Source organism: Microbispora sp. H10670 (assembly GCF_014161385.1).
Classification (GTDB): domain Bacteria; phylum Actinomycetota; class Actinomycetes; order Streptosporangiales; family Streptosporangiaceae; genus Microbispora; species Microbispora triticiradicis.
Map to the genome: position 1 here is coordinate 1 of NZ_JABBWW010000025.1, position 56,103 is coordinate 56,103.

A 56,103-nucleotide genomic window follows, 5' to 3' on the forward strand; every position below is an offset into this window, starting at 1 on the left:
CATGCGCACCGCGCGCTCGCGAAGCTCTTGGGGGTACTTCCTCGGGGCTGGCATCGTGACGTGATTCTCCCTTCCGCCAGCAGATGATGCTGGCTTCAGGGCCTCCACGAAAGTCGGAGTGGTTCACTCCGCTGGTACCCGAAGAACTGGTGCCGCACCTCAAGCTTGCCCAGGAGTGGGGCAGGCGAAAGGCCGCTCAACTGCCCGAGTGGTCGCCCGACAAATGGCGGCGCGTCGCTGCCATCCTCGACGTGGAGATAGACCCCGGGCCGTCTCCCGTCGCCTCTGGAACCTCCGGCGAGAGCGGGAGGGATGCCGCGTGAGCGACCTTCCCGGCTTCTCTCCCGATGTCCTCGCCGCTGCCCAGCGTGCCGCCATGCCGGACTTCGCCCGGTGGCAGGAGATGGTGCGCGCGACAGGTGGCTGTGCCCGGCCGATCCGGCTGCAAGGTCACCGGGTCACCTTCGATGCCGGGTTGGAGGTGCTGGACGTCTATCGAACGGCCGACGAGCCGACTGGCTACCTGCTGACCGCGTGCGGCAACCGTCGTGCGTCGCGGTGCCCGGCCTGCTCGGAGGTCTACCGGGACGACACCTATCACCTGATCCTGTCCGGCCTGCGCGGCGGCAAGGGTGTCCCCGAGGACGTGAGCGTGCATCCGCGCGTGTTCGCCACGTTCACGGCCCCCTCGTTCGGTGCGGTCCACGCTCGTCGGCAGAAGGGTGACAAGGTGCTGCCGTGCCGTCCTCGGCGGGACAACCCGGTGTGCGAGCACGGCAGGCCGGAAGGCTGCGGCATACGGCACGGTGAGGATGACCCCCAGATCGGGCAGCCGATCTGTGTGGACTGTTACGACTACGTCAGCGCGGTCCTGTGGAACGCTCACGCGGGCGAGCTGTGGCGGCGCTTCACCCAAGCGCTACCGGCGGCCTTCGCCCGGCATCTCGGCGTCTCGCGGGCCGAGCTTCGTCGGCGGCTGCGGCTGTCGTACGCCAAGGTGGCCGAGTATCAGGCGCGGGGCCTGGTCCACTTTCACGCGGTCACTCGCCTCGACGGACCGGACGGGCCGTCCGATCGTCCGCCGGACTGGGCGACCGTTCCCGTACTCGCGGCGGCCATAAGGGAAGCAGCGGCGGGGGTGGCTGTTCCTGTGCCGGACGATGACCCGTCGTTCGTCGGCCGGTGGGGGACCCAACTGGACATTGACCCTGTCTACGTCGCGACCTCGATGGAGGGCATCGCGGATCAGCGGGTGGCGGCCTACATCGCCAAGTACGCCACGAAGGGAGCCGAGTCCGCCGGGACCGTGGACCGGCCAATTCGGCAGATGCACGACGTCGCTCATCTGGACGTGACCGAGCATGCCCGGCGCATGATCTACACGTGCTTCGTCCTGGGAGACCGTCCGGAGTATCGGCTGATTCCCCTTCGACAGTGGGCGCACATGCTGGGATACCGGGGCCACTTCTCGACCAAGAGCCGTCATTACTCGACCACCCTCGGGGCGCTGCGGCAGGTGCGGGCCGATCACCAGGCCGAGCGGGCTCGGGAACGGCGGGGCCTGCCTGCACCTGGCGAGCGGGAGACGGTCACGGTCGGCCAGTGGCGCTATGCGGGAAGCGGCTACCGGAACGGTGAGCATTTCTGGGCTGAGGTGATCAGGCAACGCATTGCCACCGCGCGCCGGATCGCTCGTGAGCGGGAGCGGCCAGAGTCGGCCTGATAGGGAGGGACGTACGTGCGGGAGTGGTGCGGCCGGCGCAATGCGAAAGCACCCCGAAGGGGCCGCGAAGCGGTTGGGCCGGCGGCACCACGGCGGGCACGGTGTCCACGGCGCTCGCGCCGGTCTTCTCCCTGCTCCCGCTAGCTGCCTCCTCCGGGACTGCGGGCGGGTTCTGTCAAGCACGGCTTCACGTGTCCATCAGCCGGTGACCTTCCGCCTCGGGTGGTCGTCCGGCCTGCACGGCCGTGCTTGACAGGTTCCGCTCGCCCCGGACAATCGGGCGGCGGGTGCAGGGCTACATGCGGTGGCTTGAGCTGCTACAGGTCGAACTCGCTGTCTTTGACGCCCCCGATGAAGGCGTCCCACTCGCTAGGTGTGAAGAGGAGCTTCGGGCCGTCGGGGTTCTTGCTGTCGCGTACGGCGATGACTCCCGGCAGGTTCCTGGCGACCTCGACACAGTTCCCGCCGCTGTCGCCGCTACGGGAACTCTTCTTCCACATGGCCTGCGAGAGGTCCACGTGGGTCAGGTCTCGTGCGCCCATAGGTCTCGTGCTTCCTCGATCATTTGTAGCGACTCACCAGGGCGGTAAGCCTCTGCTCGTATCCTGTCATATCTGTCCCACACCACGGTCACGAGATCATGTTCGGCCGACACTTCGCCTGCTCCCGCAGACTCGATTGAGACGGCTGTAGGTGCATCGGGTAATTCGGCCAGTGCGAATCCGGACATCAAGCCAGCGGTGCATGGCGTGTCGGCGGGGACGAGCTGCACTCTCACGCTTTGTCGAGCGGCAACGGCTGCGAGGTGGTCAAGCTGCTCGTACATGACCTGACGGCCGCCGATGGGTCGGCGTAGGACCCACTCGTCTATCAGGACCCATAGGGCGGGCGGATTTTCGCGTTCGAGGATCGCCCGTCGCGCGAGTCGGGCGCTGACCTGCCGTTCGATCTCTTCTTCTGAGCTGGCCAAGCCGCCTTTGAAGACCGCTCGTGCGTAGTTGCCAGTCTGCAGAAGTCCGGGGACGAGAAGCGGGTCCCAGCTTCGCAGTACTCGGGCGCGCGGTTCGATCTCCTCCGACCACCGTAGAAACCAACTGGGAGCGGAGGGCGAAGTGATGTTGCGGCATAGGCGCTGGAAGAAATCGCCCGTACCGAAAATGTCGTCACATCGCGCCGCAAAGTCTGGCTTGGCAGTCCGGCTGCCTATCTCGATATGTCCGACGAGGGAGCCGGACACCCCCAGGCGGCTACCGAGCCGGGCCTGTGACAGTCCTGCCTCTTTGCGCACCCGGGCAAGCTCCCGGCCGAAGCGCTGAACTGGGCCTAAGCGCGGGTCCAGGTCGTTAGCCATGCAGTCTCCTGATGATCACCCGGCGGTGTCTATGACACGCCCTGACAAGACAATGACATACACCTACAGCTGGCGAAAGTTTCCGTCGGCCTATTGTCGGCGGCATTCTTCTACAACTCCAAGCTAGCTACGGGCAACCTAGGGACGGAATCACTTAGCGCGCGAGGATCATGACGGGAAAAGGACAATTCGCTCAGTAGCTGGAGTCATTGTGACAGACGGCGGGAACGTTCGGCAGGGACGGCGAACGGAGAGGAGCGCTCGCAGGGACCATGAGGCCAGTCCTCGAATGCGGCAGCAGGACCAGTTCGTTCACCTGGTCCGGCTGGCTTGGGACCTGCATATGCGAGGCGTCACCACGGGAGTTGACCTGCCGAGAAACAAGGAGCCCACACTAGTAATTCCTCGGACGGCAGACAGCATCAAGATCATGGCCCTATGCCAGCACGGCCAATGGTTCTTCACCTGGGGACGCGGTCGTGACCAGCGGGTGTCAGCGCTGGACCAAGAAGCAGCCGAGCGCATCTGGGAGCTGGTGCAGTGAGGACATTAAGGCTTCTCGGGACGGTGGAACTGCCCGGAATCGCGCAATCGGTGCCAGCGGCGCGGGCCTACACACGAGACATACTGCTTCCGCTGCAATGGGATTCGGTCGATGAGGTGGAACTGCTCGTCACCGAACTCGTGGCGAATGCGGTGCGCCACTCGGAGTCGGGCCGCCGGTCGGGCGGTTTGGTGACCTTGACCATCGCGGCAGGCGACGACGGCCTGTGGATTGACGTTGCGGATGAGGGGTCACCTGACCGCGCGCCTTGCATGCGGCCATTTCATCTCGACGGCGACAGCGGGCGTGGTCTATGGCTCGTCAACTGCCTGGCGACCGCGTGGGGCGTGCGGGGGAACCAAGAAAAACGTGTGGTCTGGTGCCATCTGGCGCGGAGTACCGACACCCCTTCGCCTCAAGAATCAGGAGCCGTACATGGCGGCGCGTGAAACGAGTAACCCCGTGGGGGTGATCTGCGCGGGGCTGGAAGTCCAGTACCAGCCTCGCGGACAGATCATCTACATGCGTACCTCTGCGGACGGAGATCACGGCTGGATGCGGGTGAGCCTCGCGCGGTGGAGCCGCTTCCTCGCCGCGACCAAAGCAGGCGCGTTCATCCCCCAGCAAGAGGGCGAGGAGGTGACGGTGGCAATCGGGGACCTGGCGCACGTCGGGATCGTCAAATCCCCCTCGTGGGTGGTTACCGACGGGAACACCTGGAAGGTCTTCGTCCAGGCTGCCAAGAGCGGCAGTTTTGATCACTTCACGGACGACTGAACGACCTATGACACGACGCCGCCAAGTGACTATCCGGTGGGTTCCTCACGAGAAGGTGCCGTGGCTCCGGCTGGGGATGATCGGCAGAATCCGGGCGTTCTCCATCTGCGAGAGATCCTCGGGTGCTGAGCTGACCTGCCACCTACCCGGTGAGTTGGGACCGCGACCGATCGAGAAATGTCCGAGTGAGGAGATCGCAGTGAGCCGGGCGCGGGAGCTGACCCGTGAGTTTTTCGCGGGCATGGACCTCGTGCCGTCGCCTCCGCCAGAAGTGACACAGAAAGGGCGTGCGGGCGAGTGAGCGGAGTGGCCGGCGCCAATGCGAAGCACCCCGAAGGGGCCGCGTCAGCGGTTGGGGCCGGTGACGGAGCGACGGGCTACATCAAGAGCCGGAACTGAGTGCTCGGTGCCGCTGCCCGTGGGGGCGGCGCGGGCCGGGACCGGCCCCCAGGCCGCATGCCCGGCCCGCTGGCCGCCCGGAGCGGGCGGGCGGCGGGCGAGCGAAGCGAGCCCCTTGACCCTGTAGAGAAAGTCCTCGCCGAATCGGCTCTTGACGGCCTGAACGACCAGATGCCCGGCGTCCCTCCCGGTGTGCCTCGCCGGGTGATTGCCCTGTTAGATGCCCGTTAGCGGCTGTCCGGCCTGCGCAGTGGCGCTCCTGAGGGATGTCACGCGAAAGAGTTGCGTGATTGCATGTTCTTGAGGTAGTTCATGATGTTGCTGAATCCGGCCGCGATGAACGCCGCGCCGATCCCCGCGACGATGCCGCCGGTGGTGGCGATCCGGCCGAGCCGTACGTACCACTCGTCCGAGTGGCCGCCGTTGACGTGCGACTTCCAGATGTCGTACGTGAAGACCGTGTTGAAGCCGCTGATGTTTGCGGCCACGCCGGCCATGAACGACGCGAGCAGGCCGGTCACGGCGATGCCGAGCACGCCGTTCGGCAGGAACTCGTTCATCAGGAGCGGGATCGCCTCGTTGTACGTCGGCCCGCCGTCCTTGCCCAGGTTGCCGAACAGCACCACCGCGACGAGGCCCGGGATCACGGTCACGATCGGGATCACGAGCTTCGGGTACGCCGCGACGATGGGGGTGAGCCGGGCCGCGTTGGTGTTGCGGGCCGACAGCGCGCGCTGGACCTCGGCGAAGTTGGTGGTCCAGTAGCCGAAGGACAGCACGAACCCGAGGCCGAGGACCAGGCCGATCCAGTTGGCGCTCATCGGGTTGTCGGTGCCGCCGGTCTGCGCCCAGGTGTGCAGGCCGCCCTCGCCGAGCACGCCCTGCTTGACCTTCTCACCGAGGCCGGAGAAGCCGCCGACCCGGGTCAGGCCGATCACCACGATCGGCACGAGCGCCGCGACGATCACGAAGAACTGCATGACCTCGTTGTAGATCGCCGAGGACAGGCCGCCGAGCGTGATGTACGCGAGCACGATCGCCGCCGACACGATGATCGACAGCCACAGCGGCCAGCCGAGCAGGGCGTCCATGACGAGCCCGAGCGCGTACAGGTTGATCCCGGCGATGAGGATCTGCGCGAGGGCGAACGTCGAGGCGTTCAGCAGCTGGGTCGCGCCGTTGAAGCGGCGGCGCATGAACTCGGGGACGCTGTGCACCTTCGACCGGTAGTAGAACGGCATCATCACGACGCCGAGGAACACCATCGCGGGGACCGCGCCGATCCAGTAGTAGTGCACGGTCATCAGGCCGTACTGCGCGCCGTTGGCGGCCATGCCGAGGATCTCGGTGGCGCCGAGGTTGGCGGACATGAAGGCGAGGCCGGTGATCCAGGCGGGAAGCGCGCGGCCCGAGAGGAAGAAGTCCAGGCTCGTCCGTACGGCCCGCCTCGCGGCGAAGCCGATTCCCAGTACCACGAGGAAGTACAGGGCGAGGATCACGTAGTCTAGGAGGTTGACGTCGAGCCGCAGATCCTGTGCGGCCAGCAATTGGGCATCAGGCACGCAACGCCAGCTACCCTCACGCCTCCCGGTCTCACAAAGTGGGATCGGGTATACCCAATCGTGACAAAACCGCAGGTGAGGGCCCGGTAAAGCCGGTTTCGGGCGTCCGCCGCGGCGTCCCGCGTGGCCGGGCGGACGAGCGGGTAGGCGAGCAGGTGAGAGGACACGGACGAAGGGAGACAGGTCATGGCCGACGCCCCGAACCCGATCCAGTTGCAGAAGCACCTGAAGGGCGTGGACTACCCGGCCGGCAAGTCGGACCTGATCGATACGGCCCGCGACCAGGGGGCCGACGACACCGTCCTGAACGCGCTGGAGCGCATCCCGGACCGGGAGTACGACGGCCCCAACGCGGTGAGCAAGGCGGTCAGCGAGGCCGGATGACCCGAGGCCGGGCGAGGGCGGCGCGCGGACGCGGTTCCGCCGCCGCCCTCAGCCGGGTCAGGCCCAGATGCCGGCGAGCGGGGCGGCGACGGCGGCGGCCTGGTCGAGCCCCGCCCGGAAGGCCGGCCCCCACAGCCGCGGGTCGAGCACGTCGGCGCCGAACACCTCCCGCGACGCCCCGTCGGGATGCACCGTGTACGCGGCGTCCGCGCCGGCCTTCAGCAACTCGGCGTCGAGCACCTCCCTGGGGGTCAGGTGACCGAGGGGCTCCAGCACGACGATCGTCCGCGCTCCGCCGGCCAGGTCGGCGTTGGTCGCGGAGCGGACCCCGCCGTCCACGTAGTGCCTGCCGCCGATCTCCACCGGCGGGAAGACCATCGGCACCGCGCAGCTCGACGCGACCGCGAGCACCAGCGGCGCGCCGGCCGACCGGTCCCACACGACGAACTCGCCCGTCGCGGCGTCCACGGCGGTGACGCGCAGGTCGCGGTCCGGCCACTCCTTGACCGGGAGCCGCTCGCCCACGGCCGCGAGCCGCTCCGCCTGGTGGTCAACCCGGGCCGCCAGGGCCATCTGCCCGACCCGGCGCCGGGCCTCGCGGCGGTCCAGCGCGGGGTCGGACATGACGGCGAACGCCTGCATGATCGCGTCCATGTCGACGGCGGGCGGCGGTCCGGTGTCCACCTCGGCCTGGTGGGCGATCGCCTCCTCCAGGTCGGCTTCGGTGGCCACCAGCGTGCCGACGACCGACCCCGCCGAGGTGCCGACGATGCGGTCCGCCGTCCCCAGGTCCACGCCGAGGCGGCGCAGGCCGGTCACGATCCCCGCCTCCCAGGCGATCCCGGCGACACCTCCGCCGCCCAGTACGAGAGCTGTAGTCATGACCGGAATTATGTTCTACCTCCGGGAGGGAACGGGAAGCGGCCCCCCTGGTGAAACCGGTTTAGATTTTGTCTGGACGTCAAACTATTGACGGCGCTTCGGCCGATGTGTGACTCTCTCGTTCAGATTTCCATGCACGGAGGAGAAGGACGGTCAGGGTCCCCGCCTGATCGTGCATGGCCGGTTGTCCATGCCCCCCGGAGGGAAAACCGTCCATGCGAAGACTCGCATCCCTGCTCGTGATCGCCGCCATGGCGCTGGTCACGGCCGTGATCAGGATGGCGCCGGTGTCGGCCGTCGCCGCCGATCCGTACACGTTCAAGAACGTGCAGATCGCCGGGGGCGGCTTCGTTCCCGGCATCGTGTTCAGCCCGGTCCAGAAGGACCTCATCTACGCCCGCACCGACATCGGCGGCGCGTACCGGTGGGAGCAGTCCAGCCAGACCTGGACGCCGCTGCTCGACTGGGTCGGCCAGTCGAACTGGGGCTACAACGGGGTCGTCAGCATCACCCCCGACCCGGTGGACGCCAACAAGGTGTACGCCGCCGTCGGCATGTACACCAACAGCTGGGACCCCAACAACGGCGCGATCATCCGCTCGTCGAACAAGGGCGCCTCCTGGCAGGTCAGCCCGCTGCCGTTCAAGCTGGGCGGCAACATGCCCGGACGCGGCATGGGCGAGCGCCTCGCGGTGGACCCGAACAAGAACAGCGTCCTGTACTTCGGCGCGCCCAGCGGCAACGGCCTCTGGCGGAGCACCGACTCCGGCGCAACCTGGGCCAAGGTGACCAACTTCCCCAACGTCGGCAACTACGTCGCCAGCCCCGGAGACGCGTACAACGGTGACAACCAGGGCGTCGTCTGGGTGACCTTCGACAAGCGGACCGGCACCTCGGGCAACGCCACCCAGACCATCTACGTCGGCGTGGCCGACAAGAGCAACACGGTCTACCGGACCACCAACGGCGGCACCTCGTGGGAGCGGGTCGCCGGGCAGCCGACCGGCTACATCGCCCACAAGGGCGTGCTCGACACCGCCAACGGCTACCTCTACATCGCCACCAGCGACACCGGCGGCCCGTACGACGGGGGCAAGGGCGACGTGTGGCGCTACGCCACCGCCACCGGCGCCTGGGCCCAGATCAGCCCGATCCCGTCCAGCAGCGGCGACGACTACTTCGGCTACAGCGGCCTGACCATCGACCGGCAGAACCCGAAGACCATCATGGTGGCCACGCAGGTCTCCTGGTGGCCCGACGCCATCTTCTGGCGGAGCACCGACAGCGGCGCGACCTGGACCCGCATCTGGGACTGGACGTCGTACCCCAACCGCAGCTTCCGCTACAAGATGGACATCTCTTCCGCGCCGTGGCTGACCTTCGGGACCAACCCGCAGCCTCCGGAGGTCACGCCCAAGCTCGGCTGGATGAACGAGTCGGTCGAGATCGACCCGTTCAACTCCGACCGGATGATGTACGGCACCGGCGCGACGATCTACGGCACGACCGACCTCACCAAGTGGGACTCCGGCGGCCAGTTCACGATCAAGCCGATGGTGAAGGGCCTGGAGGAGACCGCCGTACTCGACCTGATCAGCCCGCCGACCGGCGCCCCGCTGATCAGCGCGCTCGGCGACATCGGCGGCTTCCGGCACACCAACCTCGACGCCGTGCCGTCCATGATGTTCACCCAGCCCGTCTTCACCTCGACCACCTCGCTCGACTACGCGGAGACCAACCCGAGCGTGATGGTGCGGGCCGGCAACTTCACCGACTCCGACCGGCCGAACGACAGCCACGTCGCCTTCTCCACCGACGGCGGGGCCAACTGGTTCCAGGGCACCGAGCCGGGCGGCGTCAACAACGGCGGCACGGTCGCCGCGGCGGCGGACGGCAGCCGCTTCGTGTGGTCGCCGGCCGACCCCGGCATCCAGGTCGTCTACTCCGTCGGTTACGGCAACAGCTGGAGCGCCTCCACCGGCGTCCCGGCCAACGCGATCGTCGAGTCCGACCGGGTGAACGCGCAGAAGTTCTACGCCTACTCCGGCGGCAAGTTCTACGTGAGCACCAACGGCGGCGCGAGCTTCAGCGCCACCGCGGCCACCGGCCTGCCGACGACCGACGTCCACTTCAAGGCGCTGCCCGGCAAGGAGGGCGACATCTGGCTGGCCGGGGACGGCGGCCTGTGGCACTCCACCAACTCGGGCGCCTCGTTCACCAAGCTCTCGAACGTCAGCGACTCGATCAACGTCGGTTTCGGCAAGGCGGCGCCCGGCAAGTCGTACCAGGCGCTCTACCTGGCCGGCGCCGTCGACGGCGTCGACGGCCTGTTCCGGTCCGACGACACCGGCGCGAGCTGGGTGCGCATCAACGACGACCAGCACCAGTACGGCAACATGGGCGAGGCCCTGACCGGCGATCCCCGGATCTACGGCCGGGTCTACCTCGGAACCAACGGCCGGGGCGTCATCTACGGCGACCGGAACGGCACCCCGCAGTCCCCGTCGGCGTCTCCCTCGGCCTCCCCGTCCGCGTCGCCGTCTCCCTCGCCGTCTCCGTCGGCGTCGCCCAGCCCGTCGCCGAGCCCGTCTCCGAGTGCGTCCCCGTCCGCCTCGCCCAGCCAGTCGCCCTCGGCGACCCCGTCGGGCGGCAAGTCGTGCTCGGCGACGTACAAGGTGGCCAACCAGTGGCCGGGCGGCTTCCAGGGCGAGGTCACGGTGAAGAACACCGGCACCGTGGCGACCAGCGGCTGGACCGTCAAGTGGGCCTTCGCGAACGGCCAGACGATCAGCCAGCTCTGGAACGGCACGGTGAGCCAGTCCGGGGCGAACGTCACGGTCACCAACGTGAACTACAACGGCTCGCTCAGCCCCGGGGCGTCCACCGTGTTCGGCTTCCAGGCGAGCTGGAACAACACCAACGCGGTCCCGGCCACGCTGACCTGCACCGCCTCCTGAGATAACGCGACGACGGCCGTACGGGCGACTCCCCGCCCGTACGGCCGTCTTTTCGCGTGGCGGCCTCGGCCAAGGGCCTGCGTGATCGGCACCGGACTGCTGGCACGGAAGCAGAGGCGGGCCCGGCGAAAGTGCCTCGAGCGACTGCTGTGGCAACTGGCGCTCCATGGCGTACGCCACGTGGTGATGGAACGCCGGAACGTCGAAGGCGATAAAGAAGCTTGACCTGGTCAATGCCCTCCGCGCTCGACGAGCGCTGCCGCACGACACGCATGTCGAGTGGGGCGATCCTCTTGTCGAGGAGCTGCTCTGGCTTCCCGATGTCGTCGCGGGAGTGGTCGCCAGAGCCGAGGCGGGCGACGACACCTTCTGGAACCTGTTACGCGGCGAGCATGCGACCGAGCGTGTTACCTGCGAATGATGGGGAGAACGCGAAGCCCGGGTTCCCGTCAATTCCGGCGGTAAGCCCGGGCTCACTTCCTCTCCCCCTCGCAGAGGGCGGCAGCAGCAAGCATACCCCGGAGGATCGCTCCGTGCATCACATTGAGTAATGGTCATGTCACTCATCCGCCTCCGGCCCGGATGGCCGGGGGACGGAAAAGGGGTGGGGCGCGCCAGGGCAGAGCTGATCTACTGGCGTGGTGCGGGGACTGTCGGGGGAGTGGGGCGGGACGGGGTGGGACAGCCGGGCGCGGATGGTCGGAGAGCGGTGGGTGGAGCGCCGCCCCAGAAGGCCGGAGGTGGCCGGGCGACTGCTCATGGAGACCCGCCTGATGCCATGGCTCACGCCGCGGTTACCGTTGCCCGTTCCGTTACCCCACGTCCTGCGGCGGGAGCCCCTGGTCGTGCGGCATGAGGTGATCGTCGGTGAGCCGCTCGGGACCTTCGACGCCGTCGGCGGCCGCGCCCTGGGCGCGTTCCTGCGCGCACTGCACGCGACCGATCCCGTGGAGGCCGTGCGGCGTGGTGCCCCGCCCGCGCGAGAAGCACTGCGGGAGCGGGCGGTCGTGGCCGAGGACTTCGGCACGCGTGTCGTACCGCTCCTGCCGGGGGACCGGCGAGGCGTCGCCCGGTCGTTACTGGACGCCGTGGCCACGCTGCCCGCCACCGCTCTGGTCCACGGCGATCTCGGGCCCGGACATGTGCTCGCGCGGGACGGCGTGGTGAGCGGTGTCATCGACTTCGGCGACGCGGCGCTCGACCTGGCGTGGGCGCTCCACGGTGCCCCTCCGAGCCGACGAAGAGATCCGTGAGGGCCGGACCCGCTCCTTCGCGACGATGGACGACCTTTTCGCTGAGATAGACGCGGTCCGCGCAGAAGATCTCCCGTGAGATTCGAGCGTACGGCTGCGTTTCTCCGGGACGTGGCCCGGCTTCCCCCCGAGCAGTACGCGCTTTTCAGAGAAGCCGTCTTCAAGCATTTCCTTCCGGCCATCGAGCAGGGGGCACACACAGGCCGCGTCCCCTGGCCTTCTCGGCTACGTGTTCACAAGCTCTACTCGATGACATGGAACTTCGCCTCTCCAGACGGCAGAGCGACCTTCGAGTTCGGCACCGCTGACGACGGCGAACCCCTCCTGGTCTGGCGCCGTGTCGGCGATCATTCGATCTACGACCGGCCCTGAAGGAGGAGGTCCGGGGCTTGTTCCCGGAGGTCACGACGGGAGGACGCCTCGGGGGAGGTGGAACTCCCGGGGCCGTTGGGAAGAGGGGGTACGGATGTGCCGTTCGGCTGCCGCGCCCGTACGGCCGGTCGCGTAGATTTGCCTGGGCGGGCCGTCGGGCCGCCCAGAGGCAGGGGTGGCCGGACACAGGGGTGACTGCGCGATGGCGATCGGGGTTTACGTCGCGGCCGGCGACGCGAGGAGCAACAAGGGCACGATCGCCCTCGGCATGATCGAGCTCCTGACCCGCCAGGTCGGCACGGTGGGCGTGTTCCGTCCGGTGGTCCGGGCGGGCCGCGAGGACAGCCTGGTCAACACCGCGCGGAGCCGCTTCGCGATCGGCCTGTCCTACGACATGTGCACGGGCGTCACCTACGAGGACGTGCACGCCGACGAGGACCGCGCGGCCGGGGAGATCCTGGCCCGCTACCGGGCGCTGGCCGGGCGGTGCGACGCGGTCGTGGTGATCGGCACGGACTACACGGACGTGGGCGCGCCCACCGAGTTCACGTTCAACGCCCAGCTCGCCGCGAACCTCGGCACGCCGGTGATGAACGTGGTCACCGGTCTCGACCGCACGCCCGACGAGATCGCCACGGCGGTCGAGATGTCGCGCAAGGAGCTCGCCGAGCGGCACGCCACCGAGCTCGCCACGGTCGTCACGAGGGTGGCGCCCGCCCTGGTGGACGAGGTCGCCGCCCGGGTCCCCGCGTACGTGCTGCCGGAGGTGCGGCGGTTGTCCGCCCCGACGGTAAGCGACCTGATGGCCGCCTGCGACGGCGAGCTGTACCTGGGCGACGCCGCCCAGCTGGGCCGGGAGACGGGCGGCCTGATGATCGGCGCCATGTCGCTGCCGAACATCCTGGAGCGACTCACCGAGGGCCTCGCGGTCGTCGTCCCGGCCGACCGGGCCGCCGCGCTGGTGCCGGGCCTGCTGGCCGCGCACAAGGCGCGCACGTTCCCCGCCCTGTCGGCGATCATCCTGAACGGCGGCCTCGAACTGCCCGACGCGGTCGTCCGCCTGCTGAAGGGCATGGACATCCGGCTGCCGATCATCACGACCCCGGGCGGCACGTTCGAGACCGCGACGAAGCTGTCGAAGGCCGAGGGGCGGTTCAGCCCCGACGCCCCCGGCAAGATCGACACGGCGCTCGGGGTGTTCGCCGAACATGTCGACGCCGCGGCCCTGCTGCGCAGCCTGCGGGTCACCAAGGCCGCCGCGATCACCCCGCTGATGTTCGAGTACGACCTGCTGGACCGGGCCCGCGCCGACCGCAGGCACATCGTGCTGCCGGAGGGCGCCGAGCCGCGCATCCTGCGCGCGGCAGACAGCCTGCTGCGCCGGGGTGTCGCCGAGCTGACCCTGCTGGGCGACGAGCGGGAGATCCGGCTGGCGGCGAACACGATGGGCCTGGCCGTCGACGGCGCCCGGGTGGTGAGCCCGTTCGACCCCGAGCTGCGCGAGCTGTTCGCCGAGGAGTACGCCCGGCTGCGGGCGCACAAGGGCATCACCCTCGGGCAGGCCCGCGACATCGTGACCGACGTGTCCTACTTCGGCACGATGATGGTCCACCTCGGGCTGGCCGACGGCATGGTCTCGGGCGCCGCCCACACCACGGCGCACACGATCCGGCCGTCGTTCGAGATCATCAAGACGTCGCCGGGCGTCGGCGTCGTCTCCAGCGTCTTCTTCATGTGCCTCGCCGACCGGGTGCTCGTGTACGGCGACTGCGCCGTCGTGCCCGATCCGACCGCCGCCCAGCTCGCCGACATCGCGATCTCCTCGGCCGCCACCGCGGCCCGGTTCGGGGTCGATCCGCGCGTGGCCATGCTGTCGTACTCGACCGGCGAGTCCGGGGCCGGGCCCGAGGTGGACAAGGTGCGGGAGGCGACGGAGCGGGTCCGCGCGCTGCGGCCGGACCTGCCGGTGGAGGGGCCGATCCAGTACGACGCGGCGGCCGAGCCCAGCGTGGCGCGCACCAAGATGCCGGACAGCCGGGTGGCAGGGCGGGCGACGGTGTTCGTGGTGCCCGACCTCAACACGGGCAACAACCTCTACAAGGCCGTGCAGCGCAGCGCCGGCGCGGTCGCGATCGGCCCGGTGCTGCAGGGTCTGCGCAAGCCGGTCAACGACCTGTCGCGCGGGGCGACGGTCGGCGACATCGTCAACACCGTCGCGATCACGGCCATACAGGCCCAGGTGCGGGAGGAGGCGCCGTGAGCGTGCGGGCGCGGGAGGAGAAGCGGTGAGCGCGCGGGCGCGGGGAGACGGGGTGGGCGGGCAGGTCCTGGTCCTCAACACGGGGTCGTCGTCCATCAAGTACCGCCTGATCGACATGACGACCCGCACCGGTGTGGCCGGCGGGCTCGTCGAGCGCATCGGCGAGGACGAGAGCGCGCTCGTCCACGACGGCGTGCGGGTCGAGCGCAGGGTGGCCGACCACGAGGACGGCCTGAAGGCCGTGCTCGCGGCGTTCGCCGAGCACGGGCCGTCGCTCGACGGGGTGACCGCGCTCGGGCACCGGGTCGTCCACGGCGGCAGCCGGTTCGTCACGCCCGTCCTGATCGACGACGCGGTCGAGCGGGCCATCGAGGAGATCGCGCCGCTGGCGCCGCTGCACAACCCGGCCAACCTGGAGGGCATCCGGGTCGCCCGGCGGGCCTTCCCCGGGCTGCCCCACGTCGCCGTGTTCGACACGGCCTTCCACGGGACGATCCCGCCACACGCCCACACCTACGCGGTCCCCCGCGAGTGGACCCGCAAGCTCGGCGTGCGCCGCTACGGCTTCCACGGCACCTCCACGGCGTACGTCTCGCGCCGGGCGGCGGCCCTGCTGGGACGGCCGTACGGCGAGGTGAACTCGATCGTGCTGCACCTCGGCAACGGCGCGAGCGCGACGGCCGTGCGGGGCGGGCGGAGCGTGGACACGTCGATGGGCATCACCCCCCTCGCCGGCCTGGTGATGGGCACCCGATCCGGCGACGTGGACCCGGCGCTGCCCGCCTACCTCGCCCGGGTCGCGGGGATGGGGCTCGGCGACGTCGACACGGCGCTGAACAAGGAGAGCGGCCTGCTCGGCATGTGCGGCGCCAACGACATGCGGGAGGTCTGGCGGCTGGCCGACGCGGGCGACGAGGACGCCCGGCTCGCGCTCGACGTGTACGGCTACCGGGTGCGCGCCTACGTCGGCGCCTACTACGCGGCGCTCGGCCACGTCGACGCGGTCGTGTTCACCGGCGGCGTGGGGGAGAACAGCGCGCGGGTCCGCGTGCTGGCGACGGCCGGTCTCACGCGGCTCGGCATCGAGGTCGATCCCGCCCGCAACGCCGCCGAGTCGGCGGAGGCCAGGGCGATCTCCCCGGAGGGCGCCGAGGTGACGGTGCTGGTGGTGCCGACCAACGAGGAACTGGAGATCGCCGAGCAGACCGCGGCCTGCCTCGAAGAGGGGTGACGTCGGTGACCGTGGCCAAGGGCCCGGCTGGCTATCGTGGGCAGCGGATGGGGGTGAGCCGTGTGGCTACGGCTGAGAGCAGTCGGACGGGTGAGGAAGAGGGAGAGTCGCGGGGCCTGCTGGACCGGGTGCGCGCGACTCCGGCGGGCCGGCTGACGCTGCGGATCGTCATCGGGGTGATCGGGACCGCCCTCGTCGTCGGCGGGCTGATCATGGTGCCGTTCCCGGGGCCGGGCTGGCTGGTGGTCTTCACCGGCCTCGCCGTGCTGGCCACCGAGTTCGCCTGGGCGAGCCGGGTGCTGGAGTTCGCCAAGCACTGGGTCAGGCGGGCGACGGACTGGCTCAAGCGGCAGAACTGGTTCGTCCGCATCGTGGCGGGCGCGCTGACCCTCGCCTGCGCGGCCGTGATCGTCTGGGTGTCGATACGGCTGACCCTGGGCGTCGACCTGATCCAGAAGGCCCGCGAGCTGCTGAGCTGACCCTCATGCCGACCTCAGCCGTGCGAACCTGAGCCGTGCCCGCGAGCCGGCCGGCCTGCGGGCGACGGTCAGACGGTGGCCCGGGCCAGCCTCCGGGTCGCCAGTTCGGCCAGCAGCGCGGCGCCGTCGGCCAGGATGGCGTCGTCGAACTCCGCCTCCGCCGAGTGGTTCGACGGGGCGGTGGCGAGGTCCCGTCCGGGCGGGCAGGCGCCGACCACGAGGAAGGCCCCCGGCACCTGCTCCAGCACGTACGAGAAGTCCTCCGAGCCGGTCGCGGGGGTGGGGAGCGGGAAGTACCGGTCCTCGCCGAGCGCCTCCCGCACCGTCCGCGCGGCGAACTCGGCCTCGGTGTCGTCGTTGACCGTGACCGGATAGCCGATGCCGAAGACGCAGTCGACGGTGAGTCCGTGCGCCTCGCCGATGCCGCGGGCCAGCCGTACGAGGCCCTCCCTGACCCGGTCCCGCGTGGCGGCCGAGAACGTCCTCACCGTGACCTCGAAGCGCGCCTCGTCCGGGATCACGTTGTCGGTGGTGCCGGCGTGGAAGCTCCCCACCGTCACCACGACCGGGTCGAACACGTCGTACGTCCGGGTGACGTGGGTCTGCAGGGCCGTCACGATCTCGCAGGCCGCGGGGATCGGATCGAGGGCGCGATGCGGGGCGGACCCGTGCCCGCCCCTGCCGCGCACGGTCACGGTCAGCGTGTCGGCCGCGGCGAGCACGGGCCCGCCCTTGGTCAGGAACAGGCCGCGGGGGATCGTGGTCGAGAAGACGTGCATGCCGTACGCCGCGACCGGCCTGTCGCCCGCCGCGTCGAGCACCCCCTCCTCGATCATGAGCTTGGCGCCCTCCTCGCCCTCCTCGCCGGGCTGGAACATGAGCACCACGTCCCCTTCGAGGTCGGAGCGCCGGTCGGAGAGCAGGCGGGCCGCCCCCACGAGCATCGCCGTGTGCAGGTCGTGCCCGCAGGCGTGCATGCGGCCGTCGACGCGCGAGCGGTACGGCAGGTCCGTCTTCTCGTGCACCGGCAGCGCGTCCATGTCGGCGCGCAGCAGCACGGCCGGCCCCGGCCGCGAACCCCGCAGCACCGCGGTCACCGAGGTGAGCCGCTCCCCGGTCGTGATCTCCAGCGGAAGGCCGTCGAGCGCCGCGAGCACCCTCTCCTGGGTCCGGGGCAGGTCGAGCCCGATCTCGGGCTCCCGGTGCAGAGCACGGCGAAGTTCGACGAGATCGTCCTGAAGGGTCATGGGCCGCCGATCGCGCGAGAAGGGTCGATGTCGCCATCACATTAGAGCGCGGCCGGGGGGTCCAGGCAGAGGGTGTGCGACGGGTTGCGCGACGGGGCGTGCGACGCGTCTGCCCGCCGTCGCGACGGTTGCGAGCGCACCTGGCTCGCCCCCGGTAGTTGCAGAGTTTCTTAATTCCCTATAATGGCAACAGTGTCCGCCGACGAGGAGGCGATGGCTGTGGGGCGTGGCCGGGCCAAGGCCAAGCAGGTGAAGGTCGCTCGTGCTTTGAAGTACAGCGGTGGCGGAGATCTGGAGTCCCTGCGGCGGGAGCTGGGCGTCGACGCGACGCCTGCCGCACCCGCACGCACGGAGGCCGGCGACGGCGCGGGCCGGGCGGACCTGGACCGGGAAGGTGAGCCGCGCGCGTGAGTTCCTTCGAGGAGAGTCTCCGGCAGCGGCTGGCCGCGACGCGCCGGGCGCTGGCGGCGGCACAACGGGACGGCGATCACTTCGGCGTGCAGACGCACGCCTCGGAGGCGGAGGAACTGGAACGGCTGGGCGCCGCCCACGGAGTCGTCGTCACACCCGAACCGGCGGACGGGCCCGTCGTCGAGGGCGAGGCCGGGTGATGCCGGTCCCGCTCTACCAGGCCAAGGCCGAGCTGTTCAAGACGCTCGGCCATCCGCTGCGCATCCGGGTGCTGGAACTGTTGTGTGAGGGACCCAGGCAGGTCCGGGAGCTGCTGGCCGCGATCGAGGTGGAGGCGCCGAACCTGTCGCAGCAGCTGGCGGTGCTGCGCCGGGCGGGGCTGGTCACCGCGCGGCGCGACGGGACGACCGTGGTCTACGAGCTGGCCGGCGCGGACGTGTCGGAGATGATGCGCGCGGCCCGCCGCATCCTCACGGAGCTGCTGGCCGACCAGTACGAGCTCCTCGCCGAGCTGGAACAGACGAGGTGAACCTCCGGGAAGTGCCGCGCCGGTTCGCGGACCTGCTGCCCGGACGGTCGGACTGGACCGCCGCGCGCCGCTCACCCGGCCGGGACCTGGTGGCCGGGCTGATCGTCGCGGTGGTGGCCCTGCCGCTGGCGCTGGCGTTCGGCGTCTCCTCCGGGCTCGGCGCCCAGGCCGGCCTGGTGACCGCCATCGTCGCCGGAGCGCTCGCGGCCGTGTTCGGCGGCAGCAACCTGCAGGTGTCCGGCCCGACCGGCGCCATGACCGTCGTCCTCGTTCCCATCGTGCACGCCTACGGCTCCGGCGGAGTGCTGATGGTCGGCCTGATGGCCGGGCTGGTCCTCCTGGCTCTGGCCGCGCTGCGCGCGGGACGGTTCGCCCAGTTCCTGCCGACCTCGGTCGTCGAGGGCTTCACCGCCGGGATCGCCGTGGTCATCGCGCTGCAGCAGGTCCCCGCCGCGCTCGGCGTGACAGCCGGAGACGGCGGAAAAGTGTGGCAGGTCGCGGCCGGAGCCGTGGCGCACTTCGCGGCCCATCCGACCTGGGCGGCGCCGCTCATGGCGCTGGCGGTGGCCGCGGTGATGCTGGGCGGCGCCCGGCTGCGGCCGGGTGTCCCGTTCTCCCTCCTCGGCGTCGCGGTCGCGACGCTGGCCGCTCAGGCGTTCTCGCTCGACGTCGCCCGGATCGGGGCACTGCCGGCCGGGCTGCCCGCCCCGTCGCTCGCTTTCCTCGATCCCGGCATGGTGGGAACGCTCCTGCCGTCCGCGCTCGCCGTGGCGGCGCTGGCGGCGCTGGAGAGCCTGCTGTGCGCCACCGTCGCCGACGCGATGAGCGTCGGCGAGAGACACGACCCCGACCGGGAGCTGTTCGGGCAGGGCATCGCCAACCTCGCGGCGCCCCTTCTCGGCGGCGTGCCGGCGACCGCCGCGATCGCCCGTACCGCGGTGAACGTGCGCGCGGGGGCCCGGTCCCGGCTGGCGGCGCTCACCCACGCCGCCGTCCTCGCCGGGATCGTGCTGGCCGCCGGCTCTCTGGTCGGCCGGATCCCGCTCGCGGCGCTCGCGGGGGTGCTGCTGGCCACCACCGTCCGGATGGTCGAGGTCGGCTCCCTGCGCGCGCTGGCCCGCTCGACCCGCGGCGACGCCGTCGTGCTCATCCTGACCTTCGTCGTGACCGTCGTGTTCGACCTCGTCACCGCGGTGGCCGTCGGTCTCGGCCTGGCCGTCGTGCTCGCGCTCCGCGCGGTCGCCCGGACCTCCCGCCTCGACCAGGTCCCGCTCGACGCCGGTGACCACAGCGCCGAGGAGCGGCGACTGCTGAGCGAGCACATCGTCGCCTACCGGTTCGACGGGCCGCTGTTCTTCGCCGCCGCCCACCGCTTCCTGCTCGAACTGTCCGAAGTCGCGGACGTCCGCGTGGTCATCCTGCGGATGTCACGGATCACCGCCCTGGACGCGACCGGCGCCCAGATCCTCGGCCACGCCATCGTCCGCATGGAACGCCGGGGTATCACCGTCCTGATCTCCGGCGTGAAACCCGGACACGGCCAGGTCCTGGCCGCCCTCGGCATCGCCGGTCACCTTCGGCGCGACGGTCTGATCTTCCCCGACACCCCCACCGCCATCGCTCACGCCCGCGGCCTTCTGCACGACCACGGGCTCCTCCCGGCCACCGCGGAGACCGGCCGCGTGACCACCACGGCGGATCTCGGCGGTGGGGCCTGACGGGCGAGCGCGACGGCGGACCCGGTGGTGCGGCCCGCGACGGGTCAGAGGTAGAGGCCGGTGCCGTGGTCGGTCTGCTGCGTCGCCACGGCGTGCAGGTCCCGCTCGCGCAGCACCAGGTAGAGCTGGCCCTGCACCTCGACCTCGTACTGGTCCTCGGGGTTGAACAGGACCTTGTCGCCGGTCTTGACCGTGCGCGCGCCGACTCCCGCGCCGCACACCTCGCCCCACACCAGCCGGTTGGCCATCTTGACCGTGGCCGGGATGACGATGCCCGAGGTGCTGCGCCGTTCCTCGGACTCCCGCTCGACCCTGACCATCACGCGGTCGTGGAGCATCTGGATCTCGAACTTCGGGTCAGGCACCCTCGCAGTGTACGCGGAGGCCGCCCGGGCGCCGTCATCGGAGGCGGACGGGGGTCAGGCGCTCACGAGCGGCCCATGGCCAGGTCGTAGCCGGTCCCCGAGTGGCGGTAGACGCGGCCCTTGCCCCACTTCAGCACCTGGAAGCGCACATGGACGGTGTTGGAGGCGACGCCCGTCAGGTCGGCCATCATCTTCTCGGAGAGGTCGACGATCGCGGGGATGTCGTGCTGGGCGACGGCCCACTCGGCCGGGCCGAAGTCCTCGACCACCCCGACCGCGCTCTTCCCCCTGTACGTGATCTTCACTTTCGTGCCCAGGGGCCAGTAGGGACTGGCGAGCGTGGCGTACCGCATGCGCTTGCCGGAGGCGGTGGAGGCGTCCCAGAAGGACGTGGCGGTCGCCTTGCCGGAGGGAAGGGCGGCGATCCGCTTCGCGTCCGCGGCGGCCGCGCGGAGGGCCGCGTTGAGCGCGGCGCCGATGGCGACCGGGTCCAGGACCGGGCGGGGCGCGTCGGCGGGGGAGAGCGACGCGGTGGGCGGAGCCTGAGGCGTCACCGCGGCCTGGGCGGCCGTGGTGGCCGTGCCGAGGAGAAGGGTGGTTCCGGCCAGCGCCGCGGTGACCGCCTGACGGGCTCGCTTGTGCATGGAGTTCCTTTCGGGTCGCTCGCGGCGCGGTCCTCTGGGGGGAGGGCCGCACGTCGTGGAGGGCTCCCGGCCGGGGGCCGGGTCCCCGCACGCGCGTCCGGGCAGCGCGACGCAGCCCCGGGGCGGGGTGCGAGTGCCGATCGGGCGCGCGCGGCCCCTGGGGGAGGGGCGATTCGAGTCACGCGAGGGGTGGGGCTTGCAAAAGCATCAAACGTGATGTGAGGCACGAGTATATGGAAAGAGATAGTAAATAGGACAAAACGGAGTCACTGCTCGGTAGATCGTCCTTGACCGGGAGGCCCTGAGAGCGCTCTCATAGGCAGATTCCGGCAAAGCGAAGGCAAGGGGGCGTCATGGCGTTCGAGGGCTTCACCTGGCTCAACGAGCCCGCCGAATGGTCGGGGAACGGAGAGGGGCTGCGGGCCGTCGCGGCCGGACGGACCGACCTGTGGCAGAAGACGCATTACGGGTACTCGTTCGACACGGCGCACATGTTCGGCCGGGAGGTGGCCGGAGACCTCCGGCTGACGGTGACGTTCGACGCGGACTACGCGGAGCAGTACGACCAGGCCGGGGCGGTGCTGCGGATCGACGAGGAGAACTGGATCAAGGCGGGGGTCGAGTTCGTCGACGGCGGCCACCAGCTCAGCGTGGTCGTCACGCGCGGCTTCTCCGACTGGTCCGTCACGCCCGCGCCCGCCGGCCTCGTCTCCGCGACGTTCGACTTCGAGCGCGTGGGCGACGCCGTAACGGTCCGGTACGGCGTGAACGGCGCGGAGCCGGAGCACATGCTGCGCCTCGCCTACTTCCCGCCGAAGACGCCCGCCCTCGCCGGGGTCATGTGCGCCGCTCCGAGCGGCGATGGGTTCGAGACCCGCTTCACCCGGGTGTCGCTGACGTCCTAGCCGGGGGCAGGACCAGTTCGGCGAAGATCGCGCGGTGGTCGGTCACCGGCAGCCGGTGGACGCCGAACGCCCGCACGGTGACGCGCGGGTCCACCAGGACGTGGTCGATCGTCACGGGCGGCACCGGCAGACCCCTGAAGTCCCACTGCCGGTACGGCCAGGTCCCGGTCAGGCCGTCGCCGGTCGCGTCGGCCGCGTCCCGGTAGCCCGCGTCGAGCAGGCGCCGGACCCGGCTGTGGTCCAGCGTCGCGTTGAAGTCCCCGGAGAGGATCCGCACCTGCTCACCCGGCTCGGGAAGCGCGGCGAGCACGTCGGCCCAGCAGGTGAACCGGGACACGTAGCGCGGTGCGCACGGGTGCACGGACACGACGCCGACGGGCTCCGCGCCGGGCACCTCGACGCCGCCCTGCGCCTGCCGGGAGTCGCCGGGGCCGGTGAGCGTCTCCGGGCGCAGGGGGAACCGGGTGAACAGCCCGGACCCGCCCGAGCCCTCCCGCGCCCGCTCGTCCCCGTACGGCAGGAGCCGGGTCAGGCCCGCGCCCCGCAGGCCCTCCAGGGCCTCCGGGGTGAGTTCCTGCACGGTGAGCACGTCCGGGCGCAGCGCCCGCACGAGATCGACCAGCGCGGCGGGCGGCACCGAGCCCTTCAGCAGGTTGGCCGACAGCAGCCGCAGGACCGGCCCGCGCGCGGCCTGCCCGCCCGCCGCCGGCACGGCCGTGCCGGACCCGGCCCGGTCCGGGCCGGGCAGCGCACTGTCCGGATCGGGGAGAGCACCGTTCGGATTAGGGAGAGCCCTGTTCGGATCGGAGAGAGCACGGGGCAGCACGCAGGCGACGAGCACGGCGGTGACCGCCACGCCCGCGACCAGCGCGGCCCGGCGCCGCGCGAGCAGCGCGACCACCGGCGCGACGACCGAGGCGAGGGCGGCGTACGGCGTGAACGCGACGAGTTGCACCCAGCGGAAGTGGACGTCACCCGGCACCAGCCGCAGCAGGGCCCACAGCGCGAACGGCGCGACCACGAGCCAGGCGAGCAGGCCGCGCAGGAGGTTCCGGCAGCCCGCCCCGCCACCGGCGGTCCGCTTCGTCATCCTCGGCCCCTTCGCCAAGCCGCTCGGAGTGATGATCCACCCTACGCGCCGGACACCTCGCTCCTCAGGTGTCCACACCGTGGCGGGCAGGCCGTACATTTTCGGCATGAATGTCGAAGCGAGGGTCCTGGACGCGATCGACGAGGCCGAGACCGTGGGCCTGCTGGCCGACCTGGTCCGGGTGCCGAGCGTCACCGGCAGCGACGCCGAGTCGGACCTGCAGGACAGGTGCGCCCGCATGCTGGCCGAATGGGGCCTCGACGTCGACATGTGGAAGCTCGACCTCGACGATCTCCGCTCCCGCGAGGGCTTCCCGGGGACGGAGGCGGAGCGCGCCGAGGGGTACGGCGTCGTCGGCGTCACCGAGGGCGAGGGCGTGCCCGCGCTGATCCTGCAGGGGCACGCCGACGTCGTGCCGATCGGCGACCCGGGCAAGTGGGAGGGGCAGGACCCCTTCGGCGCCCGCCTCACCGCGACCACCCTGCACGGCCGGGGCGCCTGCGACATGAAGGCCGGTCTCGCCGCCAACCTCGCCGTCGTCCGCGCGCTGCGCCGGGCCGGCGTACGGCTCGCGCGCCCGCTGGCCGTCCACTGCGTCGTCAGCGAGGAGGACGGCGGTCTGGGCGCCTTCGCCACCCTGGCCAGGGGGCACACCGGCGAGGCGGCCGTGATCACCGAGCCGACGAGCGGCGCGCTGATCACCGCCACCGCCGGGGCGCTGACCTTCCGCCTGGAGGTCGCCGGCCGGGCCGCGCACGGCGCCACCCGCTACGAGGGCGTCAACGCCGTCGAGGCGTTCTGGCCGGTCCTGCGGGCCGTGCGGGAGCTGGAGCGGGAGCGGAACCGGGACCGCGACGCGCTGTTCGGCGGCAACCCGGTGCCGTACCCGATCGAGATCGGCACCGTGCGGGCCGGAGACTGGGCGAGCACGGTGCCCGACCTGCTCGTGGCCGAGGGACGGCTGGGTGTGCGCCTCGGCGAGGACCCCGCCGAGGCGCGGGCGGCCCTGGAGGCGGCGCTCGCCGGTCTCGACGACCCCTGGCTGCGGGACAATCCCGTGCGCGTCACCTGGCCCGGGGGGCAGTTCGCCAGCGGGCGGCTGCCCGACGGGCATCCGCTGGCGGAGGAGACGGCCGCGGCCGTCGCCGACGCGACCGGCGCCGCGCCGTCCCGGACGGCCGCGCCGTACGGGAGCGACCTGCGCCTCTACGCGGCGGCGGGCGTGCCGACCCTGCACTACGGCCCGGGCGACGTCCGCTTCGCGCACGCCCCGCGCGAGCAGGTGGACCTGCGGGAGGTCCGCGACGTCACCCGCGCCCTGGCGCTGCTCGCCCTGCGCCGATGCGGCGTGCGCTGAGCAGGCGGCGGCCGGGCAGGGGGCGCTGAGCGCCGCCGGGTGAGACGCGGGAGGGTCGGACGCCGGGGCCGGGTCGTCAGGCGTTGACGACGGAGGCGATCTCGTTCAGGGGGAACTCCAGGTAGTCGCCGGCCTCCTCGCACCAGGCGTCGAGCACGCCGCTGCGCAGCTCGCCGTGGCTGACCGTGGCGGTGACCCCGTCGGCGAGCGTGATGAGCGCCCGGACGTCACGGTCCACCACGAAGCCCAGCAGCGACTGCTGGGCCGCCGGCAGCCGCGTCGCCATCCGCCCGATGACCGCCCACGTCTGGCGGACCCGCGCCTCCCCGGCCGACGGCCCGCCGCTGACGATCAGCCGCCGGGCGTGCTCGCGCGGGTCGGGCGGGGGTTCCAGGAGGTGCGCGGGGGGATCGAGCTCGGCGACCCGCCCGCCGGGCAGGAGGATGAGCCGCCCGCCCTGCGGCTCCCGCCTGACCGTGATCTCGCCGGTGTCGTCCACCGGCACGGGGGCGTACCCGGCCTCGCGCAGGGCGGCCAGCGTCGCCTCGGCGGGCGCCGCGCCCGCGAGGACGGTCGGCGCCAGCAGCCGCAGGCCCAGCCTGCCCAGTTTCCGGTGCGCGGCGATCTCCGCGAGCAGCGCGGGGTCGGAGCCCTGGATGATGCAGCCGACGGACGACACGGTGACCTCGCCGTGGCGCCGCGCCACGTCCCGGATCAGGTACGTCAGGGGCTGCGGCAGCGTCCCGGCCTCCGTCAGGCCGGCGATGAGCGTCTCCGCGGTGTCGCCGGCGTCGAGGGCCCGCCGTACGCTCGCGGGGCCGAAGCGCCACACCGACGCCGTGCCCTGCGACTCCCGGTCGGCCGCGCGGTCGAGCAGCGCGGCGAGCTCGACCGACGGCGGGCCGGTCACCACGGCGGTGAGGTCGGCGCCGAACAGCGCGGTCCGCTGGGCGCTCGCCATGGCGTGGGTGGCGGCCCCGGCGAGCCCGGGATCGTGCTCGACCTCCGGCACGCACTCGTGGCTCTCGTTCCCGGCCACGGCGGCCAGCGGGGCCAGCGCCCGGCCGAGGCCGGTGAGCGTGTCGCACGCGGCGAGCCCGAGCAGGCGGGCCTCGTCGAGGACGGCCGCGGCGCAGTCGGCGAGCAGTTCCCGGTCGAGCAGCGGGGCCCGCCAGTGCACCCGCTGCACGAGCTCACGGAGCGTCGCGAAGGCCCTGCCCTCGGGGATCTCGGCGAGCGCGGCGAACAGGGCCCACCGGATGCGGGCGATCGTCTCGCCGGCCGGGTCGTCGCCGAGCGCGGCGGGCTGACGGCCGTCCACCCGGCGCAGCGACGAGCGCTCCATGCGCCACCAGCCCGCGAGCAGGACGCACAGCCGCGCGGGGGCCTCCTCCAGCCGCCACGCGTCGAACCCCGCCGTCACCGTCAGCCCGCCGGCCTCGTCGTCGACGGCGATCAGCCGGGCGACGGCGCAGACCTCCAGCAGCAGCCGGGTCTCGTCCTCCGCGCAGCCGATCTCCCTGGCCAGCCGCTTGATCTCCCGCACGCCGACCCCGCCGTTCTTCAGCAGCGGCAGCGTCGTCTTGTCGATGTTCTCCAGCAACGCCGCCGCCCGGTCGAGCACCCGCGGCGCGGCCAGGCACATCGCGTGCTCGACCGCGCCGGCGTCGGCGCCGGACGTGGCCAGGTCGGGCGGGTACGGCGTGAACGGCCCGCGGTAGTCGGGCCCGCGCAGGGCCAGCGCCACCTCGCGGGGCATCCCGGCCAGGTTCCACTGGGTGCGGAAGAGCAGCCCCCGGTCGAGCGCCCATTTCTCCGGGGTGCCGGGGGTGACGAACCGGTCGCCGTCGACGCTGCGCACGGGCCCGTCCCAGGCGAAGTCGTCGAGCATGCCGAGCGTGCCGTCCGGGGCGTCGTCGAGGAGCGCCCCCAGGCGCTCGGAGTCGCCGAGCAGCGCCGTGATCCGCGCGACCACCTGGCGCCTGCCGCCGTGCCCGGGCAGGTCGAGCATCCGGCACACCCGGCGCAGCGCCTCGGTGCTGAGCTTCCAGGAGTCGAGGTACGCCCCGAGCGGCTCGCCCAGGCCGCAGGGCGCGGTCCACCAGCGGGCCACGGCCTGGGCCAGGGTGATCCGCCCGTCCGCGCCCGGCCAGGCGACGGCGTGGTCGTAGAGGTGATCGAGCCAGGGGATGACCTCGGAGGTGCTCACCCCGAGGAAGCGGGCCAGTTCGTCCTCGGTCGGGTGGCCCCCGACGACCAGGCACGCCTGCAGGAGTTCGAGCGGGGGCAGGGGGAGGCCGCGCATGACCTCCATGACGGCGAAGGTGTCGGTCAGCCGGTGCGCGAGGGCGTCCATGCGCCGGGGCCACGGCGGTGCGATCGCGTCCGGCCGGTTGGCCAGGACGCGGGCGAGCCTGTCTTCGTCAAGACTGGTCAGCCAGCCGATTATGTGATCGTCCATCGTTGATCTCTCGGGAGTCCCAGGCAGACACCGTAGTGCAGATCACAGCCTCGGCGGGGTCCGCGCACCGGTGGACAGATCGCGCTCACGAATTCCGGGATCACGATATGTCTCCGCCGATCGGTTGGAAACGGGCGTGCTGTTGGGCCGCTCCGGCCCGATGTCTGCACATCATCGCCCGCCACGCCCACGCTTCGGGAGTGTTCCGGGGAATCCGGGCCGCCGGCCGGAGGGCGCTCCCATGCATTCCGGGCTGCACGGGAGCGCTCTTCGGCCGGCGGACCGCGATCGGCGACAGCAAGATCTAACGACGGAGTTAGGTTTTCGGAGGGCGCGCCGCCTTCCGTCCGTCTTCCCGGCTCGGGGCCGGGGCTCAGGCCGCGAGCACGGCCCATACCGCCTTGCCCTGCGGGACGAGGGGACACCAGCCCCAGCACGCGCTCAGCGACTCCACGATGTGCAGCCCCAGCCCGCCCGGCTCGAAAGGGGAGGGGTCCCGCAGCACCGGCGCGTTCGACCCGGGGTCGGTGATCGCGCACGCCACGTGCGGTCCCCGCCGGATCAGCGACAAGCGGATGACCTCCCTCGGGCGGTCGCAGGCGAGCGTCATGCCGTGTCGCAGCGCGTTGGTGGCCAGTTCGGAGACGACCAGCTCCATCCCGTCGAGCAGGTCGGTCATCCCCCAGCCCGAGAGCGTCCCGGCCGCGAAGCTCCGTGCCGAGTGGACCGACTCCGCGCGGGGCGGGAGGACGAATGTGGCACTGGCGCTCGCCGAACCGGGCTGGAGGAGGCCGCGTGCGGGCTCCGGCCACCAGCCGATAGGCGGCCACCAGTCGAGCGCCGACCAGTGAATCTGGCCACGAGTCAGGTTCGTGGACTGCACGAGATCATGATGAGGGACACTCCCGTGCATGTGCAAGAGCGAATGCACGTGCAAGCGCGTTGTGCAGGCGCTACCGTTACCCCCGACACCACTGGGACGAAGGGGGCGATCTTTGACAGACTGTGAACCAGTCCACAAAGCGGAGGAATAGCACGTGTCCATAGATCCGCCCGGATCCGGTTCCACCGTTCGGCGAATCATGCTCGGCGCGAGCCTTCGACGCCTGCGGGAGGAGCGCGGACTGACCCGTGAGGTCGCCGGCTTCCACATCCGTGCCTCGGAGTCGAAGATCAGCCGGATGGAGCTCGGCAGGGTCGGGTTCAAGACACGTGACGTCGAAGACCTGCTCACGCTGTACGGCGTCCACGACGACGACGAACGGCGTGGCCTGCTGGAGATGGTCCGCGAGGCGAACACGCCCGGCTGGTGGCACAAGTACGGCGAGGTGCTGCCGAACTGGTTCGTCACCTACGTCGGCCTGGAGGAGGCCTCCAGCGTGATCCGCACCTACGAGGTGCAGTTCGTGCCCGGCCTGCTGCAGACGGCGAAGTACGCCCGGTCGGTGATCCAGCTCGGTCATCCGGACGCCACGGAGGACACGCTCGATCAACGCGTCAACCTGCGGCTCCAGCGGCAGGAGAGGCTCACGCGCAAGGACGGCCCCCGGCTGTGGGCCGTCATCGACGAGGCCGCGCTCAGGCGGCCCATCGGAGGGAGTGCGACGATGCGGGAACAGCTCCAGCACCTGCTGGAGGTGTCCACGCTGCCCAACATCACCCTGCAGGTGATGCCCCTTCGCTACGGGATGCACGCGGCTGAGGGAGGCGCGTTCACCATCCTCCGCTTCCCGGAGTCCGATCTTTCGGACGTGGTCTACGTCGAGCAGCTCTGGGGTGCGCTCTACCTGGACAAACGTGAGGACATCGATCCCTACCTCACGGCCATGGAGCAGCTGTGCGTGGAGAGCACCACGCCCGGCGGCACTGCCGAGATCCTCGGCGATCTTCTCAGAGAGACATGAATGCAGACATATAACGGGATGCCCGCAACCGACCTCTCCGGGGTCACCTGGCGGAAGAGCGCCCACAGCAACTCGACCGGCAACTGCGTGGAACTGGCCGAGCTTCCCGACGGCAGTGTGGCCGTACGGAACTCGCGTTACCCCGAGGGGCCGGCCCTCATCTACACGCGGGACGAGATCCGGGCCCTGGTGCTCGGGGTCAAGGACAGCGAGTTCGACGGCCTTCTGGTGTAATCCTCTGTTCACTCGCTTCTCGCGGGCGTAACACCACAAGGCGGGCGCCGTAACAAGGATCCGGCACATTGGACCCCAGGAGAATCACAAGGGGGACCCTCGTGCTGGAGCAGATGACTCTTTACCCGGTGGCCGACGACGTGCTCTTCGCACCCGGCGGCCGCGTGGTTATCCGCACCTACGGCGTCGCCTCCCCGGCCGACCCGCAGGACGGGCGGCCCAGGGCGGTCGCGTACCGGACGTGGGTCACCGGGGTGCGGGAGCAGCCCAGGTACTGGCGGTGGGGGCACTTCGAGGACGCCCGCCACGGCCACCGCAAGGTCCTTGAGTGGCTGACCGGCCGAGGGCCGCAGCCTCAGCCGGTCGCGCAGAGCTGATTCAGAGCTGATCCGAAGCTGATTCGAAGCTGATTCAGGGCTGACCGGGGCCGGCTCAGGCGGGGGCGTTCCAGCGGAGCAGGACCGGCTCGTCGCCGTGCTCGTGGCCCAGCACCGAGTACGTCCCGGTGTCGAGGCGGAGGTACCTGCCGTGAGCGGGCGGCAGGCCGAGCCAACGGGCCGCGAGCACGCGCAGGATGTGCGCGTGCGCGACGACCAGCACATCGCCGTCCGTGGAGCGGATCCGGGCCAGGACCTTGTCCGCCCGCTCCCCGACGCGCTCCACGGTCTCGCCCGGGTGGCCCTCGTCACCCGGGACGACGCCGTCCCGCCAGACGTACCAGCCTGGGTGCGACTCCCGGATGGCGGCGGTGGTCACGCCCTCGTAGCCGCCGTAGTCCCACTCCCACAGGTCCGGGTCGACCTCGTACGACCCGGCGCCGGCCAGTTCGGCCGTACGCCTGGCCCGGCGGGCGGGGCTGACGAGGACCTGGGCGAACGACCGGCCCGCCACCAGGCGGGACAGGGTGCGCGCCTGCTCCTCGCCGTGCGGGGTGAGCGGGACGTCGGTGCGGCCCGTGTGCCGCCCGGCCTTGCTCCACTCGGTCTCGCCGTGTCTCAGCAGGATGACGTTCATGGGCTCCCACTCTTGCCGATACGGCGCAGGCCAAGCGCACCGCCCCCCGCCGAAAGGTGGGGCCGCCGGGGTCCGAGGCCGCTGTCCGGCAGCCGATGCACGTGCATACGACCTTCTCGCCGGTGACGGCCCACGCGTGAACCTTTCACGAGTGGCGCCTGACGTGTCCACCGGTGTCACAGGTGATGAGCGCGTCCGCGCTGGGCGGCGGGAAACGGACAGACATAGCCGAGCGGATCCAAACAAGTCAAGGATGGTGGCGACGTCCGCGCTCTGCCAGGATTGCGCCGTGTCTGCCGGCCGGTCGCCCCTGCGCGCCTTACGCGCCGCGGTGTTCGCGGTGGCGTGCGTGCTGGTCTCGGCCGCGCTGCACGTACTGGCCGGAGGCGCTCCCGTGCGTGCGGGCGCCCTCGTCGCCGCGCTGGCGCTGACCTGGCTGGGCGCGTTCCTGCTCGCGGGCCGCCGGCGTGGCATGGACGTCCTGCTGGGCGCGTGCTTCGCCGCGCAGTACGGCCTGCACCACCTGTTCACCCTCGGCGCCGCGCACGAGTCGCCGCCCATGTGGACGGGGGAGCACGGCACCGGGCTGGGCATGCTGCTGATCCACGCCGCGACGGCGGTCCTGTCCGCCTGGGCCCTCGAACGCGGCGAGTCGGCGCTGGACGTGATCGTGCACCTGGCCGTCACGCCCGTGCGCCGGCTGTGGGCGATGGTCGTCGTCCTCGCGGGCCCGCCGGCCGGCGTCGCTCCGATCCCCGCGGGGGTCCTGGGGCGGTTCTCCCTTCCGCTCCCGCGCCGGGCCGACTTCGCCGTGGTCGTCGCCCGGCGCGGTCCGCCTCCCGTCGTCTCCGTTCTCTGATCCGGGCTCGCCCCCTCCGGGGGCGGCGGCTGTCGCCATGCCGCACGCCCGTTCCCAGCCGCCTGGACCGCGCCCCGCGCGGCCGCGGCTAGTGTCCGGCACGCACGCCCCGCCGCGCGTGGCCGGGTGACGCCTCGCCGCGCCGCCGCCCACCCGCGGTGACGCCTCGCGGGCTCGGAACGCTCTCGCAGGGCCTGGAGCCGCCGGCCGGAGCTCCGCTCCGGCCCGCTCCGCCGTGCGACGCGTCCACCCGGGTTCCCGCTCGCGAAGGGCGGCGCCCGCCGGACACTTCCCCCCTGCCCTGGTGAGGCGTGCCCGCGGGCGCGCGCTCACGGCCGAACGGAGAGACCCCCCATGACCTCGACCGCCGACGTCCATCCCGTCGTCGATCCCCCACGCCCTCCTCGCGGCAGAAGCGCGACCTGGGCGGCGCTGCGCCCGCTCGTGGTCCGCCTGCACTTCTACGCCGGGATCCTCATCGCCCCCTTCCTGCTCGTCGCGGCCGCCACGGGCCTGCTGTACGCCGCCTCCTTCCAGATCGAGAACGTCGTCTACCGGCACGAGCTGACCGCGCCCGTCAGCCAGGTCACCGTCCCCCTCGGCGAGCAGGTCGCCGCGGCCCGCCGGGCGCTGCCCGAGGGGAAGGTCGCCGCGGTGCGTCCCGCGGCCGAGCCCGGCCTGACCACCCGGGTGCTGCTGGACGTGCCGGGCCTGCCGGAGAGCACCCGGATGGCGGTCTTCGTCGACCCCGGGACCGGTCAGGTGCGCGGCGCCCTGGAGAGCTACGGCGGCTCCGGGGCGCTGCCCGTGCGCGCCTGGATCTCCGACCTGCATCGCCGCCTGCACCTCGGTGAGCCCGGCCGGATCTACAGCGAGCTGGCCGCCGGCTGGCTGTGGGTGGTCGCCCTCGGCGGGCTCGCGCTGTGGCTGACCCGGCGCCGCCGCGACGGCCGCCGCCTGCGCGGCCTGTTCACCCCGGACCGCGCCGCGACCGGGTCGCGCCGCACGCTGTCCTGGCACGGCTCGGTGGGGCTGTGGGCACTGCTGGGCCTGCTGTTCCTGTCCGTCACCGGCCTGACCTGGTCGAAGTACGCCGGGGACAACATCGCCGGGCTGCGTACGGCGTTCGGCTGGGAGACTCCCACGATCGACACCGATCTGGGCGCGCACGCCGGGCACTCGGGGCACGCAGCGAGCGGCGGCCAGGCCGGCGGCACCCAGGACGTGGGAATCGACCAGATCACACGGGCGGCGGCGAGCTGGCGGCTGTCCGGCCCGCTGGAGGTCGTCCTGCCGGGCGAGCCGGGGGACGCGTACGTGGTCAAGGAGATCCGCAAGACCGTCCCCACGCGCCTGGACCAGCTGGCGTTCGACCCGGCGACCGGGCGGTTCGTGGGCGAGCTGCGGTTCGCGGACTATCCGCTGGCCGCGAAGCTCACCGAGTGGGGCATCGACGCGCACATGGGGCTGCTCTTCGGCCTGGCCAACCAGATCGTCCTGGCCGCGATCGCCGCCGGGCTCATCACACTGATCGTGCTGGGCTACCGCATGTGGTGGCGCCGCCGCCCGACCCGCGGCTTCGGCCGGCCCCACCCCCGGGGCGGCCTGCGGGGCCTGCACTGGGGGCTGTTGGTGCCTCTGGCCCTGCTCACCGCCGTGGCCGGCTACTACCTGCCCCTGATGGGCATCTCCCTGGCCGTGTTCCTGGTGATCGACGTCCTGCTCGGACTCCGCGCCAGGCGGGCGGGCTGACGCCCGAAGCCGTCGTACGGCGTCTCATCGGGCCGGTTCACCCGAGCGGTGGACCGGCCCCGCGAGGCGTGCCCTCCGGCTGACCAGGCACAGGCCCCCGACCAGGGCGATCGACGCGATCACCGGCGCCGGCCCCGGCGCGAAGCCGGTCACCGTGAGGGTGAGCAGCGCGCCGCCGACGAGCGGCGCGGCGACCGCCACATGCCGTCCGGTGGCGGCTCCCGCCGGCTCCTCCCATCGGCCGAACAGGGCGGTGAGCCCGAGCAGGACCGGCGCGAGGGCGGCCGGCCACAGTGGGGCGCCGCTCCACCAGGCCGCCGAGCCGGGGAGAGGAGTAGCCGGCCCGAACCCGATGGTCGCGAGCCCGGCGACGGCGACGAGCGCCGTCATGTGCCACAGGTAGACGGTCATCATGCGGGGCGCGAGCGCGGTGAGCACCGCCTCGGCGCGGGGCCGGCGCGCCAGCGCGTTCAGGGCGGGGCGCAGCAGCATCGCCAGGCCGAGCTGGCCGGCGAAGAGCGCGAGCAGGCACGCGCTCGGCGGGGCCATGTTCGAGACCGCGCCGGGCATCCCGATCATGCTGGCCGGGTACGGCCCGGCCACCACGAGGGCCGCCACCATCGCGAACCCGGCCACCGCGAGCGCCGCCGCGCGGCGTCCCCGCAGCCACTCCAGGCCGCCGTCGGCGTACCGGAACCCGACCTGGTGGACGGCCAGCCACACGAACGCGACGTTGAGATAGCCGGCGGCCTCCAGCCCCGAGAAGCGGACCACGTCCGTCAGCACCGCGCCGCCCGCCAGCACGGGCAGCGCGACCCCGGCCCGTACGCGCAGCAGGCGGGGGGTGGCCACCACCGCGAGCAGGTAGACGGCGAGGAACCAGAGCAACTGGCCGACGGTCCGCGCGGCCACCTCGACCGGCTGCGGGGGCACGCCGAGCGCCGTCAGGAGGTGGGGGAGCGGCAGCCAGACGGCCGCGAGCGGCGCCACCGGCCAGGCCAGGCGGCGCACCCGCCGCGCCGTCCACTCCCGCGCCGTCCACTCCCAGGCCGTCCGCTTCTCCGCGGTCGGCCGCCGCGTCGACCGCTCCCGGGCCGTCTCGCGCGTGTCCGGCAGGCCGGCGCGGCGCGCCGCGGACCGGAAGCTGATCGCGTTGGCCGCGCCCCCGGCGAAGAAGACCAGCGGCATCACCTGGGAGATCCAGGTGACGAACGGAGCCGCCGCCAGGGCGTTGCCCGTGGTCAGCCGTCCTCCGGCGTACGACAGGACCGGCATCGCCCAGTGCTGGACGACCACGAGGACCATCCCGAAGACGCGCAGGATGTCGATGAAGCGGTCCCGGGGCCCGGGGGCGGCCGGGGCCCGCGCGGGGGCGGGGGGAAGCATGGTCAGGGACACGGGGGAGCCGCCTTCGGTGTGTCGATCGTCGGTTGCCGGACGCCGGTCGTCCGTCGCGGACCCGGCCGGAGCGGGGAGCGGTCGCGACCGCGCGCTCCGGCGCCGGCCCGCGGACTGAGGAGGAGTGGGGGAGATAGTCCGTCAGGAGCTTCTGCCGGGAACCGCCCGGCCGCTCCAGGGTCCCGCCCGGCCGCCGTCCGGCGCAGCGACGGAGCCACTACTCCCGATCATGGGCGAGCCCCCACCATCGGGGTGGGGCCTGCCCTACCACCCCGGCGTACGGGCAGGCGGGCGGACCTCGGCGGCCGGGGGAGGATGACGGCGCCGCGAGGCGGGTTGGTACCGTTGCGTCCGACGCGCGCAGCGCAGCGAAGTCCGGTGAGAACCCGGCGCTGTCCCGCAACTGTGGTTCCCCGCCCCCGGGGACGAGCCAGGTCGCCTGCGTTGTGCGCCGACGCCGTCAACCCTCGTGGAAAAGGGTGATCCGTCCAATCCCGCGGGTCTCTCGATTTCCCGGCTTTCCCCCTTGGAGGACCCTCGTGAGGCCCCTGCGTACGGCCGTCGCGGGTGTGGTGCTGGGCGTGCTCGGACTGGCCGGCTGCGGCCAGAGCGACGGCTCCGCCACTTCCGCGTCCCCCGCCGCCTCGAACCCCGCCGCTTCCAGCTCCGCCGCCTCGGGCGGCGCCTTCCCCGTCACCGTCCAGGCGGGCAACGGCGCGGTGACCATCGCCAAGCGGCCCGAGCACATCGTGTCGCTGTCCCCGACGGCCACCGAGATCCTGTTCGCGATCGGCGCGGGCGCCCAGGTGGGCGCGGTGGACGACCAGTCGAACTACCCGCCCGAGGCGCCGAAGACGTCGCTGTCGGGCTTCAAGCCCAACGTCGAGGCGATCGCCGCCGCCAAGCCCGATCTCGTCGTGCTCGCCAACGACCTGGAGGGCGTGGTCGCCGGGCTGGGGAAGGTCGGCGTCCCGGTGCTGCTGGAGCCCGCCGCGACCAAGCTGGAGGACACCTACGACCAGATCAGGGACCTCGGCGCGGCCACCGGCAACGTGGACAAGGCCGAGGAGGTGGCCGGCGGCGTCAAGCAGAAGATCGACGCGCTCGTCGCGGCGGCGCCCAAGGGCAAGGGCCTGACCTACTATCACGAACTGGACACCACGCCGTACGCGGCCACGTCGAGCACGTTCATCGGGCAGGTCTACAGCCTGTTCGGGCTGAGGAACATCGCCGACGAGGCCCCCGACGCGGCGGGCGGCTATCCCAAGCTGTCGGCGGAGTTCGTGGCCAAGGCCGACCCCGACCTGATCTTCCTCGGTGACACCAAGTGCTGTGGTCAGAACGCCGCCGCGCTGGCCAAGCGGCCGGGCTGGTCCGGCCTGGCCGCCCTGAAGCGGGACCGTGTGGTGGAGCTCGACGACGACGTCGCCTCCCGCTGGGGACCGCGCGTCGCCGACCTCGCCCAGGTCGTCAGCGACGCCGTCCAGAAGGCGGCGGGCTGAGCCGGTGGTGACGCGCAGGCCCCCGGTGACGCGCACGCCCCCGGGATCGCGGTGAGAGCGGTGCCGCGGCGGGTCCGGGTGACGGGGTGACGGCGGCGGGCCGGTCACGCCGGGCGCTGCTCGTCGTGTGCGTCGTGCTGCTGGTCAGCCTGATCGCCGGCCTGGCGGCGGGCGCGGCGGTCATCTCGCCCCGCGCCATCGCGCTGGCCCTGCTCGACCGGCTGCCGCTGGTGTCCCTGCACTCCGGCCTGCAGCCGAACGAGGAGGGCATCGTCTTCCAGCTCCGGGTGCCCAGGGTGCTGCTGGCCGCCGTCGTGGGCGGCCTGCTCGCCCTCGCGGGGGCGGGCTACCAGGGTGTCTTCCGCAACCCGCTGGCCGATCCGTACCTGCTCGGCGCGGCGGCCGGGGCCGGGCTCACGGTGACGCTCGTCGTGGTCTTCCTGGGCGGCGACGCGGGGGTGGCGGCCGTGCCGGTCGCCGCCTTCGCGGGGGCCGTCGGCGGGGTCGTCCTCGCGTACGCGCTGGGACACACGGCGGGCCGGGGAGGCGGCACCGCGACGCTCGTGCTCGCCGGGGTCGCGGTCACCTCGTTCCTCACCGCCATCCAGACCTTCGTGCAGCAGCTCAAGGTCGACGAGCTGCAGCGCATCTACTCCTGGATCCTCGGAGACGTCGGCGGCGGGTGGGAGCAGCTCCGCATGATCGCGCCGTACGCGGTGGTGTCGACGGTGGTCGTCCTGCTGCACGGGCGGCTGCTCGACGTGCTGTCGGTCGGCGACGAGGAGGCGGTCAGCCTCGGCCTGCACGCGACGCGCGTGCGGTTCACCGTGCTGCTGGCCGCCTCGCTCGCCACCGCGTCCGCGGTGGCCGTCAGCGGATTGATCGCCTTCGTCGGGATCGTGGTGCCGCACGTCGTCCGGCGGCTCGCCGGGTGGTCCTACCGCGTCGTGCTGCCGCTGTCGTTCCTCGGCGGGGCGGCGTTCCTGGTGCTGGCCGACACCATCGCGCGCACGGTGCTCGCCCCGGCGGAACTGCCCATCGGGGTGGTCACCGCGTTCGTCGGGGCGCCCTTCTTCGTCGCCGTCCTGCGGATGACCCGGCGGGTGGAGACGTGAGCGGCGACGCCGCCGGCCCCGGCGTCCCGGCGGTGGAGGCGCGCGGGCTGGGCGTCACGCTGGGCGGGCGGCCGGTGCTCGCGGACGTCACCCTGTCGGCCGCGCCGGGGGAGTGGCTTGCGGTCATCGGCCCCAACGGCGCGGGCAAGTCGACGCTCCTGCGGGCCGTCGCCGGGCTGGTGGCGCGTCAGGGCGAGGTGCTCGTGAACGGCGCGGCCGTGGACGGCCTGCGCCCGCGCCGGCGGGCCCGGCTGGTCGCCTACGCCCCGCAGAGCCCGGCGCTGCCGCCCGACATGACCGTGTACGACTACGCGTCGCTCGGCCGCACCCCGTACATCTCCTATCTGGGCAGCGAGAGCGCCCGGGACCGCGAGGTGACGCGGTCGGTGCTGGAGCGGCTCGACCTGGACGGCTTCGCGACCCGGCCGCTCGGGCACCTGTCGGGCGGCGAGCGGCAGCGGGTCGTGCTCGCCCGCGCGCTGGTGCAGCAGGCGCCGGTGCTGCTGCTGGACGAGCCGACCACCGCCCTCGACCTGGGACACCAGCAGCAGGTGCTCGAACTCGTCGACCGGCTGCGCCTGGCCGACCGCCTGACCGTCGTGACGACGTTGCACGACCTCAGCCTCGCCGGGCAGTACGCCGACAGTCTCGTGCTGCTCGCCGCTGGCCGCGCGGTCGCGGCGGGCCCGCCCGGGCGGGTGCTGGCCGAGCCGCTGCTGACCGAGCACTTCGGCGCCCGCGTCCGGGTGGAGTCCGGCGCCGACGGGCGGCCGCTCGTCCACCTGGTGCGCCCGCCGCTGCCTGCACCGATCCCCGCCGGGGACGAGAGGTGACCGGCCTGCCGCGGCCGTCGCTGACCCACCGGGCCGAGGACGGCGCGCGTCTCGGCACGCTGCTGTGGCGGTTCGGGCCGGGCTGGCGGATGATCTCCTCGGCGATGCTGGGCGGTGGGATCGGTCCCCGGGAGTGGGTGCTGAACGCGCAGGTCGCGAGCGGCTACGCGCGCATGGACCCGGTGGAGCACATGGCCTCGCTCGGCCCTGAGGGCCCCGGTGTCGGCATGATGACGGCGGCGCCGGTCGAGCGGTTCCGCGTGGCGGCCGACGGCGGAGCGGAGGCCGCAGCCACGGTCGGCCTGGGCGTGCCCACCTGGGCGGCCTCACCCGAGGGCGTGCCCGACCCCGGCCTGCCGGCCGTCCCACAGCCCGGGCGGAGGCCCCCAGGGCATGCCCCGGAGCGCGGGCGGGATGCGACGCGGGAGACCCCCGGCCCGGAGGACGCGACGGCGTGCCTGCCACGCCCGGGGACGGTCAACATCCTGGTGGCGGCGCCCGTGGCCTTTTCCGACGCGGCGCTGGTCAACGCCGTCATGACGGTTACCGAGGCCAAGACCCAGGCGCTGCTGGAGGCGGGTTTCCCCTGCACGGGCACCGCGTCGGACGCGGTCTGCGTGGCCGTACGGCGGGAGGGCCCGGCGGAGCCGTTCGGCGGCCCGCGCTCCGTCTGGGGCGCGCGGATCGCCCGGGCGGTCCACCGGGCCGTCCTCGACGGAGCCCGCGACTGGGCGGAACGCGCCGCTGTGTGAAGACGGTTGCTCCGTGAGGGTGGCCGCTACTTGAACGTGACGGTGTTCACCATGTGGTCGATCAGGCCGCGGTCGCATTTGCCGGTCGGGCAGAAGAACGTGATCAGCACCGCGGTGCCGGTGTCGCCCTGCCGCACGAGGTAGGCGTAGAAGTCGAGCCGGCCGCCCTGCTGGGGGTCGCTCAGCACGCCCTCGATCTGGAACGCCGGCTTGGCCCCGACCGTCGTGGGGGACGGGACGCCGGTGTAGGCGACCGTGCCGGGGAAGGCCGTCTGCAGGCTCTCCTGGAGCTCCATCGGCGAGTCGGAGAGGCTCAGGGTATTGCTGACCTGGGCGAACACCCCTCTGGCGCGATCCGGCTGACCCGTGATGATCGGGTTCACCCTCGACCAGTCGGTGTTGCCCGGCACCGCGAACAGCGCGTCGAACTCGTCGCGGGCAGGGGAGGCGATCATCCACTGGTCGGCGTTGGTCCTGGCCTCGCCCCAGGTCGAGGGGTAGGCCATGGTGAACGGCGCGGCGGTGCTGCCCGGGTAGGTGTTCCACGTCGCGGCGGTGTCCCCGCCCCTGGTGAGCAGCAGCGTGGCGGCGACGGCGATGGCCGTCAGGACCGCCAGGCCGCCGATCAGCGGTCCGAGAGGGAGTTTGCGCCGGGCCGGCGGCCTCCCCGTCCCCGCCGCGACCGTGGCCTGCGTGTGGGACGACCCCGGGGGATACGACCCGTGATGCGAACCGTGGGGTGAGCCGTAATGCGAGGCCGCGGACTGCGCGCCGGGGGGATACGAGCCCGGAGGATACGACCCCTGATGCGAACCGGGCTGAGATCCAGGGTGGGATCCAGGGTGGGATCCAGGGTGCGATCCGGCCTGGCCGCCGGGGTACGAGCCCGGGCCGGGGTGCGTGCCCGGGTGCGTGGCGGGATACGAGCCGTGCTGGGCACCGGGGTAGGAGGCCGGCTGCCCCGCGGAGGGCCGGGAGACCGGCGGTACGGACGACGGCGGGACCGAGGACGACGCCGGGGGATACGACCCTGCCGGAGAGGACCCTGCCGACTGGGACTGGGCCGGCTGGGACTGGGCCGGCTGGGACTGGGCGGGATGGGACCCGCCGGGATAGGAGACCGGCGGGTAGGAGGAGGCCCCCTCCGCCGGGCCGCCCGCTCCGCCGCTGATCGCGTCACGCAGGGCCGACACGAACGCCAGGCAGGTCGCGTACCGGTCCTCCGGCGCCTTGGCGAGCGCCCGCGTCAGCACGGCGTTCACCGCGTGCGGCAGGTCCGGCCGGTACGGCGTGAGTGGCGGCGGATCGTGCGAGACGTGGGCGTAGAGCAGGGCGAGTTCGGTGTCCCGCTGGAACGGCGGCTGCCCGGCGAGCGCCTCGTAGACGACGCAGGCGAAGGCGTACAGGTCGCTGCGCCCGTCGACCGGCAGGCCGCGGATCTGCTCGGGAGCGACGTAACGCGGGGTGCCCATGAAGTGCCCGTGGCTGGTCAGCCCGGCCTCGGCCGACGAGCTCTTGGTCAGCCCGAAGTCGGTGAGGTAGACGTGCTCGGACCGGGTGACCAGGATGTTGGCCGGCTTCACGTCCCGGTGCACCAGGCCGTTGGCGTGCGCCGCGTCCAGCGCGGAGGCGATCTGCGCGAACAGCGGATTGGCCCGCCCGACCGGCAGCGGCCCCTCCGACTGCACCAGCTTGCGCATGTCGTAGCCCTCGACGTACCGCATCGCGATGAACAGCAGCTCGTCGCGCTCGCCGGCCTCGTACACGGGGATGATGTTGGGGTGGTCGATGCTCGCCACCAGCCGCGACTCCCGTACGAACCGGTCGCGGAAGCGGTCGTCCTGGGCGAGCTGCGGCGCGAGCACCTTCAACGCCACGGCCCGCCCGAGCCGCTGGTCCCGCGCACGGTAGACCGTGGCCATCCCCCCGCGCCCGACGACCGCCTCGACCGTGTAGTCGCCGAGTCGCCGCCCGATGAGCGGAGGCATCACCGGCCCCTCCGTCATGCGGATTCCCCCCTGAACGTTCTTCGGATCACTGGTCGACCGGGTTCCCGCAGAAGCCGCAGAAACGATGTCCCTGGCCCAGTCGCATGCCGCACTGCGTGCAGAACTTCAGCTGCGCCTGTCCCCGTGGCGGCGAGAGGTCCGGCGGGTACGACCGCCCCTGCGGCGGCGACGGGTCCGGGGGGTGCGAGTGCCCGCCGGGCGGCGACGAGTCCACCGGCGTCTGGGCGGCCGGCCCACCCGTGGGCGCCGGCCGCATGACCTCGGGCGACCGGGCGGCCTCGGCTCCGAAGACCCGGGTGACCGCGTACGGCGGCCAGGAGGGGCCGGCGTCACCGGCCTCGCCCGCCGGCCCGCCGCCCGGGTGACTGACGGGATAGGCGTCATGGTGGGCGTCGGCGTGGGCGAGGTCCTGGGGCTCGGGAGCGGCGTGGCCGGCGGCGCTCCTGCGCCGCAGCAGCACGACGCCCACGACGAGCAGGACCAGGACCACGACGCCGCCCGCCGCCCAGACCAGTGGCGACACGGACGACTTGGGCTGCTCCGCCTGCACCGGACGGGCCGGCCGCTTGGCGCCCGAGTCCTCCGCCGTGCCCGCCTTGGCCTTGGCGACCCGCAGGTGGTCGGCCGCGACGGCGTGGTCGGGCCGGAGCTTGAGCACCTGCTCCAGCACCGGCGCCGCGTTCGAGTACAGCTTGTTGTGGTAGGAGGCGAGCGCGTTCTCGTACACCACGTCGACCGGGCCGCGGCGGGGGGTGATCCCGACGCCGACGAGCGCGGTGCGGATCTCGTCGGCGGGCGTGATGGTCAGCGGGACGTCGCCGCCTCCGGCGAGCAGCCCGACGACCTCGCTCTTGCCGTCGTCGATGAGGGCCGCGCCGGGCGCGCCCTCGGCGAGGAGCCCGGCGAGCTTGGCGCGCTCGTCGTCCTTGAAGGTCCGGCTGCCCGGCGGGTCGAGGTGCGCGGTGTCGAGCTTGGGCGGCAGCTTGGCCGACGGCCTGCCGGTCAGCGTCATCACGTCGAGCGACGCGATGTTGCCGGCGATCGCGGTGCCCAGCGGCGCCGTGGGCAGAGACTGCTTCTCGCCGCCCTTGGTGACCTTGAGCACGGCCGGGGCGGCCGGGGAGGTCCCGGTCGTGAGGATCTGCGCGGGCAGCCCTCCGGTCGGCGGGTCGAGGTAGGGGTAGACGGTGACGTTCGTGGTGACCGTCGCGATGCAGGTCGAGTCGCTCTCCTGGGGCGGGTAACACCCCTGGAGCCGCCGGTCGAGGTCGGGATCGTCGAGCGTGTGCCGTTTGAAGTCCGCCGGCACCTTGACCTTGAAGTACTCGGCGAACACCCGGTTCGCGGCGTACACCCGGGGGTCCTGGGCCGACTGCACGACCTGGGTGGCGGTCACGACCACCCCGTCGGGCGTGATGGTGAAGCCGCTGCCTCCGTCGAGGTCCACATCGTACTTCCGGGCGATCTGTTTGATCACGCCGCGGTCGTCCAGCAGCGTGATGGACACGGTGGAGGACGACTCGACGCGTACGGCACCCGGGGTCACGCGGTCGGTGGAGCCGCTCGGGTGTGGGTGGAGCATGGGCGCCGCGAGCACGGCTAACGCGCCCAGCCCCGCGACAAGAGAGTGCAGGCGGGGCATTCTGCGTCTCCTCGGCCTTCTCGGATCGGTTAAAGCGTCTCAGTGCGGACGGTGCTCGACAAGGTGAGCACCGTGACTGACATCCACTTGATACAGGGCAATGATCAGTCAGTCACTTGACAACCACTTGCAGGGCGATTGCTGGGCAGATTCGACTGATGCGCGTTATGCCGGATAAGAGTTACGCTGCGCGTCATGCGCGTTTCCCCCCTTCGCTCGGTTCCCCGCGTCGATCTGCTGATCGGCCTGGCCATCATGGCGCTGGGCACCCTTGAGGCGTTCACGGTCGCCGGGAGTTACGGCGCGGCCGAGACCCCCGAGCTGTGGTGGGTCGGGCAGGCGGTGGTCACCGGCGTGCTGGTCTGGTACCGCCGCAGGTCGCCGGTGACGGTCTTCATCCTGATGATCCTCGCGCAGTACGTGTGGCACCGGCAGGGCTACGAGCAGTGCCCCGTCTGGCAGCTCGCCGCGCTGCTCATCGTCTTCCACACGATCGGCGCCCATCTGCCGGTGCGGCACGGCGGGCCCTGGGGGCTGGCGGGCATCCTGATCTTCGACTCGGGCGCCGTCGACCACCGGTTCCTGCCGTTCGAGGAGGTCATCTTCCTCACCGTGATGTTCGGCTCGGCGTACGCCACGGGCCTGGCCCTGCGCGGCTATCTCCTGCGCGCGCACCGGATGGCCGATCGGGCGGCGCGCCTGGAGATGGAGCGGGAGCGACGGGCCGCCGAGGCCGTCGCCGCCGAACGGAACCGCATCGCCAGGGAACTGCACGACGTGGTGGCCCACAGCGTGAGCATGATGGTCATGCAGGCCGGGGCGCTGCGGCGCAGGATGGGCGTGGCGCGGGAGGACGGCCCCGGCCCGGAGGCGGCCATCCTCTCCGGCATCGAGCAGGCGGGCCGCGACGCGGTGGAGGAGCTGCGGATCATGCTCGGCGCGCTGCGGATGCCGCAGGACGAGGCGCTGCCCCAGCCGGGGCTCGACATGGTGCCCAACCTGATCTCGACGGTCGCCTCCTCCGGCCTGCGCGTCACGCTGGAGACCGAGGGCGACCCCGTACGGCTCGCGCCCGGTCTCGACCTGTCGGCGTACCGCATCGTCCAGGAGGCCCTCACCAACGCGGTCAAGTACGCCGGCGAGGCCGACGCCCGCATCGTCGTCGCCTACCGTCCCGACCGGCTGGAGCTGGAGATCGCCGACAACGGCGGGCGGGCCGCGACGGCGCTGTCCACGGGCAACGGGCTCATCGGCATGCGGGAGCGGGCCGAGCTGTTCGGCGGCCGCCTGGAGGCGGGGCCGCGGCCGGAGGGCGGCTTCCGCGTCCGCGCGACGCTGCCGATCGCGCAGGCGGCGCCGATGAGCGAGGCGGCGAGTTGACGATCCGCATCGTCCTCGCGGACGACCAGGCCATGATCCGGGCGGGGCTGCGCATGGTCGTCGAGAGCGAGCCGGGCATGGAGATCGTGGGCGAGGCCGCCGACGGCGCCGAGGCCGTCGCCCTGGCGACCCGGGTGCGGCCGGACATCGTGCTGATGGACATCTCCATGCCGCGCATGGACGGCCTCGCCGCGGCCAGGCGGGTGCTCGACTCGCCCCATCCGCCCAAGGTCATCATGCTGACCACGTTCGACACCGACGAGAACCTGTACGCCGCGCTGCGGGCGGGCACCAGCGGCTTCCTGCTGAAGGTGTCGCCGCCCGAGCAGCTCGTGGAGGCGATCCGCGTGGTCGCCGCGGGGGACGGACTGCTCGACCCCGCGGTCACGACGCGGGTGATCGCGTCGTTCGCCGGCCGGCACGAGCCGGTGCGGCCCCCGCAGCTGGCCGAGCTCACCCCGCGTGAGCTGGAGGTGCTGCGGATGCTCGCCCGCGGCCACACCAACGCCGAGATCGCCAAGGAGCTCTTCGTCGGCGAGGCCACGGTCAAGACCCACGTCGCCCGCGTGCTCATGAAGCTGAACCTGCGCGACCGCGCTCAGGCGGTCGTGTTCGCGTACGAGTCGGGCGTGGTGACGCCGGGGTCGGCGCTCGGGTAGTACGACCGCCACTGGGCGTTCGTCATCTTGAGCACCTTGAGGCCGAGGTAACCCATCGCGATGACGGGGGCGCCCCAGAACGGGATCGTCGCCGGGCTGTAGGGCACCGCCACCGCGCCGAGGTAGCCCACGGCGACCACGGCCGGCACCCACCAGTGGACGAACCCGGTGCGCGAGACGGCCAGCAGGAGCAGCGGCAGCCCGACCATGCCGAAGTAGATCCACGGCAGCGTGAAGCCGAAGACGACGCCGGGGATGTCGAACACCTCGTTGAACATCTTCTCGCCCTGCTCGACCGGGTAGTGCTGCCCGAACCACCACTCCACGGGGTCCATGAGGAGCAGGGCCGAGACGCTCATGTACCCGATGATCGTCATTCCGCCCGCGATGTGCCCGAAGACGACGGACTTCTTGCGCACCAGGTGCAGCAGGCCGAAGGCCGCGATCGGGACGAGCATCCAGCTCCAGTGGTAGAGCGCCGACTCCAGCTGGGCCAGCGCCGGGCTGGCGCCGTAGCTGACCATCTCGCGGTCGTCGCCCCACGTGCCGGGGTCGACCAGGAGCGCGACGAACTGCAGCAGCGGCGCGACGAACAGCAGGACTCCGGTGACGCTTCGCCGGAAGGCCACCGAGTCGGACAGTTTGAACATCGATCTTTCCCCTTCAGGTCCGTCTTCCTACAGCCGGGGACCGTAGGTGACGGAACGCGGCGGACTCGTCCGCCGCCCGGATGATGCGTCCTCATCCGCTGGGGCTACTTATCGCCTTCAGGCGAGGTATGTGTATATTTTCCGGAAGACGGCTCACACTACGGGAGATTTTTCATGAAGGCTTTCCCGTCGGTCCTGTTCGACGAGGCGCACAGCGAGGCCTGGACCATCCGGCGGGAGGTCGCCGAGGCCATCAATCCCGCCCATCCCGACGACAACAGCTACGCGGAGGCCGCCGGGACGCTGCGGCGGCTCGGCCACACGGTCCGCGCGCACACCGAAGGTCCCGTCACCCCGGCCGTACTGGACGGGTGCGACGTCTTCGTGGTGGCGCACCCCTCCGACGCCCGCTGGGAGCGCACGACCGGCTCCGGCAGCCCGGTCTTCGCCGACGCGGAGATCGACGCCGTCGAGGCGTACGTCGCGGGCGGCGGCGGGCTGATCGTGCTGGCCGAGCACGAACAGGACAAGTACGGCAGCAACCTCGGCGCCCTGCTCGCCCGCTTCGGGGTCACGGCCGAGCACGCGACCGTGCAGGACCCCGGCAACTGCCACAACACCGTGGCCACCTGGGTCCTCGGCGTCCCCTCCGCGCAGGCCGTGACCGAGCCCGGCGGCGTGGCCCAGGATCTGCTGGCAGAGGTCCGGCGGGCCTGCTTCTACCGCGCCGGGACGCTCGGCGTACCCGCCGGGGCGACCGTGCTGTTCGCCGCCTCCGCGTCGGCCGACCCCGCGGGAGCCCCGCTCGCCGTCGCCGTACGGCACGGCAGGGGCCGGGTGGTCGTGCTGGCCGACTCCGACCTGTTCGGCGACGACTCGATCCGCGACTACGACCACGAGAAGCTGTGGGGCAACCTCGTGACCTGGGCCGCCCGGGTGCCCGAGGCGTCCGGAGCCGCGGCGCGCGACGCGCGGCACGAGGAGGTCGCGGCCGGTTTCGCCGCGCTCGCGGCCGCCGTGGAGCGGCTGCGCCCGTTGCAGGCCAAGGACGGCTCGGTCACCGGCGACCACGACGAGGCCGTCGCGTGCATCAGCGAGATCGTCGACGGCGTCGCGCGGCTCGCGCCGCACTTCCCGCACGACGGCGAGTATCTCGACGCCGTGATGAAGGACTTCCGCGCGTGGGTGGCGGCCGGGCTGGGCGTGCCCGACTTCCTCGACTCGCTCAACGCCTTCCACCCCGACACCCAGCGGACCGACGGCCTGGAGCATTTGGTCGTCTTCCCGATGTACACCCAGAACGGCAACCTCAACCGGAACGTCGAGGCGGTCTGGATCCGGGTCGTGTGGCCGGCGTGGCTGGCCGAACTGGAGCGGAACGGCTACGACAACCCGATGTTCGTGCCGATCGCGTTCGAGGGCTTCACCTCCGGCTACGACACCAACTCGGCCGTGCTGTTCCCCGAGACCGTCGCCGTGCGGCAGACGCCGCCGCGCTTCACCTGGGGCGGCATCTTCTGCGACCGCGAGGCGGCCCGGTTCCGCCGGGTCAGCGAGGCGGCCGCCGCCACGCTCAAGCTGGAACTGCCGCCGGACGCCGCCCGGCTGCTGGCCTCCCAGGACCTCGCCCAGGACACGTTCGTGCTCTGGGACCTCGTCCACGACCGCACGCACAGCCACGGCGACCTGCCGTTCGACCCGTTCATGATCAAGCAGCGCATGCCGTACTGGCTCTACAGCCTGGAGGAGCTGCGCTGCGACCTCACGGCGTACGGCGAGGCCGTGAAGCTGGAGGCCGCGGGCGTGCCGCACGCGCGGTACGTGCAGTACGCCATCCTGTTCGACCGGCTGTTCCGGTTCCCGATCACCGGTGAGCGGGTGCGCAACTACGACGGGCTCGGCGGCCAGCTGCTGTTCGCCTACCTGCACCGGCAGGGCGTCGTCCGGTGGACCGACAACCGGCTCTCGGTCGACTGGCCGCGGGTCGCGGACGGCGTCGCCGACCTGCGCGCCGAGGTGGAGAAGCTCTACCGGGACGGGATCGACCGGTCCAAGCGCGCCCACTGGCTGGCCGCGCACCGGCTCGTGTCCGCGTACGTCGAGCCCGACCCGGCCTCGGTGTGGCAGCGGGGCGCGGAGGCGCTGCCCGCCGAGCAGAAGGCCATGGTCGACGCCGTGCTGCCCGACGAGTTCCCCCTGAGCATGTTCTACGAGGCGCTGCGCCGTAAGCTCACCGACGTGGTGGAGTCGACCCGGGGCATCCGGGCGTGAGCGCGGACCTGGAGGAACGTGCGATGAGCAGGGTGATCGTGGTCACCGGGGCGGGCGGCCCGGCAGGGCGCGCCGTCGTCGGGCGGCTCGCCGGCCGGGGCGACACCGTCGTCGCCGTGGACAAGACCGGGGCGGACGGGGCTCTGGCCGTCGACCTGCTCGACCGGGACGCCGTACGCGACCTGGCCGAGCGGGTGCGCGCCGAGCACGGCCGGGTGGACGGCGTCGTCCACCTGGTCGGCGGCTGGCGCGGGTCGAAGACCTTCGCCGAGACCTCGCTCGACGACTGGGACCTGCTGCACGACCTGCTGATCAGGACCCTGCAGAACGTGTCGCTGGAGTTCGAGCCGCTGCTGCGGGCGAGCGGGGACGGCCGCTTCGTGATCGTGTCGGCCCGGGCGGCGCGCAAGCCCGTGAAGGGCGGCGCGGCCTACGCCGCCGCCAAGGCCGCCGCCGAGGCGTGGACGCTGTCGCTCGCCGACGCGTTCACCGGCACCTCCGCCGCGGCCGTGGTCCTCGTCGTCACCGCGCTGGTGCACGACGAGATGCGGGCCGCGAACCCGGAGAAGCCGTACCGTACCTTCACGGACGTGCAGGACCTCGCGGCGGCCGTAGAGGCCTTGTGGGACCAGGACGCGGCGGAGGTCAACGGCCGGCGGATCGACCTCACGCCCGATCCGGTCGGCTGACCCGGCGCTGTTCCGCTGAGTGTTGTGGGGAGAGATTTCGTGACAACCGATGCCGTACGGCGGCACGACCCGGCGATCCGCACCTTCGCGAGCGACAACTACGCGGGAGTGCATCCGGAGGTCCTGGAGGCGATCGCCCTGGCCAACGAGGGGCACCAGGTCTCCTACGGCGACGACGTCTACACCGAGGCGCTGCAGGGGGTCTTCCGCCGCCACTTCGGCGAGCAGGCCGAGGCGTTCCCGGTCTTCAACGGCACGGCGGCCAACGTGGTGTCGCTGCGGTCGATGTGCGCGCACTGGGAGGCGGTGATCTGCCCGGAGACCGCCCACGTCAACAACGACGAGGGCGGCGCCCCGGAGGTCGTCGGCGGGTTCAAGCTGCTGACCGTGCCCACCCCGGACGGCAAGCTGACGCCCGATCTCCTCGACCGGCAGGCGTGGGGCTTCGGCGACGTGCACCGGGCCCAGCCCCGGGCCGTGACGATCTCGAACGCGACCGAGGTGGGCACCGTCTACACGCCCGACGAGATCAGGGCGCTCTGCGACCACGCGCACGAGCTCGGCCTGGTCGTCCACCTCGACGGCTCGCGGCTCACCAACGCCGCCGCCGCCCTGGACGTGCCGCTGCGCGCCCTGACCACGGACGCGGGCGTCGACGTGCTGTCGTTCGGCGGCACCAAGATCGGGCTGATGCTGGGCGAGGCCGTCGTCGTGCTCAACCCGTCGGCGACCAGGGGCCTGCCGTACCTGCGGAAGACCGGCATGCAGCTGGCTTCCAAGATGCGGTTCGTGTCGGTGCAGTTCGAGGCGCTGCTCGCGGGCGACCTGTGGCTGCGCAACGCGCGGCAGGCCAACGCGATGGCCCGGCGGCTCGCCGCGGCCGCACGGGACCTGCCCGGCGTGACCGTGCCGCGGCCGGTCGAGGCCAACGGGGTCTTCGCGATCCTGCCCGCGGACGTGGCCGACCGGCTGCGCAAGCGGTTCCGGTTCTACAACTGGGACGAGCAGATCGGTGGGGGGATGATCGAGGTGCGGTGGATGTGCGCCTTCGACACCACCGAGGCCGACGTGGACGCCTTCGCCGCCGCGCTCGCCGAGGAGCTGCGCGCCTAGGGAGTGCGCCTCCCCGGGATCAGGGACCTGGACTGGCGGCCGACGGGAGGTTCGGTCTGGCGGGAGCCTGCCGGCTGGGCCATGCGATGTCGTCGACCGCCAGGAACGGCTCGCCCGCCACGTTCGCCGGGGTCACCCCGATGAACTCCATGACGTCTCGATGCAGATGGGACTGGTCGGCGTAGCCGGCTTCCACCGCGACTCGGGCCGCGCTGCCGCCCGCGACCAGGCGGTGGGCGGCGTGATCGAAGCGGACCAGCTTCGCGGCGCGCTTGGGCGGCAGGCCGATCTGTGCGTGGAATCGGGACCACAGGCGCTTACGGCTCCATCCGAGCTCGGCGGCCAGCCGGTCGACCCGGACCAGGCCGCGACCTCCGGCGATGCGGCGCCAGGCCCAGGCCACCTCAGGGTCCACCGGCGGCCCCGCCTCATGCCGGCGGGCGAGCAGCGCGCCGGTCAACGCGAAACGATCCTCCCAGGAGGAGACGTCGGCCAGCCGCTCACGGATCCGCGACGCCTCCCGGCCCCACAGGTCGTCGAGGGCCACCACGGCGCCGTCGAGGTCGGCGGGGGAGACGCCCAGAATCGCGCGTGCGATGACCGGGGACAGGCGTACCTGCACGCACTCGACGTTCTCCCCCCGTGCCCAGGCCGCGCCTCCGGACCCGAGCCCGGGCCCCGCGACGAGACTTCCGCGCTGCCGCCGCCCGGCGGCGTAGTCCACGACTGGTGAACCGGCGCCGAATTCCAGCAGCAGCGTCACGGCCGGGTGCGGGACCATCCGGAGCGCGTCCAGGTCACCGACGCGGAACCCGGCCATGGTGACACCGGCCACCCGGCCGGGCCCCCGCGGACAGGCGACGTCCCACACCGTCTCACCGTGCACGAAAGCCGACACGACCGCCAGGCTACGCCGAGCGCCGCGCGGACCGACCGGAGGGAACGACCGAGGGGAACATTCGTCCAAGACGCCTGCGCGCACCGGCGGCGACAGTGGGCGCATGACTGTTTCCGACGGCGATCGGCATGCGGAAGCCGAGACCACCGAAAGTACGACGCTGTCCCTGGACGACGGCGACATCCACGTGTGCCAGGACGGCCCCCGCGACGCCCCGGCACTCCTGCTGATCCACGGGTCCGCCTCCTCGGTCCGCTCGTGGGACTCCCTGGTTCCGCTGCTGACCGGCTCGCATCGCGTCATCCGGATCGACCTGCTCGGGCACGGGCGGTCGGCCAAACCGGCCGGCCCGAGCTACGCGACCCCGGACCAGGGACGCCGGGCCGGCGTGGCACTGGACCGGCTCGGCGTCGAGCGCGCGATCGTGGTCGGTCATTCCAGCGGCGGCGCGGTCGCCACCGCTCTCGCCGAGCGACGACCCGACCTGGTGATCGCGCTCGTGCTCATCAACACCGGACCCGGCATGGCCGCCTACATCGCATCCGAGTCCGCCGCGATCGCACCGTCGCAGTGGCCGCCGGCCGACGAGCAGATCCGCCGGTTCGCCAGCACCGGTTTCAGCCGCGCGGGCTATCAGATCCCACAGGAGCTTCTGGACGAGGTACGCATGATGACCTACCACACGCTCACCGCGACGATGGTGGGCACCCGCGCCTACCTGGAGGAACAGGCGCTCCCGGAGCGGCTGACGGCCCTCGGCAAGCCGCTTTTGGTGATCTTCGGCGAGGACGACCGCAGGTGGCGATCCTCGTCCGCCGCCGACTACCGGACGGTTCCGGGCGCGAAGGTCGAGTTGCTGCCCGGTCTCGGGCACTCGCCCATACTCGAGGACCCGGCGAGGACCGCCGGCCCCCTGCTGGCCTTCACCGCGATCCACGCCGGGAGGGGCTGAAGGCCCATTCGCCGTCACCCCCAGCCGACGGCGGGCAGGCCGGAGAGGGTCTCGGTGCGGGGAGGGTCACGGTGCGGGCAGGGGCTGGGCGCCGCGGGCGGCCAGGAACTCCTTCATCGTGCGGATCTCGGCGTTCTGGCTGTCCACGATGTGCTGGGCGAAGGCCCGCACCTCCTCCCGCGACGAGAGCCGGAGCAGGCCCTCGGCCATCTCCACCCCGCCCTGGTGATGGCGGATCATGAGCTGGAGGAAGAGGATCTCGGCGTCCTTGCCGGTGGCCGCCTTCAGCCTGTCCATCTCGGCGGGAGTGGCCATGCCGGGCATGGTCCCGCCGGGTGCCATGGCGGTGGCGGCCCCGCCGCCGTGGCCGTGCCCGGACATCCAGGCCATCGGGGGGCGGCTCGCACTCTGGTCCAGCCCCCACTGCTGCAGCCAGCCCATGAAAATTCCACGTTGCGTGCTCTGCGTCGTGATGATGTCGTACGCCAGGCCGCGCAGCGCCTGGTCGGACGTCTTGTCGCGGAGGGCGAAGGACATCTCGACCGCCTGGGCGTGGTGGACCCCCATGTCCCGCGCGAACCCCGCCTCGGGGGAGGAGTCCGAGGGCGTTCCCTGCCTGGTGAAGAACACCACGAGCACCGCCGCCGCGAGCAGTACGGCGATCAGCCCGAGGAGGGGGAAGGAGCGCCGGGGCGGGGAGGCGGTCTCCACCGAGGCGTCGAGGTCAGTGCTCATCGCCCACAGGCTACCGCCGCCAAACAAGATCTACCCGAAGTGGTAGGTATAACCACTATTCTCCATACCCAGCGGGGGCGTCAGTGATCAGTGCTTGGAGGAGCGATGACCAAGGAGAAGGCGCAGGCGAGGCGTGAGCACCTCGCCCGCATGCGCGCCGACCAGAAGCGCAAGGAGCGGCGCGCCGCGCTTCTCATGTGGGGCATAGGCGGCCTCGTCATCGTGGTCCTGGTCGCTCTTGTCGCCGTGTGGGTGGTGAAGGACCGTTCGGGCAAGTCGCTCGGCGCGGTCAAGTCCTTCAACTACAAGGGCTCCGACCACTCTTGGGCGAAGGTGGACTACAAGGAGAACCCGCCCGTCGGCGGCCAGCACAACTACTACTGGCAGAACTGCGGCATCTACGACAAGCCCATCCACAACGAGCACGGCGTCCACTCGCTGGAGCACGGCGCGGTGTGGATCACCTACCGTCCGGACCTGCCGAAGGCGGAGGTCGACAAGCTGAAGACCATCGCCTCGGCCGACTACATGCTGCTGAGCCCGTACCCGAACCTGCCGGCCAAGGTCGTCGCCTCCTCGTGGGACCACCAGATCACCCTCGACGGTGCCGAGGACCCCCGCCTGCCGGAGTTCGTGAAGAAGTACAAGCAGAACCCGACCTACACCCCCGAGTACGGCGCGTCCTGCACGGGCGGCGTCGGCACCACCTCCGAGCAGCCGCTCCCGCCGCCGCAGGCGGAGACCAGCCAGGAGCCGATGCCCGGCGCGTCCCCGTCCTCCTGACCGGGGTCGTCCCTCCCGGAGGGACTCAGGGGACCAGCAGGCGGTCCACGGGCACGGCTTCGAGCCCGTGGGCCTCGGCCACCGGGCGGCTCGCGAGGTGGCCCTGATGGGTGCTCAGGCCGAGGGCGAGCGCGGGGTCGGCGGTCAGCGCCCCGCGCCAGCCCAGGTCGGCGATCGACAGCGCGTACGGAAGCGTCACGTTGGTCAGCGCGTACGTCGAGGTGTGCGGCACCGCCCCGGGCATGTTGGCCACGCAGTAGAACACCGACCCGTGCACCCGGTAGACCGGGTCGGCGTGCGTGGTCGGCCGGGAGTCCTCGAAACAGCCGCCCTGGTCCACGGAGATGTCGACGAGCACCGACCCCGGCTTCATCCGGGCCACGAGGTCGTTGCTCACCAGGGTCGGCGCCTTCGCGCCCGGCACGAGCACCGCGCCGATCACCAGATCGGCGTCCACCACCGCCCGCTCGACCTCGTACGCGTTGGACGCGACGGTCTGGCAGTCGCCCCGGAAGACCAGGTCGGCCTGGCGCAACCGGTCGACGTCTCGGTCGAGCAGCAGCACCTGGGCCCGCATGCCGACGGCGACGGCGGCGGCGTTCATGCCGGACACGCCCGCGCCGATCACCACGACCTTGGCCGGATAGGTGCCGGGGACGCCGCTCATCAGCACCCCCCGCCCGCCGCCCTGCCGCATGAGGTGGTAGGCGCCCACCTGGGGAGCCAGCCGCCCGGCGACCTCCGACATCGGCGCGAGCAGCGGCAGCGTGCGGTCGGGCTGCTGCACGGTCTCGTACGCGATGCCGGTGACTCCCGCCTCCAGCATGGCCCGGGTGCACGGCTCCGATGCGGCGAGGTGGAGATAGGTGAACAGCACCTGGCCCGCACGCATCCGGTGGTACTCGTCCGGTTCGGGCTCCTTGACCTTCAGGATCAGGTCGCCCTCCGCCCACACCTCGTCGGCGGAGTCGAGGATCACCGCCCCCGCGGCGGCGAAGTCCTCGTCGGGGATCGCCGACCCCCTTCCGGCGTCCTGCTCCACGACGACCTGGTGGCCTTTGCGGACGAACTCGTTGGCCCCGGCAGGGGTGAGCGCGACGCGATACTCATGGGTCTTGATCTCTCGGGGCACTCCCACCTTCATGTTCTCACTGTCTGCTCCCCGTGTTTGCCCTGGCAGTGGGCAACGAGCAACAATTTGGCTGGCATTCATGACAAATGGTCAGGATTGGAAGCCGCTGAACCGCATATGGTCGCCCGGTTACCTACCGTTGGCATAGGTCGGTAGGCTCTGCGAGCGATGTCAGGGATCGAGGTGGGGATGCAGAACGCGCCCGTGCCGGGAGACGAGGAACCCGGTCCGCGGCCCGGCGGACCGACCCCGGGGACTGAGACGGCACCGTTGCAGAGCGTGGCCGGCCCGGACGACGCCGGCGGTGTGCCCGCCGGGACGTACGGCCGGCCCGGCGGCAGGCACGCCGCACCGTACGGCCCGCCCGGCGGCAGCCACGCCGCGGAGTACGGCGTGCCCGGAGACGGACCGGGTGCGGCCGGCGACCCGTACGGCCCGCAGGAGATCCCGCCGGACGGGTTCGGGCAGACCGAGGTGATCGGCGCCGTTCCCGGCGTGGGCGGCGACCCGTACGGTCCCCGCGTGACCGATGACCCGTACGGGGTCGCGGGCCTCCCCGACGACGGCCTCCGCGACGCGGAGATACCCGCGGGGCTCGGCGCGCCCGGGCTTCCCGGCGCCGCTGGGCCGGGCGAGATGCCCCCCGGCGTGTTCGCGGACGTTCCTCCGGGCGTCCCCCTCGACGTTCCTCCCGGTGTTCCCGTCGAGGCGCTCGCCGACCTTCCTCCCGTCCCGCCCGACGTCGTGGTCGAGGTGGTAGAAGAGGCTCCGGCGGATGTGCCCCTCGACGCGCCCGCCGGCCCCGCGGCTCCGGAGGGGCCGTCCGAGCCGCGCGCGGCGAGGGGGACGACGATCGCCCTCGTGGCGGCGCTCGTGACGGTGGTCGTGATGTCCGGCGTCCTCGGGGCGGTCGCGGTCCTGATGACCCGCAATCCGGACGCGCCCCCGCTCAAGCAGACGCCCGTCCACACGTTGACCACCCCCGTGCACTTCGCCCCGGTCACCGGGGTGCGGCCCGCGCCCTGCGAGGGGACCGACGCGATCCCGGACGACAAGGGAACCACCTGCTACCTGCTCGACCCGGGCGTCACGGTCAAGACCGTGCAGAAGATCGAGGAGGTGCCCGACAACGACGGCACCTATTCGGTCCGGCTCGTGCTGTCGCCGTCGAGCCGGGAGGAGATCGCCCAGCTCACCCGGGACACCGTCAAGCAGCAACTCGCGGTCGTGGTGGGCGAGAAGGTCGTCGCGGCGCCCCGCGTCGCCCAGGAGATCACGCAGGACAGCCTCGGCATCGCGGGCTTCGACAAGGCGCAGGCCGACGCGATCATCGGGTTGCTGACCGGAGGATCGGCCCCCGCGGGCCAGCAGCAGAACCCCACGCCCGGCGCCGGCCAGCCGGACGGAACCCAGCAGGGCGGGACTCAGCCAGGCGGGACTCAGCCGAGTGGAACCCAGCCCGGTGGAACCCAGCCCGGTGGCACGCAACCGGGCGGCACACAGCCGGGCGGAACTCAGCAGGGTGGGACCCAGCCGGGCCTCGACCAGTCCGGCACGAACCAGAACGCCCCTCAGCCCGGCTCGACCCCGCCCGGTGTCTCCCAGCAGAACGGCGGGCAGGGCACGATAAGCTCCGGCTCCCGCACCGGCGCCGCGCAGCCCGGGGCCACGCAGGCCGCTCTCACCTCGGCGGGCACGGGCACGGGCGGAGGGAACGGCGGCCGGTACGCCTCGTGCAAGGAGGCGAAGGCCCACGGCGCCGGGCCGTACACGAAGGGCCGTCACCCCGAGTACGACTGGTACGTCGACGTCGACCACGACGGCGTCGCCTGCGACCCCGACGACATGGTCTGACCCCTCGCCCCGTCAGACCTACGGCGCGACGGGAACGCCGTGCCGCGCCCACCCGACGGCCCATGTCCGCCGCGGTCCGTGCTCATGCACGGGCGCGCCAGACGTCTCGTGGATGCCGGTGCTCGCTGCGGCCCATGTCCGAGCGGGCCGCGGTGCCGATACCCGGCGGCCGGGGGTCCGGCGGGCGTGCAAGCCGCGGGCAATCGGGGTGCAAGCAGAGCCCGGTAGCGTGCGGAGCGTGTCAGCACCATGGTTGCGAGGCGTGGCCGGTCCGGCCGCCGCCGCCGCGTTGCTTCTCCCCGCCGCTCCGGCGCTCGCGCACTCCGCGCACTCCACTGCGCAGGCCCCGGCCCCGTCCGCCGCACAGGCGGCGTCCACGGGGCTCAGGCCCGCGCCCGCGACGGTCGCCAAGAAACTCTTCGGCGCGTGGCTGCGCCGGGACCGCCACGCGGCCTCCCGGGTCGCCACCGCCGGCGCGGTCTCCACGATCTTCGCCTACCCCTTCCGGGCCCCGGACAGGTTCGCGGGCTGCACCGGAGGGCGCGACTGCCGGTTCGTCCACACCAGCGTGAACGTCCCGGGCGGGCTTGACGGCATCCTGATGGTCGTCTCGGGCTCGAAGGTCGTGAAGGTGTACGAGTCCCGGCACCTCGTCAAGCCGTCCGCCGCGGCCACCCACCTCTTCAAGGCGTGGCGCGCGGGCGACCGCTACCGGGGTCTGGAGGCCGCCACGAACAGGGCCGTCGCCACGCTCTTCCGGAACAGGTTCGACCCCAAGGGCGTGGCCTACGTCTTCCAGGGCTGCAACCGCGACCCGAAGGGCTACAGCTGCGCCTACTCCTACGAGGGCGGCGCGATGTTCATGCGGCTGGGCGGCTCGAAGGCCCGCGGCTACGAGGTGACCTCCATCGGCTACATCGCCGACTGAGCCCGCGAGCGGACCGAGCCGGCGAGCCGGCCGGTCCTCAGGGCCGGGAGGCCGGCACGAGGGCGATGTCCTCGGGCCTGATCGGCACCCGGGGGAGATCCAGGCCCGTCGCGGCCCTGACGGCGGCGGCCACGGCCGGGGTCG

53 protein-coding genes and 1 riboswitch (1 of these 54 only partly in view) are annotated in these 56,103 nt (G+C 72.1%); of the genes, 34 read left to right on the forward strand and 19 right to left on the reverse strand.

Annotation, left to right across the window (positions count from 1 at the left end; translation table 11 throughout):
* The first annotated feature begins 376 nt into the window (after nt 1-376).
* Nucleotides 377-1,723, forward strand: a complete 1,347-nt coding sequence (locus HHX33_RS27770; protein ID WP_182877176.1) for a replication initiator — start codon at nt 377-379, stop codon at nt 1,721-1,723.
* 317 nt (nt 1,724-2,040) lie between these two features.
* Here HHX33_RS27770 and HHX33_RS27775 read toward each other — a convergent pair whose 3' ends face one another.
* Nucleotides 2,041-2,265 (reverse strand): DUF397 domain-containing protein, encoded by a 225-nt coding sequence (locus HHX33_RS27775; protein WP_220502283.1) that lies wholly within the window; start codon nt 2,263-2,265, stop codon nt 2,041-2,043.
* Nucleotides 2,247-3,074, reverse strand: coding sequence for a helix-turn-helix domain-containing protein (locus HHX33_RS27780; RefSeq protein WP_182877177.1), 828 nt, complete (start codon nt 3,072-3,074; stop codon nt 2,247-2,249). The genes HHX33_RS27775 and HHX33_RS27780 overlap by 19 nt, the downstream gene beginning before the upstream one ends.
* Nucleotides 3,075-3,641: 567 nt before the next feature.
* Here HHX33_RS27780 and HHX33_RS27785 point away from each other — a divergent pair.
* Entirely contained in the window at nt 3,642-4,067 is a 426-nt protein-coding gene (locus HHX33_RS27785; RefSeq protein WP_182877178.1) for an ATP-binding protein, read from the forward strand.
* Nucleotides 4,054-4,395 carry a hypothetical protein gene (locus HHX33_RS27790; protein ID WP_182877179.1) on the forward strand — a complete coding sequence of 114 codons (342 nt, stop codon included), beginning with the start codon at nt 4,054-4,056 and terminating at the stop codon, nt 4,393-4,395. Before HHX33_RS27785 ends, HHX33_RS27790 begins: the two co-directional genes overlap by 14 nt.
* A gap of 668 nt (nt 4,396-5,063) precedes the next feature.
* On the opposite strand, the gene HHX33_RS27795 is transcribed toward HHX33_RS27790, so the two are convergent.
* Complete coding sequence (locus HHX33_RS27795; RefSeq protein ID WP_310741557.1) at nt 5,064-6,356, reverse strand: sodium:solute symporter family protein; 1,293 nt, start codon at nt 6,354-6,356, stop codon at nt 5,064-5,066.
* A gap of 186 nt (nt 6,357-6,542) precedes the next feature.
* Here HHX33_RS27795 and HHX33_RS27800 point away from each other — a divergent pair, with 186 nt between their 5' ends.
* On the forward strand, nt 6,543-6,740 hold the full coding sequence (locus tag HHX33_RS27800; protein ID WP_182877180.1) for a DUF2795 domain-containing protein: 198 nt from the start codon (nt 6,543-6,545) through the stop codon (nt 6,738-6,740).
* A gap of 57 nt (nt 6,741-6,797) precedes the next feature.
* On the opposite strand, the gene HHX33_RS27805 is transcribed toward HHX33_RS27800, so the two are convergent.
* A complete protein-coding gene (locus tag HHX33_RS27805; RefSeq protein ID WP_182877181.1) occupies nt 6,798-7,622 on the reverse strand; it encodes a patatin-like phospholipase family protein in 825 nt (274 codons plus the stop codon).
* 215 nt (nt 7,623-7,837) lie between these two features.
* Here HHX33_RS27805 and HHX33_RS27810 point away from each other — a divergent pair, with 215 nt between their 5' ends.
* From HHX33_RS27810 to HHX33_RS27835, 6 genes are all read left to right on the forward strand, one after another.
* Nucleotides 7,838-10,579 carry a cellulose-binding domain-containing protein gene (locus HHX33_RS27810; RefSeq protein WP_182877182.1) on the forward strand — a complete coding sequence of 914 codons (2,742 nt, stop codon included), beginning with the start codon at nt 7,838-7,840 and terminating at the stop codon, nt 10,577-10,579.
* A 641-nt stretch (nt 10,580-11,220) separates the two neighbouring features.
* On the forward strand, nt 11,221-11,832 hold the full coding sequence (locus HHX33_RS27815) for a phosphotransferase (protein ID WP_220502284.1): 612 nt from the start codon (nt 11,221-11,223) through the stop codon (nt 11,830-11,832).
* 75 nt (nt 11,833-11,907) lie between these two features.
* Complete coding sequence (locus HHX33_RS27820; RefSeq protein ID WP_182877183.1) at nt 11,908-12,204, forward strand: hypothetical protein; 297 nt, start codon at nt 11,908-11,910, stop codon at nt 12,202-12,204.
* A 202-nt stretch (nt 12,205-12,406) separates the two neighbouring features.
* On the forward strand, nt 12,407-14,464 hold the full coding sequence (pta, locus tag HHX33_RS27825; protein ID WP_182877184.1) for a phosphate acetyltransferase: 2,058 nt from the start codon (nt 12,407-12,409) through the stop codon (nt 14,462-14,464).
* Nucleotides 14,465-14,489: 25 nt separating this feature from the next.
* Nucleotides 14,490-15,695 (forward strand): acetate kinase, encoded by a 1,206-nt coding sequence (locus HHX33_RS27830; protein ID WP_310741558.1) that lies wholly within the window; start codon nt 14,490-14,492, stop codon nt 15,693-15,695.
* Nucleotides 15,696-15,757: 62 nt separating this feature from the next.
* On the forward strand, nt 15,758-16,174 hold the full coding sequence (locus HHX33_RS27835; protein ID WP_310737907.1) for a TIGR02611 family protein: 417 nt from the start codon (nt 15,758-15,760) through the stop codon (nt 16,172-16,174).
* 68 nt (nt 16,175-16,242) lie between these two features.
* On the opposite strand, the gene HHX33_RS27840 is transcribed toward HHX33_RS27835, so the two are convergent.
* Nucleotides 16,243-17,421, reverse strand: a complete 1,179-nt coding sequence (locus HHX33_RS27840) for a M20 metallopeptidase family protein (RefSeq protein ID WP_182877186.1) — start codon at nt 17,419-17,421, stop codon at nt 16,243-16,245.
* Between the two features lie 192 nt (nt 17,422-17,613).
* On the opposite strand from HHX33_RS27840, the gene HHX33_RS27845 reads away from it, so the two are divergent.
* From HHX33_RS27845 to HHX33_RS27860, 4 genes are read left to right on the forward strand one after another with little or no spacing between them, the layout of a single operon-like run.
* Nucleotides 17,614-17,832, forward strand: a complete 219-nt coding sequence (locus HHX33_RS27845) for a DUF3073 family protein (RefSeq protein ID WP_396785834.1) — start codon at nt 17,614-17,616, stop codon at nt 17,830-17,832.
* The gene (locus tag HHX33_RS27850) at nt 17,829-18,032 is read left to right on the forward strand and encodes a hypothetical protein (RefSeq protein WP_182877187.1); all 204 of its coding nucleotides are present in this window, start codon (nt 17,829-17,831) and stop codon (nt 18,030-18,032) included. Before HHX33_RS27845 ends, HHX33_RS27850 begins: the two co-directional genes overlap by 4 nt.
* Entirely contained in the window at nt 18,032-18,361 is a 330-nt protein-coding gene (locus HHX33_RS27855; protein WP_111700025.1) for an ArsR/SmtB family transcription factor, read from the forward strand. The genes HHX33_RS27850 and HHX33_RS27855 overlap by 1 nt, the downstream gene beginning before the upstream one ends.
* The gene (locus tag HHX33_RS27860; protein ID WP_182877188.1) at nt 18,358-20,079 is read left to right on the forward strand and encodes a SulP family inorganic anion transporter; all 1,722 of its coding nucleotides are present in this window, start codon (nt 18,358-18,360) and stop codon (nt 20,077-20,079) included. The genes HHX33_RS27855 and HHX33_RS27860 overlap by 4 nt, the downstream gene beginning before the upstream one ends.
* Nucleotides 20,080-20,123: 44 nt before the next feature.
* Here the strand turns inward: HHX33_RS27860 and HHX33_RS27865 are convergent, their stop codons facing one another.
* Together HHX33_RS27865 and HHX33_RS27870 are read right to left on the reverse strand one after the other, a co-directional pair.
* Nucleotides 20,124-20,444 carry a GroES family chaperonin gene (locus tag HHX33_RS27865; protein ID WP_111700027.1) on the reverse strand — a complete coding sequence of 107 codons (321 nt, stop codon included), beginning with the start codon at nt 20,442-20,444 and terminating at the stop codon, nt 20,124-20,126.
* A 62-nt stretch (nt 20,445-20,506) separates the two neighbouring features.
* Nucleotides 20,507-21,088, reverse strand: coding sequence for a hypothetical protein (locus tag HHX33_RS27870; RefSeq protein ID WP_182877189.1), 582 nt, complete (start codon nt 21,086-21,088; stop codon nt 20,507-20,509).
* 353 nt (nt 21,089-21,441) lie between these two features.
* Between HHX33_RS27870 and HHX33_RS27875 the strand changes: the two genes are divergently transcribed.
* Nucleotides 21,442-21,993, forward strand: a complete 552-nt coding sequence (locus HHX33_RS27875) for a DUF1349 domain-containing protein (RefSeq protein ID WP_182877190.1) — start codon at nt 21,442-21,444, stop codon at nt 21,991-21,993.
* Here HHX33_RS27875 and HHX33_RS27880 read toward each other — a convergent pair.
* Nucleotides 21,968-23,083 carry an endonuclease/exonuclease/phosphatase family protein gene (locus HHX33_RS27880; protein ID WP_182877191.1) on the reverse strand — a complete coding sequence of 372 codons (1,116 nt, stop codon included), beginning with the start codon at nt 23,081-23,083 and terminating at the stop codon, nt 21,968-21,970. The genes HHX33_RS27875 and HHX33_RS27880 overlap by 26 nt on opposite strands.
* Nucleotides 23,084-23,189: 106 nt before the next feature.
* On the opposite strand from HHX33_RS27880, the gene HHX33_RS27885 reads away from it, so the two are divergent.
* Entirely contained in the window at nt 23,190-24,440 is a 1,251-nt protein-coding gene (locus HHX33_RS27885; RefSeq protein ID WP_182877192.1) for an ArgE/DapE family deacylase, read from the forward strand.
* Nucleotides 24,441-24,516: 76 nt separating this feature from the next.
* Here the strand turns inward: HHX33_RS27885 and HHX33_RS27890 are convergent, their stop codons facing one another.
* Entirely contained in the window at nt 24,517-26,901 is a 2,385-nt protein-coding gene (locus HHX33_RS27890; protein ID WP_182877193.1) for a helicase-associated domain-containing protein, read from the reverse strand.
* 373 nt (nt 26,902-27,274) lie between these two features.
* Complete coding sequence (locus HHX33_RS27895; RefSeq protein ID WP_310737905.1) at nt 27,275-27,784, reverse strand: ATP-binding protein; 510 nt, start codon at nt 27,782-27,784, stop codon at nt 27,275-27,277.
* Between the two features lie 199 nt (nt 27,785-27,983).
* Here HHX33_RS27895 and HHX33_RS27900 point away from each other — a divergent pair, with 199 nt between their 5' ends.
* The 3 genes from HHX33_RS27900 to HHX33_RS27910 all read left to right on the forward strand — a co-directional run bounded on the left by HHX33_RS27900 (nt 27,984) and on the right by HHX33_RS27910 (nt 29,416).
* Entirely contained in the window at nt 27,984-28,805 is an 822-nt protein-coding gene (locus tag HHX33_RS27900) for a helix-turn-helix domain-containing protein (protein WP_208759029.1), read from the forward strand.
* Nucleotides 28,806-29,039 carry a DUF397 domain-containing protein gene (locus HHX33_RS27905; RefSeq protein ID WP_182877195.1) on the forward strand — a complete coding sequence of 78 codons (234 nt, stop codon included), beginning with the start codon at nt 28,806-28,808 and terminating at the stop codon, nt 29,037-29,039.
* Between the two features lie 101 nt (nt 29,040-29,140).
* A complete protein-coding gene (locus tag HHX33_RS27910) occupies nt 29,141-29,416 on the forward strand; it encodes a hypothetical protein (RefSeq protein ID WP_111700034.1) in 276 nt (91 codons plus the stop codon).
* Between the two features lie 55 nt (nt 29,417-29,471).
* Here the strand turns inward: HHX33_RS27910 and HHX33_RS27915 are convergent, their stop codons facing one another.
* The gene (locus HHX33_RS27915) at nt 29,472-30,053 is read right to left on the reverse strand and encodes a histidine phosphatase family protein (protein WP_182877196.1); all 582 of its coding nucleotides are present in this window, start codon (nt 30,051-30,053) and stop codon (nt 29,472-29,474) included.
* 289 nt (nt 30,054-30,342) lie between these two features.
* Between HHX33_RS27915 and HHX33_RS27920 the strand changes: the two genes are divergently transcribed.
* Together HHX33_RS27920 and HHX33_RS27925 are read left to right on the forward strand one after the other, a co-directional pair.
* Nucleotides 30,343-30,912 carry a hypothetical protein gene (locus tag HHX33_RS27920; RefSeq protein WP_182877197.1) on the forward strand — a complete coding sequence of 190 codons (570 nt, stop codon included), beginning with the start codon at nt 30,343-30,345 and terminating at the stop codon, nt 30,910-30,912.
* A 354-nt stretch (nt 30,913-31,266) separates the two neighbouring features.
* The gene (locus tag HHX33_RS27925; protein ID WP_182877198.1) at nt 31,267-32,664 is read left to right on the forward strand and encodes a PepSY-associated TM helix domain-containing protein; all 1,398 of its coding nucleotides are present in this window, start codon (nt 31,267-31,269) and stop codon (nt 32,662-32,664) included.
* Between the two features lie 24 nt (nt 32,665-32,688).
* Here HHX33_RS27925 and HHX33_RS27930 read toward each other — a convergent pair whose 3' ends face one another.
* Nucleotides 32,689-34,062 carry an acyltransferase gene (locus tag HHX33_RS27930; protein ID WP_310741559.1) on the reverse strand — a complete coding sequence of 458 codons (1,374 nt, stop codon included), beginning with the start codon at nt 34,060-34,062 and terminating at the stop codon, nt 32,689-32,691.
* Nucleotides 34,063-34,399: 337 nt separating this feature from the next.
* A riboswitch (cobalamin riboswitch) is annotated at nt 34,400-34,524 on the forward strand.
* 77 nt (nt 34,525-34,601) lie between these two features.
* Between HHX33_RS27930 and HHX33_RS27935 the strand changes: the two genes are divergently transcribed.
* From HHX33_RS27935 to HHX33_RS27950, 4 genes are all read left to right on the forward strand, one after another.
* Nucleotides 34,602-35,564: an ABC transporter substrate-binding protein gene (locus HHX33_RS27935; protein WP_182877199.1), complete on the forward strand. Its 963-nt coding sequence runs from the start codon at nt 34,602-34,604 to the stop codon at nt 35,562-35,564.
* 86 nt (nt 35,565-35,650) lie between these two features.
* Nucleotides 35,651-36,679: a FecCD family ABC transporter permease gene (locus HHX33_RS27940; protein WP_182877200.1), complete on the forward strand. Its 1,029-nt coding sequence runs from the start codon at nt 35,651-35,653 to the stop codon at nt 36,677-36,679.
* Nucleotides 36,676-37,512 (forward strand): ABC transporter ATP-binding protein, encoded by an 837-nt coding sequence (locus HHX33_RS27945; protein WP_310741560.1) that lies wholly within the window; start codon nt 36,676-36,678, stop codon nt 37,510-37,512. The genes HHX33_RS27940 and HHX33_RS27945 overlap by 4 nt, the downstream gene beginning before the upstream one ends.
* Nucleotides 37,509-38,264, forward strand: a complete 756-nt coding sequence (locus HHX33_RS27950) for an adenosylcobinamide amidohydrolase (RefSeq protein WP_396785843.1) — start codon at nt 37,509-37,511, stop codon at nt 38,262-38,264. The genes HHX33_RS27945 and HHX33_RS27950 overlap by 4 nt, the downstream gene beginning before the upstream one ends.
* A 26-nt stretch (nt 38,265-38,290) precedes the next feature.
* Here HHX33_RS27950 and HHX33_RS27955 read toward each other — a convergent pair whose 3' ends face one another.
* Nucleotides 38,291-40,270 carry a serine/threonine-protein kinase gene (locus HHX33_RS27955; protein WP_182877201.1) on the reverse strand — a complete coding sequence of 660 codons (1,980 nt, stop codon included), beginning with the start codon at nt 40,268-40,270 and terminating at the stop codon, nt 38,291-38,293.
* Between the two features lie 28 nt (nt 40,271-40,298).
* On the reverse strand, nt 40,299-41,915 hold the full coding sequence (locus HHX33_RS27960) for a zinc ribbon domain-containing protein (protein ID WP_182877202.1): 1,617 nt from the start codon (nt 41,913-41,915) through the stop codon (nt 40,299-40,301).
* 195 nt (nt 41,916-42,110) lie between these two features.
* On the opposite strand from HHX33_RS27960, the gene HHX33_RS27965 reads away from it, so the two are divergent.
* Both HHX33_RS27965 and HHX33_RS27970 read left to right on the forward strand, forming a co-directional pair.
* Entirely contained in the window at nt 42,111-43,295 is a 1,185-nt protein-coding gene (locus tag HHX33_RS27965; RefSeq protein WP_182877203.1) for a sensor histidine kinase, read from the forward strand.
* A complete protein-coding gene (locus HHX33_RS27970; RefSeq protein ID WP_138461286.1) occupies nt 43,292-43,954 on the forward strand; it encodes a response regulator in 663 nt (220 codons plus the stop codon). Before HHX33_RS27965 ends, HHX33_RS27970 begins: the two co-directional genes overlap by 4 nt.
* On the opposite strand, the gene HHX33_RS27975 is transcribed toward HHX33_RS27970, so the two are convergent.
* Nucleotides 43,894-44,604, reverse strand: coding sequence for a hypothetical protein (locus tag HHX33_RS27975; RefSeq protein ID WP_182877204.1), 711 nt, complete (start codon nt 44,602-44,604; stop codon nt 43,894-43,896). The genes HHX33_RS27970 and HHX33_RS27975 overlap by 61 nt on opposite strands.
* Before the next feature lie 174 nt (nt 44,605-44,778).
* On the opposite strand from HHX33_RS27975, the gene HHX33_RS27980 reads away from it, so the two are divergent.
* The 3 genes from HHX33_RS27980 to HHX33_RS27990 are packed head-to-tail and all read left to right on the forward strand — an operon-like array spanning nt 44,779 to nt 48,677.
* Entirely contained in the window at nt 44,779-46,875 is a 2,097-nt protein-coding gene (locus HHX33_RS27980; RefSeq protein WP_182877205.1) for a DUF6421 family protein, read from the forward strand.
* Between the two features lie 23 nt (nt 46,876-46,898).
* On the forward strand, nt 46,899-47,564 hold the full coding sequence (locus tag HHX33_RS27985) for an SDR family oxidoreductase (RefSeq protein ID WP_182877206.1): 666 nt from the start codon (nt 46,899-46,901) through the stop codon (nt 47,562-47,564).
* 39 nt (nt 47,565-47,603) lie between these two features.
* Nucleotides 47,604-48,677 carry a threonine aldolase family protein gene (locus HHX33_RS27990; RefSeq protein ID WP_182877207.1) on the forward strand — a complete coding sequence of 358 codons (1,074 nt, stop codon included), beginning with the start codon at nt 47,604-47,606 and terminating at the stop codon, nt 48,675-48,677.
* 19 nt (nt 48,678-48,696) lie between these two features.
* Here the strand turns inward: HHX33_RS27990 and HHX33_RS27995 are convergent, their stop codons facing one another.
* On the reverse strand, nt 48,697-49,575 hold the full coding sequence (locus tag HHX33_RS27995) for a helix-turn-helix domain-containing protein (protein WP_310741561.1): 879 nt from the start codon (nt 49,573-49,575) through the stop codon (nt 48,697-48,699).
* A gap of 103 nt (nt 49,576-49,678) precedes the next feature.
* Between HHX33_RS27995 and HHX33_RS28000 the strand changes: the two genes are divergently transcribed.
* Nucleotides 49,679-50,527 (forward strand): alpha/beta fold hydrolase, encoded by an 849-nt coding sequence (locus HHX33_RS28000; protein ID WP_182877209.1) that lies wholly within the window; start codon nt 49,679-49,681, stop codon nt 50,525-50,527.
* 66 nt (nt 50,528-50,593) lie between these two features.
* On the opposite strand, the gene HHX33_RS28005 is transcribed toward HHX33_RS28000, so the two are convergent.
* Nucleotides 50,594-51,262, reverse strand: a complete 669-nt coding sequence (locus HHX33_RS28005; RefSeq protein WP_182877210.1) for a DUF305 domain-containing protein — start codon at nt 51,260-51,262, stop codon at nt 50,594-50,596.
* Between the two features lie 105 nt (nt 51,263-51,367).
* Here HHX33_RS28005 and HHX33_RS28010 point away from each other — a divergent pair, with 105 nt between their 5' ends.
* Nucleotides 51,368-52,045 (forward strand): DUF3105 domain-containing protein, encoded by a 678-nt coding sequence (locus tag HHX33_RS28010; protein WP_182877211.1) that lies wholly within the window; start codon nt 51,368-51,370, stop codon nt 52,043-52,045.
* Between the two features lie 25 nt (nt 52,046-52,070).
* Here HHX33_RS28010 and ald read toward each other — a convergent pair whose 3' ends face one another.
* Complete coding sequence (gene ald, locus HHX33_RS28015) at nt 52,071-53,189, reverse strand: alanine dehydrogenase (RefSeq protein ID WP_182877212.1); 1,119 nt, start codon at nt 53,187-53,189, stop codon at nt 52,071-52,073.
* Between the two features lie 156 nt (nt 53,190-53,345).
* Between ald and HHX33_RS28020 the strand changes: the two genes are divergently transcribed.
* Both HHX33_RS28020 and HHX33_RS28025 read left to right on the forward strand, forming a co-directional pair.
* Nucleotides 53,346-55,031 carry a SecDF P1 head subdomain-containing protein gene (locus HHX33_RS28020; protein WP_182877213.1) on the forward strand — a complete coding sequence of 562 codons (1,686 nt, stop codon included), beginning with the start codon at nt 53,346-53,348 and terminating at the stop codon, nt 55,029-55,031.
* Between the two features lie 238 nt (nt 55,032-55,269).
* Nucleotides 55,270-55,959: a hypothetical protein gene (locus HHX33_RS28025; protein WP_182877214.1), complete on the forward strand. Its 690-nt coding sequence runs from the start codon at nt 55,270-55,272 to the stop codon at nt 55,957-55,959.
* A gap of 37 nt (nt 55,960-55,996) precedes the next feature.
* On the opposite strand, the gene HHX33_RS28030 is transcribed toward HHX33_RS28025, so the two are convergent.
* A protein-coding gene (locus tag HHX33_RS28030; RefSeq protein WP_259402929.1) for a molybdopterin cofactor-binding domain-containing protein crosses the window boundary here: on the reverse strand, nt 55,997-56,103 show its 3' portion. It continues 2,182 nt past the right edge of the window; the window shows 107 of its 2,289 coding nt (coding positions 2,183-2,289); the start codon falls outside the window, past its right edge — the gene reads right to left on this strand; its stop codon occupies nt 55,997-55,999.

What these genes read in the sequence shown, in the direction of transcription:
- HHX33_RS27770 (WP_182877176.1), top strand. Translation starts at nt 377, where the DNA reads ATGCCGGACTTCGCCCGGTGGCAGGAGATGGTGCGCGCGACAGGTGGC.
- HHX33_RS27775 (WP_220502283.1), bottom strand. Translation starts at nt 2,265, where the DNA reads ATGGGCGCACGAGACCTGACCCACGTGGACCTCTCGCAGGCCATGTGG.
- HHX33_RS27780 (WP_182877177.1), bottom strand. Translation starts at nt 3,074, where the DNA reads ATGGCTAACGACCTGGACCCGCGCTTAGGCCCAGTTCAGCGCTTCGGC.
- HHX33_RS27790 (WP_182877179.1), top strand. Translation starts at nt 4,054, where the DNA reads ATGGCGGCGCGTGAAACGAGTAACCCCGTGGGGGTGATCTGCGCGGGG.
- HHX33_RS27800 (WP_182877180.1), top strand. Translation starts at nt 6,543, where the DNA reads ATGGCCGACGCCCCGAACCCGATCCAGTTGCAGAAGCACCTGAAGGGC.
- HHX33_RS27805 (WP_182877181.1), bottom strand. Translation starts at nt 7,622, where the DNA reads ATGACTACAGCTCTCGTACTGGGCGGCGGAGGTGTCGCCGGGATCGCC.
- HHX33_RS27810 (WP_182877182.1), top strand. Translation starts at nt 7,838, where the DNA reads ATGCGAAGACTCGCATCCCTGCTCGTGATCGCCGCCATGGCGCTGGTC.
- pta (WP_182877184.1), top strand. Translation starts at nt 12,407, where the DNA reads ATGGCGATCGGGGTTTACGTCGCGGCCGGCGACGCGAGGAGCAACAAG.
- HHX33_RS27840 (WP_182877186.1), bottom strand. Translation starts at nt 17,421, where the DNA reads ATGACCCTTCAGGACGATCTCGTCGAACTTCGCCGTGCTCTGCACCGG.
- HHX33_RS27855 (WP_111700025.1), top strand. Translation starts at nt 18,032, where the DNA reads ATGCCGGTCCCGCTCTACCAGGCCAAGGCCGAGCTGTTCAAGACGCTC.
- HHX33_RS27870 (WP_182877189.1), bottom strand. Translation starts at nt 21,088, where the DNA reads ATGCACAAGCGAGCCCGTCAGGCGGTCACCGCGGCGCTGGCCGGAACC.
- HHX33_RS27875 (WP_182877190.1), top strand. Translation starts at nt 21,442, where the DNA reads ATGGCGTTCGAGGGCTTCACCTGGCTCAACGAGCCCGCCGAATGGTCG.
- HHX33_RS27880 (WP_182877191.1), bottom strand. Translation starts at nt 23,083, where the DNA reads ATGACGAAGCGGACCGCCGGTGGCGGGGCGGGCTGCCGGAACCTCCTG.
- HHX33_RS27885 (WP_182877192.1), top strand. Translation starts at nt 23,190, where the DNA reads ATGAATGTCGAAGCGAGGGTCCTGGACGCGATCGACGAGGCCGAGACC.
- HHX33_RS27890 (WP_182877193.1), bottom strand. Translation starts at nt 26,901, where the DNA reads ATGGACGATCACATAATCGGCTGGCTGACCAGTCTTGACGAAGACAGG.
- HHX33_RS27900 (WP_208759029.1), top strand. Translation starts at nt 27,984, where the DNA reads ATGCTCGGCGCGAGCCTTCGACGCCTGCGGGAGGAGCGCGGACTGACC.
- HHX33_RS27905 (WP_182877195.1), top strand. Translation starts at nt 28,806, where the DNA reads ATGCAGACATATAACGGGATGCCCGCAACCGACCTCTCCGGGGTCACC.
- HHX33_RS27915 (WP_182877196.1), bottom strand. Translation starts at nt 30,053, where the DNA reads ATGAACGTCATCCTGCTGAGACACGGCGAGACCGAGTGGAGCAAGGCC.
- HHX33_RS27925 (WP_182877198.1), top strand. Translation starts at nt 31,267, where the DNA reads ATGACCTCGACCGCCGACGTCCATCCCGTCGTCGATCCCCCACGCCCT.
- HHX33_RS27955 (WP_182877201.1), bottom strand. Translation starts at nt 40,270, where the DNA reads ATGACGGAGGGGCCGGTGATGCCTCCGCTCATCGGGCGGCGACTCGGC.
- HHX33_RS27960 (WP_182877202.1), bottom strand. Translation starts at nt 41,915, where the DNA reads ATGCCCCGCCTGCACTCTCTTGTCGCGGGGCTGGGCGCGTTAGCCGTG.
- HHX33_RS27965 (WP_182877203.1), top strand. Translation starts at nt 42,111, where the DNA reads ATGCGCGTTTCCCCCCTTCGCTCGGTTCCCCGCGTCGATCTGCTGATC.
- HHX33_RS27975 (WP_182877204.1), bottom strand. Translation starts at nt 44,604, where the DNA reads ATGTTCAAACTGTCCGACTCGGTGGCCTTCCGGCGAAGCGTCACCGGA.
- HHX33_RS27980 (WP_182877205.1), top strand. Translation starts at nt 44,779, where the DNA reads ATGAAGGCTTTCCCGTCGGTCCTGTTCGACGAGGCGCACAGCGAGGCC.
- HHX33_RS27985 (WP_182877206.1), top strand. Translation starts at nt 46,899, where the DNA reads ATGAGCAGGGTGATCGTGGTCACCGGGGCGGGCGGCCCGGCAGGGCGC.
- HHX33_RS28000 (WP_182877209.1), top strand. Translation starts at nt 49,679, where the DNA reads ATGACTGTTTCCGACGGCGATCGGCATGCGGAAGCCGAGACCACCGAA.
- HHX33_RS28005 (WP_182877210.1), bottom strand. Translation starts at nt 51,262, where the DNA reads ATGAGCACTGACCTCGACGCCTCGGTGGAGACCGCCTCCCCGCCCCGG.
- HHX33_RS28010 (WP_182877211.1), top strand. Translation starts at nt 51,368, where the DNA reads ATGACCAAGGAGAAGGCGCAGGCGAGGCGTGAGCACCTCGCCCGCATG.
- ald (WP_182877212.1), bottom strand. Translation starts at nt 53,189, where the DNA reads ATGAAGGTGGGAGTGCCCCGAGAGATCAAGACCCATGAGTATCGCGTC.
- HHX33_RS28020 (WP_182877213.1), top strand. Translation starts at nt 53,346, where the DNA reads ATGTCAGGGATCGAGGTGGGGATGCAGAACGCGCCCGTGCCGGGAGAC.